51 protein-coding genes and 1 pseudogene (2 of these 52 cut by a window edge) are annotated in these 57,671 nt (G+C 60.4%); 23 read left to right on the top strand and 29 right to left on the bottom strand.

All coding sequences use genetic code 11. The features are described 5' to 3' along the window. The 5 genes in view from BFQ03_RS01825 to BFQ03_RS01805 are tightly spaced (at most 31 nt apart) and all read left to right on the top strand, a layout consistent with a single transcriptional unit that may run on beyond the window. Positions 1-198: the 3' end of an alkaline phosphatase family protein gene (locus BFQ03_RS01825; RefSeq protein ID WP_065942374.1), read on the top strand. Its footprint begins 609 nt before the window's first position; only the last 198 of its 807 coding nucleotides appear in the window; the start codon falls outside the window, past its left edge; it ends in the stop codon at positions 196-198. Beyond that, a complete protein-coding gene (locus tag BFQ03_RS01820; RefSeq protein ID WP_032863266.1) occupies positions 195-1,040 on the top strand; it encodes an ABC transporter permease in 846 nt (281 codons plus the stop codon). Before BFQ03_RS01825 ends, BFQ03_RS01820 begins: the two co-directional genes overlap by 4 nt. Further along, a complete protein-coding gene (locus BFQ03_RS01815) occupies positions 1,027-1,827 on the top strand; it encodes an ABC transporter permease (RefSeq protein WP_032863267.1) in 801 nt (266 codons plus the stop codon). Before BFQ03_RS01820 ends, BFQ03_RS01815 begins: the two co-directional genes overlap by 14 nt. Further along, positions 1,824-2,813, top strand: coding sequence for an ABC transporter ATP-binding protein (locus BFQ03_RS01810; RefSeq protein ID WP_032863268.1), 990 nt, complete (start codon positions 1,824-1,826; stop codon positions 2,811-2,813). Before BFQ03_RS01815 ends, BFQ03_RS01810 begins: the two co-directional genes overlap by 4 nt. 31 nt (positions 2,814-2,844) lie before the next feature. Then, positions 2,845-3,498 (top strand): HAD family hydrolase, encoded by a 654-nt coding sequence (locus BFQ03_RS01805; protein WP_065942373.1) that lies wholly within the window; start codon positions 2,845-2,847, stop codon positions 3,496-3,498. Between the two features lie 95 nt (positions 3,499-3,593). Here BFQ03_RS01805 and BFQ03_RS01800 read toward each other — a convergent pair whose 3' ends face one another. Further along, positions 3,594-4,556, bottom strand: coding sequence for a zinc-binding dehydrogenase (locus BFQ03_RS01800; protein ID WP_032863270.1), 963 nt, complete (start codon positions 4,554-4,556; stop codon positions 3,594-3,596). A gap of 138 nt (positions 4,557-4,694) precedes the next feature. On the opposite strand from BFQ03_RS01800, the gene BFQ03_RS01795 reads away from it, so the two are divergent. Continuing rightward, entirely contained in the window at positions 4,695-6,776 is a 2,082-nt protein-coding gene (locus BFQ03_RS01795; RefSeq protein ID WP_174553288.1) for a carboxy terminal-processing peptidase, read from the top strand. A gap of 118 nt (positions 6,777-6,894) precedes the next feature. Next, the gene (locus BFQ03_RS01790; protein WP_275656681.1) at positions 6,895-8,652 is read left to right on the top strand and encodes a bifunctional diguanylate cyclase/phosphodiesterase; all 1,758 of its coding nucleotides are present in this window, start codon (positions 6,895-6,897) and stop codon (positions 8,650-8,652) included. 78 nt (positions 8,653-8,730) lie between these two features. On the opposite strand, the gene BFQ03_RS01785 is transcribed toward BFQ03_RS01790, so the two are convergent. The 5 genes from BFQ03_RS01785 to BFQ03_RS01765 all read right to left on the bottom strand — a co-directional run bounded on the left by BFQ03_RS01785 (position 8,731) and on the right by BFQ03_RS01765 (position 11,448). Further along, positions 8,731-9,117, bottom strand: coding sequence for a tetratricopeptide repeat protein (locus tag BFQ03_RS01785; RefSeq protein WP_065942372.1), 387 nt, complete (start codon positions 9,115-9,117; stop codon positions 8,731-8,733). Further along, on the bottom strand, positions 9,118-9,489 hold the full coding sequence (locus tag BFQ03_RS01780; RefSeq protein ID WP_029292807.1) for a hypothetical protein: 372 nt from the start codon (positions 9,487-9,489) through the stop codon (positions 9,118-9,120). Then, a complete protein-coding gene (locus tag BFQ03_RS01775) occupies positions 9,486-9,824 on the bottom strand; it encodes a helix-turn-helix domain-containing protein (RefSeq protein WP_032863274.1) in 339 nt (112 codons plus the stop codon). The genes BFQ03_RS01780 and BFQ03_RS01775 overlap by 4 nt, the downstream gene beginning before the upstream one ends. Before the next feature lie 97 nt (positions 9,825-9,921). Then, positions 9,922-10,377 carry a YkvA family protein gene (locus BFQ03_RS01770; protein WP_032863275.1) on the bottom strand — a complete coding sequence of 152 codons (456 nt, stop codon included), beginning with the start codon at positions 10,375-10,377 and terminating at the stop codon, positions 9,922-9,924. A gap of 342 nt (positions 10,378-10,719) precedes the next feature. After that, positions 10,720-11,448, bottom strand: coding sequence for a BamJ family beta-barrel-assembly machinery protein (locus BFQ03_RS01765; protein WP_032863277.1), 729 nt, complete (start codon positions 11,446-11,448; stop codon positions 10,720-10,722). A 258-nt stretch (positions 11,449-11,706) separates the two neighbouring features. Between BFQ03_RS01765 and BFQ03_RS01760 the strand changes: the two genes are divergently transcribed. Both BFQ03_RS01760 and BFQ03_RS01755 read left to right on the top strand, forming a co-directional pair. Further along, positions 11,707-13,515 (top strand): di-heme-cytochrome C peroxidase, encoded by a 1,809-nt coding sequence (locus BFQ03_RS01760; protein ID WP_032863279.1) that lies wholly within the window; start codon positions 11,707-11,709, stop codon positions 13,513-13,515. A gap of 29 nt (positions 13,516-13,544) precedes the next feature. After that, positions 13,545-14,678 (top strand): catalase family protein, encoded by a 1,134-nt coding sequence (locus BFQ03_RS01755; RefSeq protein ID WP_032863280.1) that lies wholly within the window; start codon positions 13,545-13,547, stop codon positions 14,676-14,678. Between the two features lie 39 nt (positions 14,679-14,717). On the opposite strand, the gene BFQ03_RS01750 is transcribed toward BFQ03_RS01755, so the two are convergent. The 3 genes from BFQ03_RS01750 to BFQ03_RS01740 are packed head-to-tail and all read right to left on the bottom strand — an operon-like array spanning position 14,718 to position 19,348. Next, positions 14,718-15,677, bottom strand: a complete 960-nt coding sequence (locus BFQ03_RS01750) for a LysR substrate-binding domain-containing protein (RefSeq protein WP_065942371.1) — start codon at positions 15,675-15,677, stop codon at positions 14,718-14,720. A 50-nt stretch (positions 15,678-15,727) separates the two neighbouring features. Continuing rightward, positions 15,728-17,737: a CocE/NonD family hydrolase gene (locus tag BFQ03_RS01745; RefSeq protein WP_065942370.1), complete on the bottom strand. Its 2,010-nt coding sequence runs from the start codon at positions 17,735-17,737 to the stop codon at positions 15,728-15,730. 27 nt (positions 17,738-17,764) lie between these two features. Continuing rightward, the gene (locus BFQ03_RS01740; protein WP_032863443.1) at positions 17,765-19,348 is read right to left on the bottom strand and encodes a BCCT family transporter; all 1,584 of its coding nucleotides are present in this window, start codon (positions 19,346-19,348) and stop codon (positions 17,765-17,767) included. 408 nt (positions 19,349-19,756) lie between these two features. On the opposite strand from BFQ03_RS01740, the gene tal reads away from it, so the two are divergent. Next, entirely contained in the window at positions 19,757-20,683 is a 927-nt protein-coding gene (gene tal / locus BFQ03_RS01735; protein WP_032863284.1) for a transaldolase, read from the top strand. Positions 20,684-20,818: 135 nt separating this feature from the next. On the opposite strand, the gene rssC is transcribed toward tal, so the two are convergent. Beyond that, positions 20,819-21,301, bottom strand: a complete 483-nt coding sequence (gene rssC, locus BFQ03_RS01730) for an anti-sigma factor antagonist RssC (protein ID WP_032863286.1) — start codon at positions 21,299-21,301, stop codon at positions 20,819-20,821. Continuing rightward, positions 21,301-22,482, bottom strand: a complete 1,182-nt coding sequence (rssB, locus tag BFQ03_RS01725; RefSeq protein ID WP_032863287.1) for a two-component system response regulator RssB — start codon at positions 22,480-22,482, stop codon at positions 21,301-21,303. Before rssB ends, rssC begins: the two co-directional genes overlap by 1 nt. 277 nt (positions 22,483-22,759) lie before the next feature. Here rssB and BFQ03_RS01720 point away from each other — a divergent pair, with 277 nt between their 5' ends. Further along, positions 22,760-23,056 carry a PilZ domain-containing protein gene (locus BFQ03_RS01720; protein WP_032863288.1) on the top strand — a complete coding sequence of 99 codons (297 nt, stop codon included), beginning with the start codon at positions 22,760-22,762 and terminating at the stop codon, positions 23,054-23,056. A gap of 60 nt (positions 23,057-23,116) precedes the next feature. Here BFQ03_RS01720 and BFQ03_RS01715 read toward each other — a convergent pair whose 3' ends face one another. After that, on the bottom strand, positions 23,117-23,803 hold the full coding sequence (locus tag BFQ03_RS01715) for an MlaA family lipoprotein (RefSeq protein WP_032863289.1): 687 nt from the start codon (positions 23,801-23,803) through the stop codon (positions 23,117-23,119). Between the two features lie 196 nt (positions 23,804-23,999). On the opposite strand from BFQ03_RS01715, the gene BFQ03_RS01710 reads away from it, so the two are divergent. Together BFQ03_RS01710 and BFQ03_RS01705 are read left to right on the top strand one after the other, a co-directional pair. Continuing rightward, a complete protein-coding gene (locus BFQ03_RS01710) occupies positions 24,000-24,611 on the top strand; it encodes an HAD superfamily inactivated hydrolase PcrP (RefSeq protein WP_032863290.1) in 612 nt (203 codons plus the stop codon). A gap of 110 nt (positions 24,612-24,721) precedes the next feature. Continuing rightward, a complete protein-coding gene (locus BFQ03_RS01705) occupies positions 24,722-24,988 on the top strand; it encodes a DUF4404 family protein (protein WP_032863291.1) in 267 nt (88 codons plus the stop codon). Between the two features lie 523 nt (positions 24,989-25,511). Here BFQ03_RS01705 and queF read toward each other — a convergent pair. Further along, positions 25,512-26,342, bottom strand: coding sequence for an NADPH-dependent 7-cyano-7-deazaguanine reductase QueF (gene queF / locus BFQ03_RS01700; protein WP_065942369.1), 831 nt, complete (start codon positions 26,340-26,342; stop codon positions 25,512-25,514). A gap of 67 nt (positions 26,343-26,409) precedes the next feature. Continuing rightward, positions 26,410-26,934 (bottom strand): copper-resistant cuproprotein CopI, encoded by a 525-nt coding sequence (locus tag BFQ03_RS01695; protein WP_032863293.1) that lies wholly within the window; start codon positions 26,932-26,934, stop codon positions 26,410-26,412. A gap of 156 nt (positions 26,935-27,090) precedes the next feature. Between BFQ03_RS01695 and BFQ03_RS01690 the strand changes: the two genes are divergently transcribed. Continuing rightward, positions 27,091-27,771 (top strand): heavy metal response regulator transcription factor, encoded by a 681-nt coding sequence (locus tag BFQ03_RS01690; protein ID WP_032863294.1) that lies wholly within the window; start codon positions 27,091-27,093, stop codon positions 27,769-27,771. Then, the gene (locus BFQ03_RS01685; protein ID WP_032863296.1) at positions 27,771-29,132 is read left to right on the top strand and encodes a heavy metal sensor histidine kinase; all 1,362 of its coding nucleotides are present in this window, start codon (positions 27,771-27,773) and stop codon (positions 29,130-29,132) included. Before BFQ03_RS01690 ends, BFQ03_RS01685 begins: the two co-directional genes overlap by 1 nt. 91 nt (positions 29,133-29,223) lie before the next feature. Here the strand turns inward: BFQ03_RS01685 and BFQ03_RS01680 are convergent, their stop codons facing one another. The 3 genes from BFQ03_RS01680 to BFQ03_RS01670 are packed head-to-tail and all read right to left on the bottom strand — an operon-like array spanning position 29,224 to position 32,469. Next, complete coding sequence (locus BFQ03_RS01680; RefSeq protein WP_065942368.1) at positions 29,224-30,468, bottom strand: lipoprotein-releasing ABC transporter permease subunit; 1,245 nt, start codon at positions 30,466-30,468, stop codon at positions 29,224-29,226. Between the two features lie 59 nt (positions 30,469-30,527). Next, complete coding sequence (lolD, locus tag BFQ03_RS01675; RefSeq protein ID WP_167360824.1) at positions 30,528-31,211, bottom strand: lipoprotein-releasing ABC transporter ATP-binding protein LolD; 684 nt, start codon at positions 31,209-31,211, stop codon at positions 30,528-30,530. A gap of 7 nt (positions 31,212-31,218) precedes the next feature. Then, positions 31,219-32,469 carry a lipoprotein-releasing ABC transporter permease subunit gene (locus BFQ03_RS01670; protein ID WP_032863300.1) on the bottom strand — a complete coding sequence of 417 codons (1,251 nt, stop codon included), beginning with the start codon at positions 32,467-32,469 and terminating at the stop codon, positions 31,219-31,221. A 94-nt stretch (positions 32,470-32,563) separates the two neighbouring features. On the opposite strand from BFQ03_RS01670, the gene BFQ03_RS01665 reads away from it, so the two are divergent. Further along, on the top strand, positions 32,564-33,148 hold the full coding sequence (locus BFQ03_RS01665) for a PilZ domain-containing protein (RefSeq protein WP_032863301.1): 585 nt from the start codon (positions 32,564-32,566) through the stop codon (positions 33,146-33,148). Between the two features lie 44 nt (positions 33,149-33,192). Beyond that, complete coding sequence (locus tag BFQ03_RS01660; protein ID WP_032863302.1) at positions 33,193-33,915, top strand: glycerophosphodiester phosphodiesterase; 723 nt, start codon at positions 33,193-33,195, stop codon at positions 33,913-33,915. Between the two features lie 42 nt (positions 33,916-33,957). Here the strand turns inward: BFQ03_RS01660 and sthA are convergent, their stop codons facing one another. Beyond that, positions 33,958-35,352: a Si-specific NAD(P)(+) transhydrogenase gene (sthA, locus tag BFQ03_RS01655; protein WP_024074093.1), complete on the bottom strand. Its 1,395-nt coding sequence runs from the start codon at positions 35,350-35,352 to the stop codon at positions 33,958-33,960. Between the two features lie 190 nt (positions 35,353-35,542). Next, complete coding sequence (locus BFQ03_RS01650; protein WP_065942367.1) at positions 35,543-36,556, bottom strand: FAD:protein FMN transferase; 1,014 nt, start codon at positions 36,554-36,556, stop codon at positions 35,543-35,545. Between the two features lie 263 nt (positions 36,557-36,819). Here BFQ03_RS01650 and BFQ03_RS01645 point away from each other — a divergent pair, with 263 nt between their 5' ends. Next, entirely contained in the window at positions 36,820-38,118 is a 1,299-nt protein-coding gene (locus BFQ03_RS01645; RefSeq protein ID WP_032863304.1) for an MFS transporter, read from the top strand. Positions 38,119-38,280: 162 nt separating this feature from the next. Here the strand turns inward: BFQ03_RS01645 and BFQ03_RS01640 are convergent, their stop codons facing one another. Then, positions 38,281-39,744: a glyceraldehyde-3-phosphate dehydrogenase gene (locus BFQ03_RS01640; RefSeq protein WP_032863305.1), complete on the bottom strand. Its 1,464-nt coding sequence runs from the start codon at positions 39,742-39,744 to the stop codon at positions 38,281-38,283. A gap of 338 nt (positions 39,745-40,082) precedes the next feature. On the opposite strand from BFQ03_RS01640, the gene mfd reads away from it, so the two are divergent. Genes mfd through BFQ03_RS01625 form a run of 3 tightly spaced genes read left to right on the top strand, consistent with a single transcriptional unit; the run spans position 40,083 to position 46,812 of the window. Then, positions 40,083-43,532, top strand: a complete 3,450-nt coding sequence (mfd, locus tag BFQ03_RS01635; RefSeq protein WP_032863306.1) for a transcription-repair coupling factor — start codon at positions 40,083-40,085, stop codon at positions 43,530-43,532. 10 nt (positions 43,533-43,542) lie between these two features. After that, the gene (locus BFQ03_RS01630; protein WP_032863307.1) at positions 43,543-44,109 is read left to right on the top strand and encodes a CsiV family protein; all 567 of its coding nucleotides are present in this window, start codon (positions 43,543-43,545) and stop codon (positions 44,107-44,109) included. Between the two features lie 9 nt (positions 44,110-44,118). Then, positions 44,119-46,812 (top strand): DEAD/DEAH box helicase, encoded by a 2,694-nt coding sequence (locus BFQ03_RS01625; protein ID WP_065942366.1) that lies wholly within the window; start codon positions 44,119-44,121, stop codon positions 46,810-46,812. 95 nt (positions 46,813-46,907) lie between these two features. Here BFQ03_RS01625 and nagZ read toward each other — a convergent pair whose 3' ends face one another. Next, positions 46,908-47,918, bottom strand: a complete 1,011-nt coding sequence (nagZ, locus tag BFQ03_RS01620) for a beta-N-acetylhexosaminidase (RefSeq protein WP_065942365.1) — start codon at positions 47,916-47,918, stop codon at positions 46,908-46,910. Between the two features lie 140 nt (positions 47,919-48,058). Beyond that, a complete protein-coding gene (gene psrA, locus BFQ03_RS01615; RefSeq protein WP_032863310.1) occupies positions 48,059-48,766 on the bottom strand; it encodes a transcriptional regulator PsrA in 708 nt (235 codons plus the stop codon). A 263-nt stretch (positions 48,767-49,029) separates the two neighbouring features. Between psrA and lexA the strand changes: the two genes are divergently transcribed. Further along, positions 49,030-49,638 carry a transcriptional repressor LexA gene (lexA, locus tag BFQ03_RS01610; protein ID WP_029300096.1) on the top strand — a complete coding sequence of 203 codons (609 nt, stop codon included), beginning with the start codon at positions 49,030-49,032 and terminating at the stop codon, positions 49,636-49,638. A gap of 10 nt (positions 49,639-49,648) precedes the next feature. Beyond that, positions 49,649-50,128 (top strand): SOS-induced cell division inhibitor SulA, encoded by a 480-nt coding sequence (gene sulA, locus BFQ03_RS01605; protein WP_032863311.1) that lies wholly within the window; start codon positions 49,649-49,651, stop codon positions 50,126-50,128. Positions 50,129-50,277: 149 nt separating this feature from the next. On the opposite strand, the gene BFQ03_RS01600 is transcribed toward sulA, so the two are convergent. The 7 genes and pseudogenes from BFQ03_RS01600 to fadB form a co-directional block, all read right to left on the bottom strand. Beyond that, positions 50,278-50,511, bottom strand: coding sequence for a hypothetical protein (locus BFQ03_RS01600; protein WP_029300092.1), 234 nt, complete (start codon positions 50,509-50,511; stop codon positions 50,278-50,280). Positions 50,512-50,643: 132 nt separating this feature from the next. Beyond that, entirely contained in the window at positions 50,644-51,165 is a 522-nt protein-coding gene (locus tag BFQ03_RS01595) for a DUF6586 family protein (RefSeq protein WP_032863313.1), read from the bottom strand. Positions 51,166-51,185: 20 nt separating this feature from the next. Then, positions 51,186-51,290 (bottom strand): annotated as a pseudogene (locus BFQ03_RS30455) (outer membrane lipoprotein carrier protein LolA); the annotation flags it as partial. Positions 51,291-51,305: 15 nt separating this feature from the next. Next, a complete protein-coding gene (gene topA / locus BFQ03_RS01590) occupies positions 51,306-53,927 on the bottom strand; it encodes a type I DNA topoisomerase (RefSeq protein WP_065942364.1) in 2,622 nt (873 codons plus the stop codon). A gap of 114 nt (positions 53,928-54,041) precedes the next feature. Next, on the bottom strand, positions 54,042-54,278 hold the full coding sequence (locus BFQ03_RS01585) for a DUF1653 domain-containing protein (protein WP_017137419.1): 237 nt from the start codon (positions 54,276-54,278) through the stop codon (positions 54,042-54,044). A gap of 95 nt (positions 54,279-54,373) precedes the next feature. Further along, positions 54,374-55,549, bottom strand: coding sequence for an acetyl-CoA C-acyltransferase FadA (gene fadA, locus BFQ03_RS01580; protein ID WP_029300086.1), 1,176 nt, complete (start codon positions 55,547-55,549; stop codon positions 54,374-54,376). 29 nt (positions 55,550-55,578) lie between these two features. Further along, on the bottom strand, positions 55,579-57,671 hold the 3' portion of the coding sequence (fadB, locus tag BFQ03_RS01575) for a fatty acid oxidation complex subunit alpha FadB (protein WP_032863316.1). Its footprint extends 55 nt past the window's final position; the window shows 2,093 of its 2,148 coding nt (coding positions 56-2,148); its start codon lies off the right edge, out of view; its stop codon occupies positions 55,579-55,581.

The following is a 57,671-nucleotide window of genomic DNA, read 5'->3' as shown; positions in this document are numbered from 1 at the left end:
GCCGACCACGGCATGAACAACGACCGTTCGCACAACGGCCTGCTGGCGGAGGAACGCGAAGTACCGCTGTTTGTCCTCGGCGATGCGTTCAGCCTCGACCCCAAGGCCCAGCCCAAGCAAACCGAAATCTGCGGCACCGTTTGCGCCCTGCTTGGCGTGGCCCACGACAAACCTGTCTGCCAGGAGCTGTTGAAGTGAATTCAGTAATCCGTGGCAAATGGCTGGCCGCCCTGTGCCTGGTGCCCTTCGCCCTGTTCTTTATCGTGTTCCAGATCGCGCCGCTGTTCTGGGTGATGGTCAACAGCCTGCAATCGGAAGAGTTCGGCTGGGGGCTGGCCAACTTCAGCAAGATCTTCAGCTCGAAGTTCTACGTGCAGGCAATCAAGCACAGCCTGGAGATCAGTTTCTACTCCAGCATCTTCGGCATCATCATCGCGTTGCTGGGCAGCTATTCCCTGCGCAAGGTGGATTCGCCGCTGCGCAACTTCGTCACTGCGTTTGCCAACATGACCAGCAACTTCTCCGGCGTGCCCCTGGCCTTTGCCTTCATCATCCTGCTGGGGTTCAACGGCAGCATCACCATCATGCTCAAGCAGGCCGGGATCATTCAGGACTTCAACCTGTACTCCAAGACCGGCCTGATCATCCTGTACACCTACTTCCAGATCCCCCTGGGCGTGTTGCTGCTGTACCCGGCCTTCGATGCCCTGCGCGAAGACTGGCGCGAATCCGCCGCGTTGCTAGGGGCCAATGGCTGGCAGTACTGGCGGCATATCGGCCTGCCGGTGCTGACCCCGGCGCTGCTGGGCACCTTCGTGATCCTGGTGGCCAATGCCCTGGGCGCCTACGCCACGGTCTATGCGTTGACCACCGGCAACTTCAACGTGCTGCCGATCCGCATCGCGGCGATGGTTTCCGGCGATATTTCCCTGGACCCGAACATGGCCAGCGCCCTGGCCGTGATCCTGGTGGCGCTGATGACCGTGGTCACCGTGGTCCATCAACTGCTGCTCAAGAGGAGCTACCATGTCTCGCGCTGAAGCCAGCCCCGTCGCCCTCTATCATCGCGTGGTGGTGTACCTGCTGTTCGCAATCCTGGTGCTGCCGTTGATTGGCACCCTGGTGTACTCCCTCGCCAGCAGTTGGTCGGCAACCATCCTGCCCTCAGGCTTTACCTTCAAATGGTATGTGCAACTGTGGAGCGATCCGCGCTTCCTGCACGCCTTTGGTCAGTCATTGCTGGTCTGCGTCGGCGCGCTGATCCTGTCGGTGGTGCTGATCCTGCCGCTGCTGTTTGTGGTGCACTACCACTTTCCCAAGCTCGACGCGCTGATGAACATCCTGATCCTGCTGCCCTTCGCGGTGCCGCCGGTGGTGTCGTCGGTGGGGCTGTTGCAGTTATACGGCTCGGGGCCGCTGGCGATGGTCGGCACGCCGTGGATCCTGATTGGCTGCTACTTCACCGTGGCGCTGCCGTTCATGTACCGCGCGATCACCAACAACCTGCAAGCGATCAACCTGCGCGACTTGATGGATGCCGCCCAACTGCTCGGCGCCAGCACCTGGCAGGCGGCGATCCTGGTGGTGTTGCCTAACCTGCGCAAAGGTCTGATGGTGGCGTTGCTGCTGTCGTTCTCGTTCCTGTTCGGCGAGTTTGTGTTTGCCAATATCCTCGTCGGCACGCGCTACGAGACCTTGCAGGTGTACCTCAACAACATGCGCAACAGCAGCGGCCACTTCACCAGCGCCGTGGTCATTTCCTACTTCCTCTTCGTGCTGCTGCTCACTTGGGCCGCCAACCTCTTGAACAAGGACAAAAGCCAATGAGCTTCGTCAGCGTCCAGCACCTGCAAAAAAGCTATGCCGCCACCCCGGTGTTCAGCGATATCAATTGCGAGATCGCCAAGGGCGAATTCGTCACCCTCCTCGGCCCGTCCGGTTGCGGCAAGTCCACGCTGCTGCGCTGCATCGCCGGCCTGACGCCAGTGGACAGCGGGCAGATCCTACTGGACGGCCAGGACATCGTTCCTGTTAGCCCGCAGAAGCGCCATATCGGCATGGTGTTCCAGAGCTACGCGCTGTTCCCCAACATGACCGTAGAGCAGAACGTCGCCTTCGGCCTGCGTATGCAGAAGGTCAACAGCGACGACAGTCATAAGCGTGTCCAGGAAGTGCTGCAACTGGTCGAACTCAAGGATCTGGCCGGGCGTTACCCGCACCAGATGTCCGGCGGCCAGTGCCAGCGCGTCGCCCTCGCCCGCTCCCTGGTCACCCGGCCGCGCCTGTTGCTGCTCGATGAGCCGCTGTCGGCGCTGGATGCACGGATTCGCAAGCACCTGCGCGAACAGATCCGCCAGATCCAGCGCGAGCTGGGGCTGACCACCATCTTCGTGACCCATGACCAGGAAGAAGCGCTGGTCATGTCCGACCGCATCTTCCTGATGAACCAGGGCAAGATTGTGCAGAGCGGCGACGCCGAGACCCTGTACACCGCCCCCGTGGACGCCTTTGCCGCCGGTTTTATCGGCAACTACAACCTGCTGGATGCCGAGCAGGCCAGCAAGCTGTTGCAACGCCCGGTCAACGGGCGCATCGCTATCCGCCCCGAATCCATCGAGCTCAACCGCAGCGGCGAACTGGACGCCCTGGTCCGCAGCCATAGCCTGCTGGGCAATGTGATCCGCTATCGGATCGAAGCCCGGGGCGTGGAATTGGTGGTGGACGTACTCAATCGCTCGGCCCAGGATCTGCATGCGGATGGCCAGCGCCTGGCACTTTCTATCGATCCCGCTGCGCTGTGTGAGGTAGCCTGAGGATGCAGCGTTTATTGAGGAAGCATGACTGATGGCTTTGGTAATTTTTGATCTGGACGACACCCTGATCCACGGCGACTGCGCCACCTTGTGGAGCGAACAGATGGGCCGCCTGGGCTGGGTGGACCGTGAATCGTTCATGCGCAAGAACCATGAACTGATGTCCGCCTACAGCCGCGGCGAGTTGGCCATGGAAGAATTCATGGACTTCAGCCTGGAACCGATGATCGGGCGTACCCCGGAAGAAGTCGCACATCTGGTAGAGCCCTGGGTGGAAGATATTATCGAGCCGCTGATCTACAGCGACGCCACCAAGACCATCGCCCGCCACCGCCAGAACGGTGACCGGATCCTGGTGATCTCGGCCTCGGGCACCCATCTGGTCAAGCCGATTGCAGCACGCATTGGCATCGAGGAAGTGCTGGGGATTGAACTGGACGTGGCGCATGGGGTGTACAGCGGCAAGACAGTCGGTGTACTGACCTACCGTGAAGGCAAGATCACCCGGCTGATGCAATGGCTGGAGCAGGAAGGTGAAAGCCTGGAAGGCGCGTACTTCTATTCGGATTCGCGCAATGACTTGCCGCTGTTGAGCAAAGTCGATTACCCACAGGTAGTGAACCCGGATCCCGTGCTGCGGGCCCACGCAGAACAGGCCGGCTGGCCGATCCACCAGTGGACCTGACACCCCTTTTCCTGAATTGAAACCCAATCAAAATGTGGGAGCGGGCTTGCCCGCTCCCACATTTTTTTGACCCGGTTTCAATTCGGGATTGGCATTTAAGCCAGGCTTGCGTCGATCACCAGCACCAACTTCCCGGAAATCTGGTTGGTCGCCAGCTCCGCAAACGCAGCCTCGGCATCCGTGATCGCAAAGGTCTTGGCCAACTGCGGGCTCAACCGCCCTTCGCCAAACAACGGCCATACATGCTGACTCAGATCACTGAACAAATCGGCCTTGAACTGCTCATCACGGCTACGCAAGGTCGAGCCCAGCACTTGCACGCGTTTTGCCAGCACCTGCGCCAGGTCCAGTTGGGCCTCGCGCCCGCCCATCAGGCCGATCAACACCCAGCGCCCATCGCGGGCCAGTAGCTTGAGGTTGATCGCGGCGTAATTGCCGCCCACCGGGTCGAGAATCACGTCGAACGGGCCGAAATCGCGCAAGGCCTCGATACCGTCGGTACGTACCACGCCGCCCTGGGCGCCGAGGGCTTCGCAATAGGCCAGGCGATCCGCCGAGCCGACGCTGACCCAGCACGGGCTGCCAAACGCCTTGCACAGTTGGATCGCTGCCGAGCCGACACCACTGGCGCCCGCGTGCAACAGCACCTTTTCACCGGGCTTGAGCGCCGCCAACTGGAACAGGTTGAGCCAGGCCGTGCTGTACACCTCCGGCAACGCCGCCGCCTCGGCCAGGGACAATCCCTCCGGCACCGGCAGTACGTGGCGTGCATCCACCACCACTTCTTCGGCCATGCCACCGCCCGCCAGCAGCGCACAGACCCGGTCTCCCACTTGCCAGGCCGAGCCGGCACCGACTTCGCTGATGACCCCGGAACACTCCAGGCCCAGCACTTCGCTAGCCCCTGGCGGTGGCGGATAGAGCCCTGCACGCTGTAATAAGTCGGCCCGATTCAAGCCGGCTGCCGCCACACGAATACGAACTTGGCCTACATCACATGTAGGACTTGGGGTCTCAACCCACTCCACATGACCTTCAACGCCTTGCAATGCTTTCACAGTGCCTCCATAGTGAGTCTGGACTGAGCCCGTTGCTGTAGCGCCGGGCTTTTTGCATTATGCGACCGGCCCAAATGGAACCGGCGACTTCAAAGACGGCCTAATATGCGTTATCAATTGCCCCCGCGTCGAATCAGCATGAAGCATTTGTTCCCCAGCACCGCCCTCGCTCTTTTCATTGGTCTCGGCCTGTTGCCGCTGTCGACCAATACGTTCGCAGCCAACAGCTGGGACAAGCTTCAGCCCGATCGCGACGAGGTGATTGCCAGCCTTAACGTCGTTGAGTTGCTCAAGCGCCACCATTACAGCAAGCCGCCGCTGGACGATGCACGTTCGGTGATCATCTATGACAGCTACCTCAAGCTGCTGGATCCCTCGCGCAGCTACTTCCTGGCCAGCGATATCGCTGAGTTCGACAAGTGGAAGACCCAGTTCGACGACCTGCTCAAGAGCGGCGACCTGCAGCCTGGCTTCACCATCTACAAGCGTTACCTGGACCGTGTCAAAGCGCGTCTGGACTTCGCTCTGGGTGAGCTGAACAAAGGCGTCGACAAGCTCGACTTCACCCAGAAGGAAACCCTGCTGGTGGATCGCAAGGACGCCCCTTGGCTGACCAGCACCGCCGCCCTGGATGACCTGTGGCGCAAGCGCGTCAAGGATGAAGTCCTGCGCCTGAAGATCGCCGGCAAAGAGCCCAAGGCGATCCAGGAACTGCTGACCAAGCGCTACAAGAATCAATTGAGCCGCCTGGAGCAGACCCGCGCCGAAGATATCTTCCAGGCCTATATCAACACCTTCGCGATGTCCTACGATCCGCACACCAATTATCTGTCGCCAGATAACGCGGAAAATTTTGATATCAACATGAGTCTGTCCCTCGAAGGCATCGGTGCCGTGCTGCAGAGCGACAACGATCAGGTCAAGATCGTGCGCCTGGTGCCGGCAGGCCCGGCGGACAAGACCAAGCAGGTTGCTCCGGCCGACAAGATCATCGGCGTGGCCCAGGCTGACAAAGAAATGGTCGACGTAGTCGGCTGGCGCCTGGACGAAGTGGTCAAGCTGATCCGTGGGCCGAAAGGCAGCGTGGTGCGCCTGGAAGTGATTCCGCACACCAATGCGCCGAACGACCAGACCAGCAAGGTGGTGTCGATCACCCGCGAAGCGGTGAAGCTCGAAGACCAGGCCGTGCAGAAGAAAGTCCTCAACCTCAAGCAGGATGGCAAGGACTACAAGCTGGGCATCATTGAAATCCCGGCCTTCTACCTGGACTTCAAGGCCTTCCGTGCTGGCGATCCGGACTACAAGAGCACCACTCGCGACGTGAAGAAAATCCTCACCGAGCTTTCCAAAGAGAAAGTTGACGGTGTGGTCATCGACCTGCGCAACAACGGTGGCGGCTCCTTGCAGGAAGCCACCGAGCTGACCAGCCTGTTTATCGACAAGGGTCCGACCGTGTTGGTGCGCAACGCCGATGGCCGCGTAGATGTGCTGGAAGACGAAAACCCGGGGGCCTTCTACAAAGGGCCGATGGCGTTGCTGGTCAACCGCCTCTCGGCTTCGGCCTCGGAGATTTTTGCCGGGGCGATGCAGGATTACCACCGCGCATTGATCATCGGTGGCCAGACCTTCGGCAAAGGCACGGTGCAGACTATCCAGCCGCTCAACCATGGCGAGCTCAAGCTGACGTTGGCCAAGTTCTACCGGGTTTCCGGGCAGAGCACCCAACATCAGGGCGTGCTGCCGGACATTGATTTCCCGTCGATCATCGACACCAAGGAAATCGGCGAAAGCGCCCTGCCCGAAGCCATGCCGTGGGACACCATCCGCCCGGCCATCAAGCCTGCCTCGGACCCCTTCAAGCCGTACCTGGCCCAGCTCAAGACCGAACATGACGCCCGCTCCGCCAAGGATGCCGAGTTCGTGTTTATCCGCGACAAGCTGGCCCTGGCCAAGAAGCTGATGGCCGAGAAGACCGTCAGCCTCAATGAAGTGGACCGTCGTGCGCAGCACACCGACATCGAAAATCAGCAACTGGCCCTGGAGAACATCCGACGCAAGGCCAAGGGTGAAGAAGCCCTCAAGGAGCTGAAGAAAGAAGACGAAGACGCGCTGCCGACCGAACCTGAAAAGACCAAGCCGGAAGATGATGCCTACCTGAGCGAAACCGGGCGGATTCTGCTGGACTACCTGAAAATCAGCAAGACGGTGGCCAAGCAGTAAGTGATGGCAATTTAATGTGAGCGCTCCACGGAGCGTCATCAAATAGACATCATTCTGTCGTGAAATGAAGGACCGGGCGCCCCAGGCACCCGGTCCTTTTTTTTCGACCGAGATCATCATGACCATGACCGAACAGCTGAATGCCCTGGGCTCCATCCTGGCTCAAGGCAGTTTGCACAGTCTGTTCCAACCGATCATTTGCCTCTCCGAACGTCGCATCCTCGGCTATGAAGCCCTGAGCCGCGGCCCGTCCAACAGCCCGTTGCACTCGCCCCTGGCGCTGTTTTCGGTCGCACGCCAGGGCGGGCTTCTCAATGAGTTGGAAATGGCGTGCCGGCAAAGCGCATGTCGGCGCTTCAGCGAGCAACAGTTGCCGGGCAAGCTGTTTCTCAACGTCTCACCGGAATCGTTGCTGGAGACCACCCACCAACCAGGGCGCACCTTGCACATGCTGCGCGACTTCGGCATCGCGCCCAGCCAGGTGGTGATCGAACTCACCGAACAATCCCCGACCGACGACTTCCAACTGCTGCAAACCGCCCTGCATCACTATCGCAACATGGGGTTTTCGATTGCCCTGGATGACTTAGGCGCCGGTTATTCGAGCCTGCGGCTGTGGTCTGAGTTGCGTCCGGACTATGTGAAGATCGACCGACACTTTATCGACGGGATCCACCAGGATGCGCTCAAGCGTGAGTTTGTCGGCTCGATCCTGCAAATCGCCAGGGCCTCCCGCGCGCAGGTGATTGCCGAAGGTATCGAGTTGCAGGAGGAATTGGCAGTACTGACGGAAATGGGTGTGGACCTGATCCAGGGCTACCTGCTGTGTCGTCCCCAGGAGCATCCGCCCCAGGAAGCGCGGTTGATGCTGGCCAGGCCCGACAGCACCAGCGTCTCGCTCAACGAAGAAGCCAGCGACCTCAGCGCCCTGCTCAACGAACAACCCGCCGTGGCCCAGCACACACCTACCGCCAATGTGCTGGAAGCCTTTCGCCGCCAGGCCAACCTCAACTCCCTGGCAGTGCTGGACGAGCTTGGCCAGCCCATCGGTATCGTGCATCGGCACTCGTTGTCAGATGCGCTGCTCAAGCCGTTTGCCACCGACCTGTTTGCGCGCAAGCCCATCAGCCGCTTGATGAGCGATGACTTCCTGGCCGTGGAGCTGAGCCAGTCGTTGCAACAGGTCAGCCGCCTGCTGACCAGCCGGGCGCGGCAACGGATCGAAGAAGATTTCATCATCACCCAGAACGGCAACTACCTGGGGTTGGGCCGAGTGATCGACGTGCTCAAGTTGATTACCGAGCTGAAAATCCAACAGGCGCGCTACGCCAACCCGCTGACCCTGCTACCGGGCAACGTGCCAATCCAGCAGTGCCTGACGCGACTGTTGCAGCAGCAGCGCGAGTCAGTGATTTGTTATGTGGATATCGACAGTTTCAAGCCGTTCAACGATATCTACGGCTATGGGCGTGGCGATGAAGTGCTGCTGTGCCTGGCACAATGCCTCAACGACCGGGTGGACCCCAGCCGCGACTTTGTCGGGCATATTGGTGGCGATGACTTTTTGCTGGTGCTCGGCGCCCAGGATTGGCGTAAGCGGCTCAACCAGTTGGTGGATGATTTCCAGACCCAGTGCCGGCGCTTCTACCGCAGTGAGCATTTGGAGGCCGGCTGTTTTATCGCCCTGAATCGCCAAGGCCTGCGTCAGGAATTCGCCCTGCTGTCGCTGTCCATTGGCGTGGTGCATCTGCATCCATTGAGCTGTGGCCACCTGGATGCCAGTCAACTGGCCGAATTGGCCTCGCAGGCCAAGCATCACGCCAAGAACGTGGCCGGCTACAGCATCCACGTGATCGACAGCCGCGAACGCCTGTAGGAGCTGGCTTGCCAGCGAAAAACCAGAGAGCAACACGGAGCACCAGGCACCCGGCGTTTTTCGCAGGCTTGCCGACGCCTACAACTGCTCCAGGCGTATCTGCGCCAGCGGATGCCCGGCCTTGGCGGCGATGGTCCACCAGCGCGCGGCTTCAGCCGGGTCCGGGGCCTTGCCCAGGCTGCCTGCCAGGCTCAGCACACCGACTTGATAGGCCGCCTTGCCATCGCCTGCCTGCCCCGCCAGGCGCAGCAAGCGCACGCCTTCTTCCCGCGCGCCCAACCCTTGGCCACGAAAGGTCAGGATATGCCCATAAAAACTTTGTGCATCGACATTGCCCAGGTTGGCCATGCGTGCGAACTGGCCCTCCAGCCAATGCCAGCCACGGGGCTGACGCACCAACCATGACCAATGAAACAACCGGCGTGCCAGCCAATAGCTGGCATACGCTTTGAGTTTCCAGAACACTCAGGCCTCCGCTGATTCAGGATATTCGTACTCGAACACTCGGACCACTTCCGAGGCATGCCAGGATGCTGCGGCGACACCATCGGAAGGTCCACAGAAACGCCCAAGGCGTTCGACACATTCAAAAAAACCGGTACGCGGCAACCGGCTCGCGCCCTGGCTGATCACCAGGGAACTGCGCAGCGGTTGCTCGGCCTTGGCATCCAGGGCGGCCAGGTGTTCCAGGGCCGCGGTCAGGGTTTGCATCGCCGGCGTCGGAAACTGCAGGCGCTCAAGCAATGCACGATAAGTCAAAAGATGGCGTTGGCGACGGGCCTGGTCAAGTTCGTTGAGCAACCCATCCCAATGTTGACGGCTGATGCGCACACTCACGTTTCATCCCTCCAACCGGCAATCCCCAACTCCCAGGCCAGGCTGCGACGGATCGCGGCATCCGGCTGGCGTTCACCACTTTCAATCAAGCCCAGGTAGGACGGGCTGATGCCCACGGTGCGGGCCAATGCCTCAATGGCCAGGCCCTTGGCTTCGCGCAGGTTGCGCAAGTGCGCCAGGGGGCGTAGATCCGTCGCGGTCGCGACGGGAGGGGTCTGTGCAGCAGGAGTGCTTGGTTGCTGCAGGCCGGCGGCTGTTAACAGCACCTGGTACTGAGCCCATGGCAGAACCGCATATTCGGGTTCGCCATCCCGTGAAATGATCTGTATATCCATGACTGCCCCGTAGGATCACAACACTTACGAAGTAAGTACTTTCCTTAGGAGTGTAATCCTAACAGCCGCAAAGAGCGCAGGGGGATAATCCGCGCCTTCAGTTTTTTTTCGGGTTTTCCTGCTCCAGAAGCTGCGGTGTGGCGGGCAAGCGCTCGACCACCACCAGCTTCTCCGGGCGTTGGCGTTCACGCCAGGCGCGGAAGGCACTCAACTCCCCGTCCAGGGACTTCATGACCCAGGCCAGTACCGCGATGTCATCGAGCATGCCGAACATGGGCAAAAAGTCCGGGATCGCATCAATCGGGCTGAGGAAGTACATCAGCCCCGCTACCACCGATATCAGCGCCTTGGGGCTGATCGCCCGGTACTCGCCACGCCAGTAGGCCAGGCACAGCGCCTGGAGCAGCTTGAGGTCGTCCTTGAGCTTGCCCAGGCGGTTACCCTGGCTTGAGCCTTTGGCGGCGACCGCGAACAACAAGGTCGGCAGGCGTCCACGCCCGATTAGCCGTGCGGCCAACGGTAGGAAGCGGGTGAAATTCCAGGGTGCTTTCATCGTCACTCCAGTTCCAGGCGAGAGAAAAGGTTATCCACACAACTTGTGGATAACCTTGTGAACAGAGGCCATTTTCGCGGCTGAAAGCCACGTAGTACAAGGCCTACAGTCAGATCGGGCGTTTTTTGCGCACATAAAAAAATCCCAAGATTTCATTGACTTGGGGTACATCTGCGGCTACCCGTGCCGAGGTATAGCATCAGACTGCTCTAAGTCGCAGGCGTTCGTTCGGATTTAACCCACGCCCCCTCCACAACCACGGTCAACTGTGGGAGCTGTCGAGCCCCGGCCCAGAAACAACAACGCCCCGTATAAACGGGGCGTTGGATGTTCAACTGCTGCTTACTTGGCAGCAGGTGCCTCAGGAGCCTCGGCCTTGGCCGGGTCCTTGATTGCCAGCAGCTCCAGGTCAAAGACCAGTACGGAGTTGGCTGGAATCGCCGGGCTCGGGCTCTGGGCGCCGTAGGCCAGGTCGGACGGGATGTACAACTCGACCTTCTCGCCCACGTGCATCAGTTGCAGGCCTTCGACCCAACCCGGGATCACGCCGCTGACCGGCAGGTCAATCGGGCTGCCGCGATCCACGGAGCTGTCAAAGGTGGTGCCGTTGGTCAGCTTGCCGGTGTAGTGCACAGTCACTACGTCGGTCGGCTTGGGCTGGGCGCCTTCGGCCTTCTTCACGATCTTGTATTGCAGACCGGAAGCAGTGGTGACCACGCCGTCTTTCTTGGCGTTGTCTTCGAGGTATTTCTTGCCGGCGGCTGCCGACTCTTCGCTCATCTTGGTCATGCGTTCTTCGGCACGCTTTTGCAGTGCGGAAAACGCTTCAACCAGTTCTTCATCCTTCAGCTTCTGTTCTTTCTTGCCAACGGCATCTTCGATGCCTTGGGCAACTGCCTTGGAGTCCAGGTCATCCATACCTTCCTGAGCCAGGCTTTTGCCCATGTTCAGGCCGATACCGTAGGAAGCTTTCTGCGCCGGGGTTTTCAGCTCTACGCTGGTTTGCGAATCACAACCCGCAAGTACCAGGCTAACCAGGGCCACCGCCGCCGCCAACCGATGCTGTTTCATGCTATTTCCTTGTTCATGCGCCAAAAGGGCATTCGAATAAAGTCGCGAGCTTATCAGGCGGCCACGACCAATGGCTACCGGCATGTGAGCAGGAAACTTCTGATAAGTTCACGTGTTTAAAAGCATTTTCATCTGCGTCAAAGTCCGACGAAGGACAGCAGGCCAGCCGAAAACCACCGGTGCAGACCGATCATGGCTACTTGCCGCCTGCCTCGCTCGGTGGCATAAGGACGCAACAACTCGACAAGGATAGTTATCTTGCGCATTTTTTCCCGTGTTTTACTCCTGATCCTGTCACTTATGGGACTGGCGCTGGCCGTGGTGCTCTATTACGTGCTCAACCCGAAGCTGCCGGATTACGTGCCGGTGGACCAGGTGCACTACCAGGACCAATGGACCACCGCCGACCGCCAGGTCTACTACTTCACGCCCCAGGGCACCCAGGTCAAGGGCTTGCGCTATGACTGGTTCACGGCGCTGGAGCTGCCGTTTTCCGAGCAGCGCTTTGCCGAACCGGCTTACCTTGCGCGGTTCGGTTTCCTGGTAGACCCGCGGCAACAGGCCACACCCCAGAACCCCGGCAACCTGCCCGCTGGCTTCGCCCGGCACAAGAATGCCGGCAGCAACGCGGAGTTTCTCGATATCACCTGCGCCGCCTGCCACACCGGCGAGTTGCGCTTCAATGGCCAGGCGCTGCGCATCGACGGGGGCGCTGCGCAACACGTGCTGCCCTCCAGCGTGCCGACCCTGCGCGGTGGCAGCTTCGGCCAGGCCCTAGTGGCCAGCCTTACCGCCACCTATTACAACCCGCTGAAGTTCAGGCGTTTTGCCCACAACGTGCTGGGGGATCAATACGACGCCCAGTACGATCAGTTGCGCCAGGACTTCAAAAAGTCCCTGGACACCTTCCTCAAGGTGGCCTGGAACGATACCCACCGTGGCCTCTACCCCACCGAAGAAGGCCCGGGGCGCACCGACGCCTTCGGTCGTATCGCCAACGCCAGCTTTGGTGATGCCATTTCGCCGGACAACTACCGTATCGCCAACGCACCGGTGGACTACCCGCAGTTGTGGGACATGTGGACCTTCGACTGGGTGCAATGGAATGGCTCGGCCCAGCAACCCATGGCGCGTAATATCGGCGAGGCGTTAGGCGTGGGCGCGACCCTGGACTTCTTCGACAGCGCCGGCCAGCCGCTCAAGGGCGAGGCGCGCTACCCCTCCAGTGTGCGGGTGCGTGACTTGAACCTGATCGAAGAAACCCTGCAACGGCTCAAACCACCGACCTGGCCTGAAGCGTTGTTCGGGGCCGTGGACAAACCCCTGGCCGCCAGGGGCCGCGCGCTGTTTACCGAAAACTGCGCCGGCTGCCACGTACCCAGCGTAACCCTGGTCAACGGGCGCCCGGTGCAACAACTGAAAATGCTGCCCGTGGACTACATCGGCACCGACCCCGGCACCGCCAGCAATATTGCCAACCAGCGCTATGACCTCAGCGCCCTGCAATGGGACCCGGCCGAGTTGGCGCAGTTGAATGTCGAGTTGCACCCGACACCGACCGAACCGCTGGACCTGCGCAGCCTGTCTGTGGCCAAGGGCCTGGCTTATGTCACCGCATTTGTCGAAGAACACGCCTACCGCGCCGCCGGCATCACCCCGGCAGAACGCCCGCGCCTGGACGGCTACGGCCTGCCCATCGGCGTGCGCGAACTGTGGGCCTACAAGGCCCGCCCACTGGCCGGCGTGTGGGCCACGCCGCCGTTCCTGCACAATGGCTCGGTGCCCACGCTCTACCAGTTGCTTTCACCGCAGTACGAGCGCAGCCGTACTTTCTATAAAGGCACCTTCGATTACGACCCACGTCACTTGGGTTATCGCACCGAGGCCTTTAAAAACGCCTTCCTGTTCGATACGAATATCACCGGCAACCACAACAGCGGCCACGAATTTCGCGCAGGCAAGCGTGGCAACGGGGTGATTGGCCGGGGCCTGGAGCCTGAGGAACGCTGGGCGCTGCTCGAATACCTGAAAGTACTGGGCGGCCCGCTGGAGCAGCAACTGCCATGACTTCCCCCTTTCGATACAAGGATCGCTCCATGCTCGCTCGACTGTGGCTGCGCCTCGGCGCATTTCTCGGCAAGACACTGTTATGGCTGGTGGGCCTGGGCTTGCTCGGCTGGCTGGCGGCCACCCTGTGGTTTGCCTGGCACCACAGCGGCCCGGTGCCTGTAGAGGAACAGATCCCGCCCGGCGAAGCCGCCATGACTCAAGGCATCATTCAGACGGCGGTGCGCATCGTCGACCAGCATCGCGAAGGCACCCGCTACCTGCGTGACGCGCATGCCAAGGCCCACGGCTGCGTGAAGGCCGAAGTCAGCGTACTGCCGGGCCTCGACCCGGCGTTGCGCCAGGGCGTGTTCGCTGAACCGGGCAAGACCTGGCAGGCGCTGATGCGCCTGTCCAACGGCAACGCTTATCCACAGTTCGACAGCATCCGCGACGCCCGCGGCATGGCGATCAAACTGCTGGACGTGCCGGGCAAGCAACTGCTGGCCGATCAGCAGGCGCGTGCCGAGCAGGACTTTGTGATGTTCAGCCACCCCAACTTTTTCGTCAGCGACGTGGCGGAGTACGCGCAAAACATCGGGGCCCAGGCCAATGGCCAGAAAGCCATGGCGTTTTTCCCCAGCTTCGACCCACGCAGTTGGCAGGTGCGACATCTGTTTATCGCCCTCGCAACGCTGGCGCCGGCGCCGGCCAGCCCGACAGAGGCGACGTATTTTTCAGTATCGCCCTACAAGTTTGGTGCGGCCAACGCCAAGTTCCGCGTTGCGCCTGACCCGCAAAGCTGCCCGCCATACAGCCTGCCGAAACAGAACCAGGACTTGCCGAACTTCTTGCGCAGCGCCTTGAACCAGCAGTTGTCCACCGACCGTATCGACGCCTGTTTTGTGTTGCAGATCCAGCGCCAGAACCCACAGAAATACATGCCTATCGAAGACACCAGTATCGAATGGAAGGAAAGCGACGCGCCCTACGAGAGCGTGGCGAAAATTCGCATTCCGGCGCAGGATTTCGACACCCCTGCGCTGAACCTGGCCTGTGACAACCAGTCGTTCAACCCGTGGTTTGGCGTGGAGGAACACCGACCGATTGGTGGGATCAACCGGTTGCGCAAGGCGGTGTATGAGGCGGTGAGTGATTATCGGCATGGCCGTAACACTCCCTGACTAAACCCTGTAGGAGCTCGATGACGATCAGGGTGTCAGTCACCCTGGGTTATCGTTAACGACCATCGCGGGCAAGCCCGCTCCCACAGGATTGGCCAGCAACCATTGCTGAAAGCTGCGCGCCGCCGAGGGCGGGTTGCGGTGCTGTGGCTGCATCAGTTGCAGACGGCCACGGCTGTGCATGTGATGGGGCAAGGCCAGTTGCAGGCGGCCAGCCGCCAGTTCACCCTCCAGCAAGCACTTCCAGCCCAGGGCCACACCGTGCCCCATCACCGCCGATTGCATCAGCAACTGATAGCTGTTGGTGCGCAAGGCATGACGGGGCGTGTGGTATTGCGCACCGATATCGGCGAACCAGTCGGCCCAGGTCAGCCAGTCGTGATAGTGGTCTTCGACGATCAACAAGGTGTGACTGTGCAGCAGGTGTTGGGCGTCGCGGATCGTGCCGTGACGCTCAATGTAACCAGGACTGCACACGGCAATGACCTGTTCGCTGGCAAATACCGGGGTCAGTTCCAGGCCGAGGGGCGGCGGCAGTTCGTCCAGGTGATAGAACAGGCCCAGGTCATATTCACTGACATCCAGGTGGCTTGGGCTTTCACTGCACAAGATGCGGATATCCAGGTCCGGGTGCTCACGCTGGAAGGCCGGCAGCAGCGCAGCAAGCCAGATGGAACTGATAGTCGGCGTGCTGGCCAGGGTCAGTTGGCGATCGGCGCCACGCCGACGCAGCTCCGCCGACTCGCGATCAAGCTCGCGCAGCAGCCGCTGGATGGTGCGAAAGTAACGCACGCCGGCCGGTGTCAGGCTCAGGCCCAAGGCCAGCCGATAAAACAGCGGCCGCGCCAGGTCTTCCTCCAGGCGTTTGATCTGCCGGCTCACCGCGCTTTGGGTCAGGTTCAGCTCATGGGCCGCCTGGGTGAAACTCAAATGACGGGCGGCCGCTTCAAACGTCTGTAAACAATTGAGCGGTGGAAGATCGACGTTTCGGCGCGACATGCAGGGGCCCGTGCTTGATCAGACAAGCAGGTATCCTGCCATTTGCCCACTCACAACGCGACCCGCGCGACACGTTTGTTCCAGGTTCGGTGATGGACCTGTGCCCCGTTTTCCCGCGCGTGCTGTTGGGCCTCGACGTAGAACCACTGGGCGTCGGCATGCACCTGTAGGCGGCTGTCGACTTCCACCGACCACGGCCCGCGCTCGACGCGGTAGTGCCACTGGATATCGGCCCGGGTCGACAACGGGTCCCAGGGCAAGGTGCGATAGAGCTCGGTGCAGCGCTGGTCCACCGCCAGGCCGTGCTCGGTGAAGCGCACAGCGCCCAGGTCGTCCTCGATTTTCACGCAGACTTCGCCACTGCCCACATCCTCGATCAACGTGCGCTTGGGTGCGGCCGCCCGCAGAATCTGCAGTGCCGCCGGGGCAGCCGCCTGCGGAGTGCCGAATGGGCATGGCACCGCCGCACCACTGAAGATCGGCAATTGCACACGTTGCAGGGCGGGTAGCACGGTCAGGGTGGTCAGCTCACGGCTGGGCCACAGCAACGGAAAACTCGCGGTGCTGAGGGCCAGGCGCAGACGATGGCCGGCCGGTACCCGCGTGCCGATGTGATCCAGGCTCAACTGCACGTCCATGGGTTCGCCTGGCACGGGTGGTGTCAGACGCGAGGCATCTTCACGCAGGGTAAGGTTAAGCACGCCGTAGGTGATCTGCGTGACCTGGCCGTCGGGCGCCACGGCATTCAGTCGCGCCACCAGTTGCCCGCAGGTGGTATCGCTGGCCAGGCGCAGTTGCAAACGCACATCGCCCAGCAGCGCCAGGGGTTCGGCCAGTGGCTGGGAGTCGAAACACAGCGATTGCGCATCGTCGCGACGCTGATCGGTCGGGCCGTCGGGGCCGAACCAGATGGCGCAGTATTCGCCCTGGTGCAGGCCAGTGGTCAGTGGCGAACAGATGCTGCGTGCACTGCCCAGTGGCTGCAGGCCGGGCGTGAGGCCACGGTCGTCGAGGCTGTAGTCGGCCCATTGGACCTGGGAATCGGGCCAACCCGACGTCTGCACCCAAATGCCCGGCCGCTCGGCATAACTGCCCTTGGGCGCCAACACATCCTGTAGGTAAAAGGTGCAGGCTGCGTCGTCCATTACCCCGTTCTCGATACCTTTGAGCCAATGGTCCCACCAGCGCTTGGCCTCCTGCAGGAAACCAATGGCCGGGTTGGGCACGGCGAAATGCGGGTACTTGTGGATCCATGGGCCGATCATGGCTTTCTTCGGGCCTGGCAGATGCTGCATCAGGCGCGGCACCGCATTCTTGTAGGCGTCGCCCCAACCGCCCACGGCGTACACCGCCGCCTTGATCGCCGAGTAGTCCTCGCAGACCGAGCCGTGACGCCAGTAGGCATCGCGGGTCTGGTGCTGCAACCAGGTTTCGGCCAGCAGCGGCATGGCGTCCAGGCGTTGTTGCCACAGGGTTTTCCAGGCATCGCCGACCAGTTGCGGGTCCGGCGCCGCCGCACTGAAGTTGAGCATGGTTGCGGCCCAGCCGAAGTTCTCCAGCAGCAGGTTGCCGCCCTTGTAATGGATGTCATCGGCAAAGCGGTCATCGGTGGAGCACAGGGTGATGATCGCCTTCAACACCTCGGGCTGGCGCGCCGCGACTTGCAGGCTGTTGAACCCCCCCCAGGAGATGCCCATCATCCCCAGGTTGCCGTCGCACCAGGGTTGCTGGCACAACCACTCGATCACTTCGAGGGCGTCGTTCTGTTCCTGCAACAGGTATTCGTCGGCCATCAAGCCCTCGGATTCGCCGTTGCCGCGCATATCAACGCGCACGCACACATAGCCCTGCCCCGCCATCCACGGATGGGTCAGCGCATCGCGCACCGCCGTGCCATCGCGCTTGCGATAGGGCAGGTATTCGAGGATCGCCGGGAAGGCCTGCGCGCTGGCGGTTTCAGGCAGCCAGATGCGAGCCGCCAGTTGCGTGCCGTCGCTCATGGGGATCAGGCAATGTTCTATTTCACGGACTGTGTAGGCAAATTCGGTGACGATTTCCATCGGTAACTCCAGCAACAAACAGGCAAGTCAGCGGGCAAAATCCGCCACGGGGCTGGCATCACGCAAGCCAGGCTCAATCGTCGGTGCCACTGCCTTTACCTCCAGCAGCGCCGGGTTCTTCAACCAGTAGATCAATGACGTGCTGGCCAGCAGCACCAGGATCATTCCCGGCAAGCCGCCGAGGTTGGAGAGCATCTTCACCCCGTCGATACCGACAAAGGCCACCATGACCCAGGACACCGTGCCGATGATCACGCCCCAGACGATCTTCAAAAGCGGGTTGCCGTCCAGGTCCGAATCAGCGGTAACCCCCTTGCTGCACAGGTTGGCGATCACGTCGGTGCTGGAGTCGGCGGCGGTGACGAACGAGATGAACGCGACAAACAACAGGAACGCGATCATCAAGCCGCTGGCCGGCAACTGCTGGAACATCTGGTACAACACATGCTCCACGCCTTGTTCGTTGAGCACGCGGTTCAAGCTGCCGTCGCCCAGGGCATCGAAGTACAGGCTGCTGCCGGAAAAGATGCAGATCCACAGCGCGGTGAACAACGCCGGGTACAGCATGTTGATATGGATAAATTCGCGCACCGTGTAGCCCCGGCCGATCTTGCCGAGAAACAGCGCACTGACCGGGGCCCAGGCGAACCACACCGACCAGTAGAACACCGTCCAACTCTGCGGCCAGCTGTCGCCACTGGCAGCGCCGGTGAACAGGCTGCGGCTGAAGAAGGTATCGAGGTAGACCCCCAGGGACTCGACGCCCAGGCTGAACATGTACAGGGTCGGCCCGCACAGCAATACAAACCCGCCCAGGGCCAGCATGATCCAGGTGTTGAACGACGACAGCATGACGATGCCGCGTTGCAGGCCGCTGGCAGCCGAGGCCACGAAAGTGATGACGATCACCGCGATGATCAGCGCCAGGCGCAACGGCGTGGTTTCGCCGCCGATGTATTGGCTCAGGCCGCCGGACAAGGTCAGCGCGCCGGTGCCCAGGGACGAGGCCATGCCCGCCACCAGGGCGAACATTGCCAGGGTGTCGATCAGCCCGGCATACCGCTTGACCCGCGCGGCGCCGAGCAAGGGTTGCAACATAGCGCCAATCGAGAAATGGCTGCGCAGGTTGTAGAACACCAGAGCAAAGACCAGGGAGGGCACCAGGTAAATCGCGTAAGGGGTGATCGTCCAGTGCAGGAACATCGTCGACAGGGCAAAACTCTTGGCCGCCGCGCTGCCCGCCTCGATCGGCAGGCTGCTGGGCGGTGAATACACATGGTAGAGCGGTTCAGCCGTGGTCCAGAACAACACGCCCACCGCCAGGGTGGTACACAGTGCAACCATGAACCAACGCCATTTGCTCAACAGGGGCGTGGCGCCCTCTCCGCCGATGCGCACCTTGCCCAGGGGCGAAAAATAGACGATCGCGGTCAGTACCACCATGGCAAAGGAACCGGCGCTGAACAGCCAGGAAAAGTTTTGCAGGATCACCGTATTGAGTTGCTTGCTCACGGCGAGGAATGCCTTGAGGTCAACGTAGCTGGCGATCACCGCCACCAGCAGAATCAGAAAGGTTGGCCAGAAGACCAAAGGACGCAATGGGTATTTCATCTCGTGCGCTTCCCCAGACAGACTATTTTTATTGCCTTTGCAGGCCATTGTTAGAAAGCGGGCACCGCGCATCCTGCTGCTGGCCGCCCGCCTTGAAGTCTTCGCGTGGGTATAGATAAGCGTGAGTGCCGGCTGCGATGCAATCGACCAATAGGTATGGGGGTATTCCGTCAGCTCATGAGCGATCAGAGACTTTCAACAAAAGCAGAATGACATTCACTTGATCTATGGAGGTCAAAAATGTGAGAGCTTGCTTGCCTGCGATGGCGGAGGATAGGTGCAAGTGTATGGTCATTCAAACGACTGTTTTCAGGTTGTTGCCCTCGCAAACGATCGAATGCATTTGCGCCCTTGAGCGGCTATCGACCCTCGGGTAATGTCATCAGACCCATAGGATAGAGCACGCCCATGACTTCCAAGCTGGAACAACTCAAGCAATTCACGACTGTAGTGGCCGATACCGGCGACTTTGAAGCTATCGCTCGCGTCAAGCCGCAGGATGCCACTACCAACCCGTCCCTCTTGCTCAAAGCGGCGTCAATTCCAGCCTACGCCAAGCTGCTGGATGCCTGCGTACAGGATTGCAACGGTGATGTGGGCCTGGCCAGTGACCGTTTTGCGGTGGCCGTCGGGCAAGAGATCCTTAAAGTGGTGCCAGGGCGTATTTCCACCGAGGTGGATGCCCGCCTGTCGTTCGACACTGACGCGGTACTCAAGCGCGCACATCGCCTGATCGGCCTGTACGAAGACGCTGGCATTGGCCGCGACCGCGTGCTGATCAAGATCGCGTCCACCTGGGAAGGCATTCGTGCCGCCGAGCAGTTGGAAAAGGAAGGTATTCAGACCAACCTGACTCTGTTGTTTTCCTTCGCCCAGGCCGTGGCCTGCGCTGAAGCCGGGGTGTTCCTGATTTCGCCGTTCGTGGGTCGTATCTACGACTGGTACAAAAAGGCCAATGGCAACGACTACACCGGGGCCGATGACCCAGGCGTGCAGTCAGTAACGCGCATCTACAACTACTACAAGGCCAATGGCTACAAGACTGTGGTGATGGGCGCGAGCTTCCGCAACCTGAGCCAAATCGAAGAGCTGGCCGGTTGCGATCGCTTGACCATCAGTCCGGATTTGCTGGAGAAGCTGGCAGCCGACAATGGCAAGCTTGCGCGCAAGTTGGCCCCAGGCCATGCCGGTGAAGCCCGTGTGCACATGACCGAGGCGCAATTCCGTTGGGAGTCCAACGAGGATGCCATGGCCACTGAGAAGCTGGCCGAAGGTATTCGCCAGTTTGCTCGTGACCAGGAAAAACTGGAGGCGTTGTTGAGCGCCAAGCTGTAAAAAGCGGGCGCGGTAAAAAGGGCGGTATCCGTTAGGATGCCGCCCTTTTTTGTACCCGTTCAGTATGTGTTGGTTGGGCTGGCGCTATCGCAGGCAAGCCAGCTCCCACATTTTGACCGTGCTCCAACCGTGAGGTCAGTGGCGCTCCAGGGCGTTGACCAGGTCGTGGAACGCTTCGCGGTTGGATTCGTTCAAGCCCATCAGGATCTTGTGCGCCTCCAGCACCTTGAGTCGTACCACTTCCTCGGACTGGTCCTGGGATGGCAAGTCGGTCAGGCATTCCGGGCACGGGATCGGGCGGTCAACGATGTTGAACACTTGATCGAAACCCATCGACTGCAAGAGCCGAGTGATGTCTTCGTGGGTGGTGACGACGGTCGGCAGCAGTCCGACCTTCTGCCGAGACAGAATGGACAGCTTGGCCAACAGCCCAAGGGTGGTGCTATCGATGCTGCGGGTTTCGGTCAGATCGATCACGATCGCCGAGAAGTTCAAGGCTGTGAAAATCCGCTCAATCGTTGCATCCAGCGCCGAACACAAGGTCAGGCGCACTTCACCGACAAATTTCAGGACGAAGGTCCCTTCTTGTTCGGCGAATTGGATTCTTCCGGTACTCATCAAAGATTCCTGCTCAACACCAATAGGGCGATATCATCCGGCATCTCCCCTAGCGTGGCCAATCCAAAAACCTGCCGCAGACCATCCAGGCTGCCGCCCGCCGACCTGACCCGTTGGGGTAAGGCGGCTTCTTTCTCCTTGAGTGTAGGCTCTGGAAGAAGGTCCAGGATGCCGTCGGACATCAGCGTCAGGCTGAAGGCCGGCGGCAGTTCCAGGATGTGGTCCTCATAGGTGGCTTCATTGAACAAGCCAACCGGCAGACCACGCCCTTCCAGGTAACGCACACTGTCTGGAGTGTATAAAACCGGCAATGGCAGGTGACCGCCAATGCTGTAGGTCAAAAGACCGGTTTCTTCATCAATCACGCCGCCCACCATCGTCACGTGCTTGCCCAGCTTGCAGCTGATCAGGCCCCGGTTGATGTGGCCCAGCACTTGCGAGGGGGTGAACTCTGGCAAGGTGCCATTGCGCTTGGATTCGAACAACAACCGTGTGGTCATGAACTTCAACAACACGGTGACAAAAGCGGAGGAAGCACCGTGTCCGGAGACGTCGGCCAGATAAAACGCGACCCGGCGCTCATCCACACGGAAATAGTCGACAAAATCACCCGACAGGTACAGTGACGGGATGATCTGGTGGGCGAACTGGAACTCGTCGATGCTCCACGGGCTCACCGGCAGCATGTTCATCTGCACCTGGCGACCGGCGTTCTGGTCTTCCTGGAGCAGATTGAGGCTGGCTTCGAGTTCACGGTTGGCGGTTTCGAGCTTCTCGCGGTAGCGCTGGTTCTCCAGCAGCAGGCGGGCACGATCCAGCGCACGGCGCACCGAGTGCTCCAATACGGCCAGGTCTTCCAGGGGCTTGATCAGGTAATCGGCGGCGCCCAGGCGCAAGGCTTCCACAGCGTCGTTCATCACCCCGGCACCGGACACGACAATCACGGGTGTCTGCGGGGCAAGCTCGGTCACCTGGCGGATCAGCTCAAGGCCGCCCATCTGGGGCATGCGCAGGTCGCAGATCACCAGGTCGGGCTGGTCGCGCTCGAACACCTGGAGACCCTGAAGACCATTGCCGGCCTGCAGGACGCTGAAGCCACTGTCTTCCAAATAGGCCGCGAGACTCGCGCGCACTACTTCGTCGTCATCGATTATCAGCAGCGTGGCACTGGTTTTCTGCATGTGGGCAAACGGCGCCAGAATTAGGTTGGCGTAGGCAGTCAGGCAATGGCCCGGCTCGCACTACTGGATTCGCTTTCTAGCCTCTCTGTCCTACAAAACATGCGCTTTTAACCGACGCACAAAGGTAAAGCAGAGGTGCCCTTCTAAGGCGCAGACGGTACTCCCATCCGTCAGGGGTTTCAAGCTCATGCCGATGGTCGCTGGGCGTCTTTACATCGCAAATCACCGGGAGTTATAAGAACAGGCAAAACCACAACGCAATGGACGGATGAAACCTATGAGCGCAAATGAACGTGACTATGCAGAAAAGCGCGATTTCATCCGCATGCGTGTGGATGCTGGCGTGTCGTTGATCCATGCCGGGCAAGAGATTGCCGGGGTCTGCCTGGACCTCTCCAGCTCTGGAATGCAGGTTCAGGCGCAGCACCCATTCAATGTGGGTGACCAACTGAAGGTGCGCATCGACTCAGAGCACGCCGCGCTCAAAGGCCTGGAAGCCGACACTGAGGTGGTATGGGCCCGCAAAGAAGGCGACGATCAGCACCTGGGCCTGAAAATTCTCAAGATGTACTGAAATCAATGCACACAAAAAAGGCGGCCCCGAAGGCCGCCTTTTTCATTCAAGGCATGTGCCTTAAAAGTCATCCACCACATTGCCGTCTTTTACCTTGAACTCGCGGTTCTGCAGGTAGGCATTGCGGATAAAGGTGTATTTGTCACCGTTGATCAGCTTTTCCGCCGACAGCAGGCTGGCGCGGGTATCGATGATATCCAGGCCAAAGGCGCTGTTGCGCGATGGAATGTCGTTCATATAGCGGTACGGTTCGGTGTAGCTGTCGACGTACTTGGACGGCGCATCACGCAGGGTGCTTGGGCCCAGCAGCGGCAGCATCACGTAGGGACCGCTGCCCACGCCCCAGTAGCCGAGGGTCTGGCCGAAGTCTTCATCACTGCGCTGCAGCCCCATTTTGGTGCCCACGTCAATAAAGCCCAACACACCAAACGTGGTGTTGACCAGCAGGCGCGCAGTATCGACACCGGCCTGATGGGGCTTGAGCTGCAGCACGTTGTTGGCCAGGTTGCCTACATCGCCGATATTGCGGAAGAAGTTGTGGATACCGTCTTCGACAAATTGCGGGGTGATGAACTGGTAACCCTGGGCCAATGGCTTGAGTGCGTAGGTATCAACGGTGTCGTTGAAGGTAAAAATCGGGCGGTTGATGCTTTCCCACGGATCCTCTTCCGCAGCCTGGGCGGCGAAAGGCACCAGCAGGACGCTGGCACACACGGATAGTTGAGCAAGACACTGGCTCCAGCGCATAGCTTGAACTCCTTGATTGATCTGTCACGGGCGCTATGCCCTGAATAAGGCCGCCAGTATATGACGTAAGTGTAAGATTAGGCAGCTTGAAGGAATTGTCATTCAGAAAATGTACAATTTTCCCACAATCTCATCAGGTGTCATCTGCCTGTCACGGACCTCCGATAGCGTCACAGCTATTTTCAGGGACGTCGAAATGCCTCACCCCCAGATCGTTGCAGACAACGCCCCCTCCTTGACCGCCGTGTTGTTTGGCCTCAGTGGTTGCCTGGTGGACTTCGGTTCCATGGCCCATGCCGACTCCGTACCCGCGAGCGAAACCCTGGCCACCCCTGGCGCCCTGAAAATTCTGCAATGGCTCAATGATCAAGGCACCCCCTGTGCCTGGCTGGATGAGTTACCGCCGGCCGTCACGACACCGCTGGCCGCAGCCCTGCCGCAGTGGCTCCAGGGTACCCGCTCCGCCACCACGCCCTGGCCTGCACCCCATGCCTGCTGGCAAGCCCTGATGGACCTCAACATCGAACGCCTGGATGGCTGCGTGCTGGTCAGTGGCGAGCCGCGACTGCTGCAAGCGGGGCTCAACGCCGGGCTCTGGACGATTGGGCTGGCGTCCTGCGGGTCATTGTGCGGGCTCTCTCCGTCCCAATGGCAGGCACTGAGCGAACAGGCCCGCGAACACAAACGTGCCAAGGCCACCGTCGCGCTGTACGGGCTGGGCGTGCACTCGGTGATCGATCATCTGGGTGACTTGGGCACCTGCCTGGCAGACATCAGCCTGCGCCGGCTCAAAGGCGAGAAGCCCTGATCAAGATCATGCACAGTTGCTGCCAGTGGATTAATCTACAGGTCATCCCGTAGACCTTTCTCGGCGTGCCGTGGTCTATGCCAGTGCCTATTGATAGAAGGAAGAACACCATGCCTGCCCGCGAACAGCTACAAGAACAGGTCAATATCTTGCGCGAGCAACTGGAGAAGCATCCAGAGCTACCCCAGGAAAAACGTGACTCACTAATAGCATTGATTGCAAAATTTGAAGTGCAGCTCCAATTGGAACCCGCTACTCAGCCGCCCAGTATTACCGAGGATCTGAACCAGGCGGTCGGACGCTTCGAGCTAGACCATCCAGGTATTGCCGGAGTACTGCGTAACATTGTGGTGACTCTGGGTGGTATCGGCATCTGATAGTAAACATTCAAGCCCATTAGCCACGTGCTCCTGCTTGTTCTCTTTCGACACAACAAAAGTCCGATGCTTTAGCTGGCATCGGATCTTTATGCACGCACGGACACCACCTCGCAACATCGCTCCCCCTTGGGTCACAGACAAGAGTCATCTGTTAACACCCCCATGAAAAACTTCGTCGTATAGCGGAACCCAATCTGCAGTATTTGCCACCTAGCCTGTGAGAGGAATGACCCTCTTATTTGATTTCGGAGCATTTACCTACAATGGAAGCTATTGCAAACAATCCCGCATCGCCACAAACACAATCATCGCTTCAACCCAACGATCGGTCACAAGAAAAGGGCTCAAGTACATCAGAAGTCTTGGGATCGTTCCAGGTTGCAACGCCAGAGGATATTGCGAGCTTAAAGCAGGCTAAACTGGATTCAGACAAAATCACATACTGAAAGTAACGGTTTGGACGCTTAGCTAGTAAGGGTGGTGGAAGTGAATCTTTCCGCCACCCCATCGCTCATCAGATTTATTGACGGGCCAGGCGCAGGTTCTGGAACGACACATCCTCGGTACTGCGATACGGGTTGATATCCAACCCGCCCCGACGCACATACCGCGCATACACCGTCAATTTCTCAGGCTTGAGCAACCGCTGCAGGTCGAGAAAGATCCGCTCCACGCACTGCTCATGAAAGTCCGAGTGCTGGCGGAAACTCACCAGGTACGCCAACAAGCTGGCGTGATCCAGCGCCGCGCCGCGGTACTCCACCGCCACGCTGCCCCAATCCGGCTGGCTGGTCACCGGGCAGTTGGATTTGAGCAGATGGCTATGCACGCTCTCCTCCAGCACGCGGGAATCGTCACAGCGCAGCAGTTCCGGGCGTGGGTGCTCGTAGTTGCTGACACTGATATCCAGCTCATCGATGCACACGCCCGGCAGGCTGCCCACACCTTCGCCTTCCACTTCGGCCAGGCTGCGAATGCGCACGCCTACCGGTTTGCCAGCTGCCGCACTCAGGTCCGTACGCAGGGTTGCCTCAAGACTTGGCATGTCGGCAAACGGCGTCTGGTTCAACGAGTTGAGGTAAAGCTTGAAAGATTTCGACTCGATGATGTTCGGCGAGTCAGCCGGGATGCTGAACTCACCGATAGCCACCACCGGCTTGCCAGAGGGCAGCAGCCAGGACAATTCAAAGCAGTTCCAGAAATCCACGCCTTTATAGGGCAGCGTCTCGGCGCTCAGGCCCAGCTCGGCCCACTTGGCCGCGCGCGGAATCGGGAACAGCAATGAAGGGGTGTAAGTGGAGATGTATTCACTGGACTTGCCCAGCGGCGAATGTTCGGCTGCGGGATGCATGGCGGAAACCTGGCTAAATAAACCCCGCCAGTCTAACAGCCTTTGCTCCCGCCTTTGAGCCCCGGGTTTACTTGCTGATAGTCAGTTTGCCGACCATCCCTGCCTGATAGTGCCCAGGGATATTGCAGGCAAACTCCAGCGCACCGGCCTTGCTGAAGGTCCAGGTCAGTTCGGCGCTCTTGCCCGGCTCCACCAGCACACTGTTGGGATCGTCATGCTTCATGCCGCCCATGTCGCCATGGCCCATGGCTGCGTGGTCCATCTGGCCCATGCCGGTGGCGGTCAGCATGCCACTGGCCTGCATCTTGAGCATTTCCTTCTGGTGATCGGCATGCATGGTCGCGTCACCCAGATTGAATTCGTGCAGCAACTGGCCCTTGTTGACCAGCACAAAGCGCACCGTCTCACCGGCTTTTACGTCAAGAGACGTAGGGGCGAAGGAAATATCCTGCAGCACCACCTCCACTGTACGAGTGGCCTTGGTTGCCGGCGCAGCCTCGCCAAACGCGAAAGTGTGGGCGCCATCGGCCAGTGCCGGGACGCTCAACACCAACAGGCAACTTGCCAACCACCAAGATTTACGCAAAAACATGTTTATCCTCCAAAGGTATAGGAACAGCCTGTGGGACACTCTAATAATGCACCGCTGCCAGCTACCTGACTGCTAGATTACAAAATTGTCAGGTTGTGCCAGTTCCCCTGTGCGCACGGTATAAAGCCCGCTGCTACCCGTTGCCATGAGTTGCCTATGAAACTGCTGATCGTCGAAGACCAACCTAAAACCGGCCAATACCTGCGCCAGGGCCTGGCCGAAGCCGGATTCAATACCGAACTGGTGGCCGATGGCACCACCGGTCAGCACCTGGCGCTGACCGGCGACTACGACTTGCTGATCCTCGATGTGATGCTCCCGGGTCGCACTGGCTGGCAAATTCTCCAGGCGGTGCGCAGTGCCGGTCTGGAAATCCCGGTATTGTTTCTGACCGCGCGGGATGCGGTCGAGGATCGGGTCCACGGCCTGGAACTGGGCGCCGATGATTATCTGGTCAAGCCGTTCGCGTTCTCCGAACTGCTGGCCCGGGTGCGCAGCCTGTTGCGCCGGGGCAGCAGCACGCCCCAGGAGACTAGCCTGCACCTGGCCGACTTGCGCCTGGACTTGATCCGGCGTCGCGTGGAGCGCAGCAACCAGCGCATCGACTTGACCGCCAAGGAGTTCGCCCTGCTGGAAATGCTCCTGCGCCGCCAGGGCGAAGTGCTGCCAAAATCGCTGATTGCCTCCCAGGTCTGGGACATGAATTTCGACAGCGACACCAATATCATCGAAGTGGCCATCCGCCGCCTGCGCTTGAAGATCGATGACGGCTTTCCCAACAAGCTGATCCACACCGTACGCGGCATGGGCTATGTGCTGGAAGAGCGGTTCAGTTGATGAAGCGCATCTCCCTGTCCAGCCGCCTGGCGTTGTTGTTTGCCGGCTGCACCGCCGTGGTCTCGCTGCTGGCAGGCGTGTTGTTCAGCCAGGCCAGCGAGAAACACTTCATCGAACTGGACCAGCAACTGCTCGACAGCAAGCTGATGGCCCTGCGCAGCGCCCTGCAAGACGCTGATACCCCAACGCTGTTCGCCCAGCGCCAAGCCGCACTGGCAGACGAACTGAGCCATCAACCCGATCTGTCCGTGCGCATCAATGCCGCCGATGGCCAGCGCTGGTTTGACAGCTCCCCGCGTATTCCCGCCGAATTGCCCACCACGCCTGGCCTGCACAGCCTGCAAAACGCCGGCACCAATTACCGGGTGTACAACGCCCCCTTGAACCCAGGCAAACCGGGCTCCGCGCAGTTGATCCTGATGCTGGACATCACCCATCACCAACACTTCCTGCAACGCATGCAACACCTGATCTGGCTGACGGTCGGCCTGTCTGCCCTGGCAACCGCGCTTCTCGGCGCCTGGGCCGCACGCAGCGGGCTGCGGCCCCTGCGGCGGATGACCGAAGTGGCCAGCCGCGTGCGCGCCCACTCCCTGACCCAGCGCCTGCCCCAGGAACAGATGCCGGCCGAACTGGCGGAACTGGCCCAGGCCTTCAACGCCATGTTCAGCCGCCTGGACGATGCGTTCCAGCGGCTTTCGGCATTCTCCGCCGATATCGCCCACGAACTGCGCACACCTTTATCAAACCTGCTGACCCAGACCCAGGTCATCCTTACCCAGCCCCGGCCGCTGGAGGACTACCGCGAAGCGCTGCACAGCAACCTGGAAGAACTGCAATGGATGGCCCAACTGGTCAATGACATGTTGTACCTGGCCAAGGCCGACCACGGTTTACTCAACCCCAGACGCGAGCCCCTGGCCCTGGCCGACGAGGTAGATGCCTTGCTGGAGTTCTTCGCGCCATTGGCCGAGGATGCCCAGGTCAACCTGTTGCGCGACGGCAGCGCCAGCGCCGCCGGTGACCGCAGCATGCTGCGCCGGGCGTTTTCCAATCTGCTGGACAATGCCCTGCGCTTTACCCCGCCGGGCGGTGAAGTGCGGGTGAGGATCAGCGAAAACGCCCAGGGCGTGAACCTGAGCGTGGAAAACACCGGAACCGGGATTCCCCAGGGGTTGCTGACCAAGCTGTTTGACCGGTTCTACCGCGTGGATCCGGCACGGCATGAAGGCAGCAGTGAGCATGCGGGGCTGGGGTTGGCGATTACCCAGTCGATAGTGCGGGCGCATGGGGGGAGGATTTTCTGTGAGTCACAGCCGGGGTGGACGCGGTTTGTGATTGAGTTGCCCAAGAGGGATTGATGCAAGCCCACACCCACATTTGACCGCATTTCAAAGAGAGTACGCGGTACAAATGTGGGAGCGGGCTTGCTCGCGAAAGCGGTCTTGAACCCTACGAATATCTCAGGGCATGCGCCGGCTCAATCTTCGCCGCGCGATACGCCGGGTAGATCGTCGCCAAAAAGCTCAACACAAACCCGGCACTGCAAATCAGCAGCACATCGCCACCTTGCAGTTCCGAAGGCAGGTTGCTGACAAAATACACGTCCGAACTGAAGATATGCTGCCCGGTCACGCGCTCCATCCAGCCCACCAGTTCGCTGACGTTCAGCGCGGCAATCACCCCCAGCACGCCGCCAATCAGGGTGCCGACGATACCGATCACCGTGCCCTGGACCATGAAGATCGCCATGATCTGCCGCGGCGTGGCGCCAATGGTGCGCAGGATCGCGATGTCCGCGCCCTTGTCGTTCACCACCATGATCAGCGTGGCGATGATATTGAAGGCCGCGACAGCCACGATCATCAGCAACAACAGGCCGATCATGGTCTTTTCCATCTTCATCGCGCTGAACAGGCTGCCCTGGGTATGGGTCCAGTCGTCCGCCTTGTAGGCTGCACCGAGGCCTGTGGCGATATCCGCCGAAACCTTGGGCGCCGCATACAGATCCTTGACCGCCAGGCGCACGCTTTGCACCTGGTTGGGCTGCCAATGCAGCATTTGCGCGGCATCGGCGACGTGGATCAGGGCCATCGAACCATCCAGCTCGGCACCGACCTTGAACACGCCCACCACGTTCAACCGCTGCATGCGCGGGGTGATACCGCCAGGAGCAGTGCTGATTTCCGGGACGATCAGCGTCAGCTTGTCGCCCACATTCAGGCGGAAACGGCGCGCGGTAATTTCCCCGATCACCACGCCTAACTCACCCGGCTGCAGGTTTTCCAGGCTTCCCTGGACGATATGCTGGGTGACGATGGACACCTTGCCTTCCTGGGCCGGATCAATACCGCTGATCTGGATCGGTTGCATCGAGCCCTTGTACGACAGCATGCCTTCCATCTCGGTGAACGGCACGGCCGCCGTGACTTCCGGGTTCTTCAGGGCAGCCGCCGCCACCGGTTGCCAGTCGCTGATCGGGTTGACGCCGACGATGGTGGCGTGCGGCACCATGCCAAGGATGCGTGAGCTCATTTCCCGCTGGAAACCATTCATCACCGACAACACCACGATCATCGCCAGCACGCCCAGGGCGAGGCCGATCATCGAGGTCATCGAGATAAACGAGACAAAACGGTTGCGGCGCTTGGCGCGGGTATAGCGCGTGCCGATGAAAATCGATAACGGTCTGAACATTCGCTTGCACCGCCTGAAAAAATAGAAAACCCAGGCACGGGGCCCGGGCTTGAAACAGGTCAGATGGCGACCAGATGACCTTCCTGCAGGTGCAGCACACGGTCCATCTGCCGGGCCATGCTCATGTCATGGGTCACCACCAGGAACGCGGTGCGCATCTGGGTGCTCAGCTCCAACATCAAGTCCTTGATGCCCTGGGCAGTGTGGGAGTCGAGGTTGCCAGTCGGCTCGTCGAGCATCACCAGGCCCGGGTTGTTCACCAGGGCACGGGCAATCGCCACACGCTGGCGCTCGCCGCCGGACAACTCTGCCGGTTTGTGCTCCAGGCGATGGCCAAGGCCGACGCGCTCCAGCAACGCCGTGGCACGCTGGCGCGCCTGCGGGATCGCGGTCTTGCCGATCAACAGCGGCATGCACACGTTTTCCAGGGCGGTAAACTCTGGCAGCAAGTGGTGGAACTGATACACAAAGCCCAGGGAGCGATTGCGCAACTGGCCACGGGCCTTCTCGTTCAAGGCCGAGAGTTCTTCACCGGCCAGCCACACACTGCCATGGGACGGCGTATCGAGGCCGCCCAACAGGTTGAGCAAGGTACTTTTACCGGAGCCGGAACTGCCGACGATCGCCACGCGCTCGCCAGGGTGGAGTTCAAGCTGCAGGTTGGACAACACCACCACCGATTCCGGGCCTTCCTCGTAGGATTTGCCCAGGTTGCGGCAGCTCAGGATTGCTTTTTCACTCATGCCCGATTCACTCATAACGTAAAGCCTGCGCCGGCTGGGTACGTGCCGCGCGCCAGGCTGGATACAGGGTGGCAAGGAAACTCAGGACCAACGCGGCGCCGCCCACCATCAACACATCCTGGCTCTGCACCTGGGATGGCAAATAATCGATGAAGTAGACGTCGGCGTTGAGAAACTTGTGGCCGATCAGGGTTTCGACACCGGCGATGGCGGCGCTGACATTCAGCGCGGCGAAAATCCCCACCACCGTGCCGATCACGGTACCGACCACACCGATCACCGTACCCTGGACCATGAAGATCGCCATGATCTGCCCCGGCGTGGCGCCGAGGGTGCGCAGGATGGCGATATCGCCCTTCTTGTCGTTCACCACCATCACCAGGGTGGAGATGATGTTGAAGGCCGCCACCGCGACAATCAGCAGCAATAACAGGCCGATCATGGCTTTTTCCATGCGGATCGCCTGGTACAGGTTGCCGTGGGTACGGGTCCAGTCGCGGGCGTAGTACTGGCTTTCACCCAACTGCTGGGCGATTTCCCAGGCACCGCGCGGCGCCTCGAACAAGTCGTTGAATTTCAGGCGCAGGCCCTGCACCTGATCCGGCTTCCAGCGGTGCAGGCGAGCCAGGTCGGTAAGGTTGGTCAAGCCGAGGAAGCCGTCGATCTCGCCGGCACCGACATGAAAGATGCCGACCACGGTAAAGCGCTTCATGCGCGGGAACATACCGGCCGGGGTCACCGTGACCTCAGGGGCGACAAAGGTCAGCTTGTCGCCGATGGCCACGCCCAGCTTGGCTGCTGCGCGGTCACCAATGACGATGCCGAAACTGCCAGGCGTAAGGGCGTCGAGTTGGCCCTGCTGCATGAACTGGTCAATGATCGAGACCTTGCGCTCCTGCGCCGGATCGATGGCATTGAGCAGGACTTTCTGCACCTTGCCATCGTTGGTCAACAGGCCCTGCATCTGGGTAAACGGCGCGACGGCCAGCACCTTGGGGTTCTGCTTGACCTTGTCGGCCAGGCCTTGCCAGTCAGCCAGGGGCTCACCGGACTCGATGGTCGCGTGGGGCACCATGCCCAGCACGCGGGTGCGCATCTCATGATCGAAGCCATTCATCACCGATAGCACCACGATCATCACGACCACGCCCAGGGCGAGTCCGATCATGGAGGTCAGGGAAATGAACGACACAAAATGATTGCGACGCTTTGCACGGGTATAACGCGTGCCGATAAATACGAAGAGAGGTCTGAACATGTCGGGGCTTGTTCGGAGGAAAAGAAGACGTCCCGGTGGCGGGGTCTGGTAAGCAGCTTTACACTCAGACCATTACCGTTACCTGGGGTTCGCCATGACGACATTAGATGAAGAAGATCGCCGCGAATACTACCGTATCGACGACATGATCGCACTTCAAATCAAAAGCCTGCCTGCCGCCCAAGCGGTGAGCAAGGAAGTGTTGCTGGATGATTCCCCACTGTTCAATCTGCTCAGTGAACTGCACCTGAGCGAATTCGAGTCCCAGCACCTGCTGCGCCAGCTTGGCGAGCGCGACCGCACCCTCGCCGCCTTCCTCAAGGTGCAGAACAAACGCATGGATTTGCTCAGCCAGGTCATGGCGCAAAGCCTGCTGGGTGAGATCGGCGCACCGCAGCCGGTGATCATCTCCGAAGGCGGCATCGACTTCCAGCACCCCACGCCACTGCCGCCGGGCAGCCACCTGGCGGTCAAGCTGGTACTGATGCCCCAGGCCCTTGGCCTACTGTTAAGAGCCAAAGTCACCCATTGCGACCCCAAAGGCAGCGGCTTCGACGTTGGCACCGAGTTCGAGTCCATGACCGACGCCCAGCGCCAGTTGCTGGCCCGCTACATTCTGCAAAAACAGGCCCAGGAACGGCGCCTGGCCCGCGAACAAAACGACGGCCTAGACACCTGATTTCGTATTTATCCAGCCAGGACACCTGGCGCAAAGGAGCATCTGTGACCCTGATTTATGGCCATCGCGGCGCCAAAGGCGAAGCACCGGAAAACACCCTGACCAGCTTCCAGCAATGCCTCAAGCACGGCGTGCGCCGTTGCGAACTGGACTTGCACCTGTCCATGGACGGCGAGTTGATGGTGATCCACGACCCGACCCTCAAGCGCACCGCCGACCGCCGTGGCAAGGTGGTGGAATACGCCGCCGCCGACCTGGTGAAGATGGACGCGCGCAAGGGCGGCCCGGGCTGGGTCACCCCCTGCCCGATCCCACGCCTGGAAGAGCTGTTCGAAAAGTGCGACTTCGACCACTGGCAACTGGAAGTCAAAAGTGCCTCGCGCACCCGCGCCGCGACCACCGTGCTGGCGATTCGGGAAATGGCCCAGCGGTTTGGCTTGCTGGACAAGGTCACCGTGACCTCAAGCTCGCGGGAAGTGTTGAAGGCCGCATTGGACCTGACGCCGGACCTATCCCGTGGACTGGTCGCCGAATATGCCTGGCTCGACCCGCTGAAGGTCGCCCAGAACTACGGCTGTGAGATTCTGGCGTTGAACTGGACGCTGTGCACCCCCGAGCGACTGGAAAAAGCCCAGCGCCAGGGCCTGCACGTGTCTGTGTGGACAGTCAACGAACCCGCGCTGATGCGCAGGCTCGCCGACTTCGGCGTAGATAGCCTGATTACAGACTTTCCCGGTTTGGCCACTGCCACTCTCGGGAATTACTGAAATCGGTCTCCCCGGCCGGCTCAGGCCACCGGCCGGAGCCGCTCAAAAAAGCCGGTTGAGGCCGTCGTACGCGGCAACCCGATAGGCTTCGGCCATGGTCGGGTAGTTAAACGTGGTGTTCACAAAATACTTGAGGGTATTTTGCTCACCCGGCTGGTTCATGATGGCCTGGCCGATGTGCACGATCTCCGAGGCCTGGTAGCCGAAGCAATGCACGCCGAGCACTTCCAGGGTCTCGCGGTGGAACAGAATCTTCAGCATGCCTTGCGGCTCGCCGGCGATCTGCGCACGCGCCATGCTCTTGAAGAACGCCTTGCCCACTTCGTAAGGCACCTTGGCCTTGGTCAGCTCGTGTTCGTTCTTGCCGATGGAGCTGATCTCGGGAATCGTGTAGATCCCGGTCGGCACGTCATTCACGTAGCGCCAGCTGCCATTGTCGACAATGCTGCCAGCGGCCGAACGGCCCTGGTCGTGGGCAGCACTGGCCAGGCTCGGCCAGCCGATCACATCGCCCGCACCGTAGATGTTGGTGACGCAGGTGCGATAGTTTTCATCCACCTCGATCTGGCCACGGCTGTTGACCTTGACCCCGATGTTTTCCATGCCCAGCTTGTCGGTGTTGCCGGTACGGCCATTGCACCAGAGCAAGGCATCGGCCTTGATCTTCTTGCCGGACTTGAGGTGCAGGATCACCCCGTTGTCCAGGCCTTCAACGCGGTCGTATTCCTCGTTGTGGCGCACGGTGATGTTGTTGTTGCTGAAGTGGTAACTCAACGCCTGGGAAATTTCCGAGTCGAGGAAGCTCAGCAACTGGTCGCGGTTGTCCACCAGCTCCACCAGTACACCCAGGCCGCTGAAGATCGAGGCGTATTCACAGCCAATCACGCCGGCGCCATAGATGATCAGTTTGCGCGGGGTGTGGCCCAGGCTGAGGATGGTGTCGCTATCGTAGATACGCGGGTGGTGGAAATCGATATCCGCCGGGCGATACGGGCGCGAGCCGGTGGCGATAATGATGTGCTTGGCCACCAGTTTCTCGACCACGCCATTGGCGCAGACCACCTCGACGGTTTGCTCGTCGGCGAAGCTGCCGGTACCAAAGAACAAGTCGACGCGGTTACGGGCGTAGTAGCCGGTACGCGAGGCAACTTGCTTGGAAATCACCTTTTCGGCGCTTTTCAGTACATCCGGGAACGAGAACCAGCGCGGCTCACCAATGGCCCGGAACATCGGGTTGGTGTTGAACTGCATGATCTGGCGCACCGAGTGACGCAGGGCCTTGGACGGGATGGTGCCCAGGTGGGTGCAGTTACCGCCGACCTGACGCCGGCTATCGACCATCGCCACCTTGCGCCCAGCTTTGGCGGCGTTCATCGCCGCACCTTCTCCAGCTGGGCCGGAACCCAGTACCACCACGTCGTAGTTGTAGACAGCCATGCGTACTCCTCAGAACAGGCCAGGGCGCACGGTTGGGCGCCTGGCTAAATCATGCCGCGGCCAGCGGTCATGAAGGATCAAATAGGCTCAGGTGTGTGAGCCGGGGCACAGTCTATATAAGGCTCAACGCCGCGCACATTAACCCTTGGTCGCGTCGTAGGCCAGTTTTGCCTTTACTACACCGTATTGATTACGGCTTGACCGGCGTCAGTTGTTCGAACGCTTTGTTGCTGCGTGTGACGAAAGCATCCCCCTCACGCATCACAAAAAATGCCGCGATTCGGTGTTTTTCTGCATAGTCCCAGCCTTCTTCAGGCCCCAACACCAACAGCAACGTCGACAAACCGTCGGCCATCAACGCCGAAGGATCCAGCACCGTGACCGACGCCAGGTGATGGGTAATCGGCGCCCCACTGCGGGCATCGAGGGTGTGGGAATAGCGGCGACCATCCTGCTGGAAATAATTGCGGTAGTCACCTGAAGTCGATACGCCGAAACCGTCCACCGCGATAATCCGCTCGGCCACCTGCTGGTCATCACGCGGTTCTTCCAGGGCCACGCGCCAGGGCGTGCCGTCAGGTTTGCGCCCGGCGGCCTTGAGTTCGCCAGTCACTTCGACCAGATACCGGTGAATACCCAACTGTTCAAGCCGCCCGGCAATCCGGTCCACCGTGTAGCCGGCGGCGATGCTGTTGAAGTCCACTTGAACCGCCGCATCCTTGCACAACTGGCCAGCCTCGATGCGCAGATGCTGATGGCCGACGCGCTGGCGTGCCTGGGCCAACGCCATGGGGTCCGGGACCTTTACCTGCCGCGCCTGGGGACCGAAGCCCCACAGGTTCAGTAGTGGCTCGACCGTCAGGTCAAAAGCGCCGCCACTGGCCTGGGACAACTGCTCGCCGGTGCGCACCAGGTGCAGGATCGGCTCGGGCATCGGCTGGCAACTGTTGGCCGGCAGATCGTTGAAGCGCTCTATGTCGGAATCGCTGCGATAGGTCGACATCTGCCGGTCGACCTCACCAAGGATGCTCTCCGCTTGCGGCTGCACATCTCTGGCCGCCGGCGTGCCGGGGGTGCGGACATATTTGATCGAATAAGTGCTGCCCATGGTCGGGCCACCAAAAGCCTCCAGAGGCTCACCTTTGTCGCAGCCCGCCAGGATAGCCAACAAAGCCCCCACCACTGCGTATCGCAAACCGTCCATAAGCCACACAACCTTATCGCTACTGAAAACTGAATGAAGCCGCACTCAAGCATATTTTCGGGGCGGGCCATTATGCGGCATGTCGTCGCCTGATGAGGCCTGGCCAGGGGCTAATAGCCAGCTTGCTAACGGTTTTTGTTGCTCACCACCACGGATACACATATGGTTACAAAACTCTTTGGCGCCGCCGCGCGCCTAGATCCTGCAGCACGGACGAACAACAACCAGGGATTTCCAACAAGATAGCCAGTTGAGTAAATGACATGTCCAGCACCACGGGCAAAGGCAAGGCGATCTTTCGCGTTGTCAGCGGTAACTTCCTCGAAATGTTCGATTTCATGGTCTACGGCTTCTACGCCACGGCCATCGCCAAGACCTTCTTCCCTGCCGACAGCGCCTTTGCGTCCCTGATGCTGTCCCTGGCGACCTTCGGTGCCGGGTTCCTGATGCGCCCGCTGGGGGCGATTTTCCTCGGTGCCTACATCGACCGCCACGGCCGTAAAAAAGGCCTGGTGATCACCCTGGCCATGATGGCTGCCGGCACCGTGCTGATCGCCTGCGTCCCTGGCTACGCCACCCTCGGGGTGGCCGCACCGCTGATCGTGCTGTTTGGCCGGTTGCTGCAAGGCTTTTCTGCGGGTGTCGAGCTGGGCGGGGTCTCGGTGTACCTGGCAGAAATCGCCACCCCGGGGCGCAAGGGTTTCTTTGTCAGTTGGCAGTCCGCCAGCCAACAAGCCGCCGTGGTATTTGCCGGCCTGCTGGGCGTAGGCCTGAACCATTGGCTGAGCCCCGAGGAAATGGGTGAATGGGGCTGGCGCGTGCCGTTCCTGATCGGTTGCCTGATCGTGCCAGTGATCTTCGTGATTCGCCGCTCCCTGGAAGAAACCCCAGAATTCCAGGCGCGCAAACATCGCCCTACCCTGCAGGAAATCATCCGCTCCATTGGCCAGAATTTCGGCATCGTCCTGGCCGGCATGGCGTTGGTGGTGATGACCACGGTGTCGTTCTACCTGATCACCGCCTACACACCGACCTTCGGCAAGGCCGAGTTGCACCTGTCAGACCTCGATGCGTTGCTGGTTACCGTGTGCATCGGCTTGTCGAACTTCTTCTGGCTGCCGGTCATGGGGGCAGTGTCGGACAAGATTGGCCGTAAACCCCTACTGCTGGGGGCGACTATTCTGGCCATCCTCACGGCGTACCCGGCTCTGTCGTGGCTGGTGGCCAACCCCAGCTTCAGTCATCTGCTGATCGTCGAGCTGTGGTTGTCGTTCCTTTATGGCTCGTATAACGGCGCCATGGTGGTCGCCCTGACCGAGATCATGCCAGTTGAGGTGCGCACCACCGGTTTCTCCCTGGCCTACAGCCTGGCGACCGCGACCTTTGGCGGCTTTACTCCAGCGGCCTGTACCTACCTGATCCATGTGCTGGATAACAAGGCCGCGCCGGGGATCTGGCTCAGTGGGGCGGCGGTGCTGGGGTTGGTTGCGACCCTGGTGCTGTTCAAGGGTAACCGGCATGAACTGCGCACTGCGCAGGCTTCGGTGGTCGGTGGGGCCTGATAGATCGCTATCGCGGGCAAGCCCGCTCCCACATTTGAATGTATTCGCAAATCAAACTGTGGGAGCAGGCTTGCCCGCGATGAGGCCTTGAAACCCAACACAAAACCCCCAGGCATAAAAAAGCCCCGAACCAGTCGGGGCTTTTTCATTTAGCGCTGATGCTTAGCGTGGGAACGCAGGCGGGTTGACCCCAGCCATGTCTTCCATCACGCGTACCACCTGGCAGCTGTAACCGAACTCGTTGTCGTACCAGACGTACAGAACAACGCGGTTATCCTGGGTGATGGTCGCTTCAGCATCCACCACACCGGCGTGGCGTGAGCCAACGAAGTCGGTCGATACCACTTCCTGGGAATTGACGAAGTCGATTTGCTTATGCAGATCGGAGTGCAGCGCCATGTAGCGCAGATACTCGTTCATCTCTTCACGGGTGGCGGCTTTCTCAAGGTTGAGGTTGAGAATGGCCATCGACACGTTCGGCGTTGGCACACGGATCGCGTTACCGGTCAACTTGCCGGCCAGCTCAGGCAGGGCCTTGGCAGCAGCGGTGGCCGCACCGGTCTCGGTGATGACCATGTTCAGCGCGGCGCTACGGCCACGGCGATCGCCCTTGTGGAAGTTGTCGATCAGGTTCTGGTCGTTGGTGTACGAGTGAACGGTTTCGACGTGGCCGTTGATGATGCCGAACTTGTCATTCACTGCCTTGAGCACCGGCACGATGGCGTTGGTGGTGCAGGAAGCGGCGGACACGATCTTGTCGTCAGCGGTGATTTCGTTGTGGTTGATGCCGTGAACGATGTTCTTCAGCTTGCCCTTGCCAGGCGCGGTCAACACAACGCGGTCGATACCCGGGCAGGCCAAATGCTGGCCCAGGCCGTCGGCATCACGCCATACACCGGTGTTGTCCACCAGCAATGCGTTCTGGATGCCGTACTGGGTGTAATCCACCTCAGTCGGGTTCTTCGCGTAGATCACCTGGATCAGGTTACCGTTGGCGGTGATGGTGTTGTTTTCTTCGTCGATGGTGATGGTGCCATTGAACGAACCGTGTACCGAGTCGCGGCGCAAGAGGCTGGCGCGCTTGGTCAGGTCGTTCTCGGCGCCTTTGCGCACGACAATGGCCCGCAGGCGCAGGCCGTCGCCACCGCCGGTTTTTTCGATCAGGATGCGCGCCAGCAGGCGGCCGATACGACCGAAGCCGTACAACACAACGTCGGTGCCTTTGCGGGCCGCAGCGTTTTGCTGGCCAACCACGTCGGCCATTTCTTCACGGACGAACTGCTCGGCAGTACGGCCATTGCCTTCGTTGCGGAATTTATAGGCCAACTTGCCCAGGTCCACCGAAGCCGCGCCGAGCTTGAGCTCGCTCATGGCTTTAAGCAGAGGGAATGTTTCGTGGACGGAGAGTTCGCTATCGTCGGCAGAACGATGGCGAGCAAAGCGATGAGCCTTGAGAATCGCGATGACTGATTGGTTGATCAGGCTGCGGCCATAGATCGAGCTCACCACATTGTTATTGCGGTACAGCTGACCGATAAGCGGAATCATCGCTTCAGCGAGTGCTTCACGGTCGATCCATTCACCAAGACACTGGTCGGGCTTCTGAGTCACGGGAACCTTCCACATGTAGGGGCAGAAAAAAGGGGCTACATTATGCCGCCCGACCGCCCTCGGAGCAATGCGCGCCACGCAACAAAAGCCCTTGCAAATAATTTTCGCCGCGCTACAGCCCAGTAAATACGCGGCTTCCAGCGTACCCCTCAGGGAAAGACCCGGGCGACTTGTCCGTAACCCTCCGAAACATCCATGCATTTTTGCACTACATATCGAGTCAAAACCGCGCATTGTTTGTCTTAGCCACTACATTTCCTACAAACCGTAATAGGCACAGTCAGCAACTGACAGGCGGCACTCCGGGCCGTTACAATTACCGACTTTGTCGCAACGCTGGAGCTCAACCTTCCGTGCCCGTCCTGCGTCTACCGCTACTCCCTGCCGAGGCAGGTAAACAGCATTGGGGCAATCTGCCCGGTGCCGCCCTGAGCCTGGCCATTGCCGAGGCTGCCAGTGCAGCCAAGCGCTTTACCCTGCTACTGACCGCCGACAGCCAAAGTGCCGAACGGCTGGAGCAGGAGCTGAGCTTCTTCGCCCCCGATTTGCCGGTGCTGCATTTCCCGGACTGGGAAACCCTGCCCTACGACTTGTTCTCGCCGCACCAGGACATCATCTCCCAGCGCATCGCCAGCCTGTACCGCTTGCCGGAACTGGCCCACGGCGTGCTGGTGGTGCCGATCACCACCGCCCTGCACCGCCTGGCGCCGACCAAGTTCCTGCTCGGCAGCAGCCTGGTGCTGGATATCGGCCAGAAGCTCGATGTGGAGCAAATGCGCACCCGCCTGGAAGCCAGCGGCTATCGCTGCGTCGATACGGTGTACGAGCATGGTGAGTTCGCGGTGCGCGGTGCGCTGATCGACCTGTTCCCGATGGGCAGCAAACTGCCCTACCGCATCGACCTGTTCGACGACGAAATCGAGACCCTGCGCACCTTCGACCCGGAAAACCAGCGGTCCATCGACAAGGTGCAGTCGATCAAGCTGCTGCCGGCCCGGGAGTTCCCCCTGCAAAAAGACGCGGTCACACGCTTCAAGGCGCGCTTTCGCGAACGCTTTGACGTGGACTTCCGCCGTTGCCCGATCTTCCAGGACTTGAGCAGCGGGATTACCCCCGCCGGTATCGAGTACTACCTGCCGCTGTTCTTCGATGAAACCTCGACCCTGTTCGATTACCTGCCCCAGGACACCCAGGTGTTCTCGCTGCCAGGCATCGAACAGGCAGCGGAAAACTTCTGGAACGATGTGCGTAACCGTTATGAAGAGCGCCGCGTCGATCCATCCCGGCCTTTATTGCCGCCTGCCGAGCTGTTCCTGCCGGTAGAAGACTGCTTCGCCCGCCTCAAGAACTGGCCGCGCGTGGTCGCCAGCCAACAGGATGTAGAAGCCGGTGTCGGTCGCGAACGCTTCCCCGCCCAGGCCCTGCCGAACCTGGCCATCGAAGCCAAGGCCACCCAACCACTACAAGCGCTGTCCGACTTCCTCGGCGACTTCCCGGGCCGCGTGCTGTTTACCGCCGAATCCGCCGGGCGCCGCGAAGTGCTGCTGGAGTTGCTGGAACGCCTGAAGCTGCGGCCAAAAACCGTCGACAGCTGGCCGGACTTCGTGGCCGGCAAGGACCGCCTGGCGATCACCATTGCCCCGCTCAACGAAGGCTTGCAACTGGATGATCCGGCCCTGGCGCTGATTGCCGAGAGCCCGCTGTTCGGCCAACGCGTGATGCAGCGCCGGCGCCGGGAAAAACGTGCAGATGCCAACAACGACGCGGTGATCAAGAACCTCACCGAACTGCGCGAAGGCGCACCGGTGGTGCATATCGACCACGGTGTGGGGCGCTACCTGGGCCTGCAGACCCTGGAGATCGACAACCAAGCCGCTGAATTCCTCACTATGGAATACGCCGAGGGCGCCAAGCTCTACGTGCCCGTGGCCAACCTGCACCTGATCGCACGCTACACCGGCAGCGACGACGCCCTCGCGCCGTTGCACCGCCTGGGCTCCGAGACCTGGCAGAAAGCCAAGCGCAAGGCCGCCGAACAGGTGCGCGACGTGGCCGCCGAACTGCTGGACATCTATGCCCGTCGTGCAGCCCGCGAAGGTTATGCGTTCGCCGACCCGAAGGCCGACTACGCCACCTTCAGCGCCGGCTTCGCCTTCGAAGAAACCCCGGACCAGCAAACCACCATCGATGCGGTGCGCGCCGACATGCTCGCACCCAAGCCCATGGACCGCCTGGTCTGTGGCGATGTGGGCTTCGGCAAGACCGAAGTGGCGATGCGCGCCGCGTTTATCGCGGTGCATGGCGGCCGCCAGGTGGCGATCCTGGTGCCGACCACCCTGCTCGCCCAGCAGCACTACAACAGCTTCCGCGACCGCTTTGCCGACTGGCCGGTGACCGTGGAGGTGATGAGCCGCTTCAAGTCGGCCAAGGAAGTGAATGCCGCTGTCGCCGATCTGGCCGAAGGCAAGATCGACATCGTCATCGGCACCCACAAACTGCTGTCGGACGACGTGAAAATCAAGAACCTGGGCCTGGTGATCATCGACGAAGAACACCGCTTTGGCGTGCGCCAGAAGGAGCAGCTCAAGGCCTTGCGCAGCGAGGTCGACATCCTCACCCTGACCGCCACGCCGATCCCACGCACACTGAACATGGCGGTGTCGGGCATGCGCGACCTGTCGATCATCGCCACGCCGCCGGCGCGACGCCTGTCGGTGCGCACGTTCGTCATGGAGCAGAACAACAGCACGATCAAAGAGGCCCTGCTGCGCGAGCTGCTGCGCGGCGGCCAGGTCTACTACCTGCACAACGATGTGAAAACCATCGAGAAATGCGCCGCCGACCTCGCCGAACTGGTGCCGGAAGCGCGGATCGGCATCGGCCACGGGCAGATGCGCGAGCGCGAACTCGAACAGGTGATGAGCGACTTCTACCACAAGCGCTTCAACGTGCTGATCGCCTCGACCATCATCGAGACCGGCATTGACGTGCCGAGCGCCAACACCATCATTATCGAGCGTGCCGACAAGTTCGGCCTGGCGCAGTTGCACCAACTGCGTGGCCGGGTCGGGCGCAGTCACCACCAGGCCTATGCCTACCTGCTGACGCCACCGCGCCAGCAGATTACCGGTGACGCCGAAAAACGCCTGGAAGCCATCGCCAACACCCAGGACCTGGGCGCGGGCTTTGTGCTGGCCACCAACGACCTGGAAATCCGTGGCGCCGGTGAACTGCTGGGCGACGGCCAGAGCGGGCAGATCCAGGCCGTAGGCTTCACCCTCTATATGGAGATGCTGGAGCGCGCGGTGAAGGCCATCCGCAAAGGCGAGCAGCCGAACCTCGACCAACCACTGGGCGGCGGCCCGGAAATCAACCTGCGTTTGCCGGCGTTGATTCCCGAGGACTACCTGCCAGACGTGCATGCGCGGCTGATCCTGTACAAGCGCATCGCCTCGGCCACCGACGAAGAAGGCCTCAAGGACCTGCAAGTGGAGATGATCGACCGCTTCGGCCTGTTGCCGGAACCGACCAAGAACCTGGTGCGCCTGACCCTGCTCAAGTTGCAGGCCGAGCAACTGGGGATCAAGAAGGTCGACGCCGGCCCTCAAGGCGGGCGTATCGAGTTCGAAGCGCAGACGCCGGTGGACCCATTGGTGTTGATCAAGTTGATCCAGGGCCAGCCCAACCGCTACAAATTCGAAGGCGCCACGCTGTTCAAATTCATGGTGCCGATGGAACGTGCAGAAGAGCGCTTTAATACACTGGAGGCGCTGTTTGAACGCCTCATCCCGAAATCTGCTTGAAGGACGCCCCATGCGCCTGTTTCGTATCCTGAGCCTGTTGTTGGTGGTAGTCGCACCTTCGGCGTTTGCCGACAGCCTCTACCAGGTGGAAATGATCCTCGTCCGCCAGAATGCGGAACCCCAGCTCAACAGCCGGCCCGCCCCGGAAAACTGGGCTGTCGACGCGCGCCAGGGCATCGAGAAAATCAGCCCGCCACGCCTGAACAATATCGTCGAGAAACTCCAGGCCAGTGGCGACTACACCGTGCTGCTGCACAAGGCCTGGGAACAGAACCTGGGCGAACAGGCGGTCAAGCTGAAGATCACCGACGGCCAGGAACAGTTCGGCCAGTTCCCCATCCAGGGCACCCTGGACCTGCAACTGGGGCGCTTCACCCGGATTGATGCGAGCTTCTGGCTCAACCAGTTCGACAGCAACGGCAGCGTGATTGCCAGTGAACACCTGAGCCAGCCGGACGTACGCACCAAGAACAACCAACTCAACTACCTGGACGGCGGCCACCTGGCCCTACTGGTCAAGATCACCTCCCTCACCGCCAAACCACCGAGCGCACCACCGCCCGGCCTGGCGGACTGATCCAGTACCATGTCCCTGCCGTCGCCGCTGACCAAACCCCTGGCGCCTTCCTGGGCCAACCGCTTCAAGGAGCAAAGCCTGGAGCGCGGCCGGCGCTACGCCCTGGAAAACCGCGTACGCATCGTCGAGTCAGGCGACAGCACCATCATCGCCAGCTGCGAAGGCTCAGGCGGCAATGTCTACCGCCAGACCATCTCCCTGCGCGAATCGGCCAAAGGCACCTTGATCCTGGTGGACAGCCGCTGCACCTGCCCCGTGCACACCAACTGCAAACACATTGCCGCAGTACTTCTGCAGGTTCAGGAAACCCTGGCCTTTCCGGCAGCGGCCAAGGACGCCGAGCTGCTGGAGAAGCTCCAGGCCGTGCTGGATAACCGCGTAGTGCTGCCACAAGTGGTGCTCGAAGACGTGCAGCCGATCCCGCGCCTGTGGCTGGCCAGCATCGAGTTCAGCGCCTTTGAGCCGCGCAACGGCAAGATGCAGCGCTACATCCAGCACCGCGCGGCGCTGTCGTTCAACTACCTGGGCAACTACGTCAGCGGCCAGAAAAATGCCGACATCGTAGTCCGCCAGGAAACCCAGAGCCTGCGGATCAAGCGCCATCCCGAGATCGAGCAACAGTATCGCGAACAATTGCGCCTGCTCGGTTTCAAGATCGCCACCCGCCAGAGCAAGGCCTTGCCGGAAAGCGCCGGCGAGCTGTTTGAGATGGTCAATGACAGCGCCTGGCTGAACTTCACCCTCAACGCCTCGCCCACCCTGCGCGCCGAGGGTTGGGAGTTGCAGATCGATGAGGACTTCGGCTTCGACCTGAGCCCCGTCGATGACTGGTACGCCAGCGTCGATGAAGTGCCGGAGCGCGACTGGTTCGACCTGGAGCTGGGGATTATCGTCAATGGCGAACGCCTGAGCCTGCTGCCGATCCTGTTGAACCTGATGCGCTCCCACACCGAAATCCTCAACCCGGAAAAGCTCGCGCGCCGCCGCGACGACGAACTGATCCTGGTGAACATCCCCGGTTTGCCCAATGGCGGCCACGGCCCACTGCAGGTGGCGCTGCCCTATGGCCGGCTCAAACCGGTGCTGGCAACCCTCGGCGAGTTCTACCTGCAAGAGCCCGGCAGCACCGCCTTGCGCTTGGCCAAGGCCGACGCCATTCGCCTCAACTCGCTAGAAGACCTGCCCCTGCAATGGGAAGGCGGCGAACTTATCCGCAACTTTGCCCAACGCCTGCGGGATATCAAGGACTTCACCTGCACGGCGCCCGAGGGCCTGAACGCGACATTGCGCCCGTATCAGCTCGAAGGTCTGAGCTGGATGCAGTCCCTGCGCCAATTGGAAGTGGGCGGGATTCTCGCAGACGACATGGGCCTGGGCAAAACCCTGCAGACCCTGGCGCATATTCTCAGCGAGAAAATCGCCGGGCGCCTGGACCGACCGTGCATGGTGGTGATGCCGACCAGCCTGATCCCCAACTGGCTCGACGAAGCGGCGCACTTCACCCCGCAGCTCAAGGTCCTGGCGCTGTACGGAGCCGCACGCAAGAAGCACTTCGCACAATTGCAGGATTACGACCTGCTGCTGACCACCTATGCCCTGCTGCCCAAGGACATCGAGCAACTGGCCGCGCAGCCGCTGCATGTGCTGATCCTCGACGAAGCCCAATACATCAAGAACCCCACCAGCAAGGCCGCCCAGGCCGCCCGCGAGCTGAATGCACGCCAGCGCCTGTGCCTGAGCGGCACGCCGCTGGAAAATCACCTGGGCGAGCTGTGGTCGCTGTTCCACTTCCTGCTGCCGGGTTGGCTGGGTGATGTTAAGAGCTTCAACCGTGATTACCGCGTGCCCATCGAAAAACGCGGCAGCGAGGTGCGATTGCAGCACCTCAACGGCCGGATAAAACCGTTCCTGCTGCGCCGCACCAAGGAACAGGTGGCCACCGAGCTGCCGCCCAAGACCGAGATCATCCACTGGGTCGATCTCAATGAAGCCCAGCGTGACGTGTACGAAACCATGCGCCTGGCCATGGACAAGAAGGTCCGCGACGAGATCACCCGCAAGGGCGTGGCCCGCAGCCAGATCATCATTCTTGAAGCGCTGCTCAAGCTGCGCCAGGTCTGTTGTGACCTGCGCCTGGTCAACGATGCCACCCTGCCCGCACGCGGCAGCAGCTCGGGCAAGCTCGACAGCCTGATGGAGATGCTTGATGAGCTGTTTGCCGAAGGGCGCAGGATTCTGCTGTTTTCCCAGTTCACCTCAATGCTCAGCCTGATTGAGATCGAGCTGAAAAAACGCGGAGTCGCCTATGCCTTGCTGACCGGCCAGACCCGCGACCGCCGCACGCCGGTCAAGGACTTCCAAAGTGGCAAGTTGCAGATCTTCCTCATCAGCCTCAAGGCCGGTGGCGTCGGGCTTAACCTGACCGAAGCCGACACCGTGATCCACTACGACCCGTGGTGGAACCCGGCCACGGAAAACCAGGCCACCGACCGCGCCTATCGCATCGGCCAGGAAAAACCGGTGTTTGTGTACAAGATGATTGCGCGCGGTACCGTGGAAGAGAAGATCCAGGCGTTGCAGCAGGAAAAGTCAGACCTGGCGGCGGGCGTGCTGGATGGACGCACCACTGGCGACTGGAAGTTGGGCAACGAGGATATCGAGGCGCTGTTTGCGCCGCTGCCCAATAAGCAAGAGAAGCGCTGACTGTTAGGCCCCTATCGCAGGCAAGCCACACATTTTGATCTGTGAATACATTCAAATGTGGGAGCTGGCTTGCCTGCGATAGGCGCACCTCAATCCTATTCGATCAACTGAGCATCCCGAAGCGCGCCGAGCGCCGCCAACCAACGTGGGTTCTGCTTATAGTCAGTCGAGGCAATCGCCTGCCCACGCATACGGGCAATCCGCGCCGACGGCGTGACCTTCATGCGCTGGGCTGCACTCAGGGCCAGCTCGGCGGCCGCACGGTCATTGCACACCAGACCCATATCGCAACCTGCGCTCAAAGCGGCCTCGATACGGCTCGCCGCATCCCCCACCACATGAGCACCGGCCATGGACAGGTCATCACTGAAAATCACCCCATCGAACTGCAACTCACCGCGCAGGATGTCTTGCAACCAGCGGCGCGAGAAACCTGCCGGCTGGTTATCGACCTGCGGGTAGATCACATGCGCAGGCATCACAGCAGCCAACTGCTTGCTCAGGCGTGCGAACGGCACCAGGTCATGGGCGCGAATCTGTTCCAGGCTGCGTTCGTCATTGGGAATGGCGACGTGGGAGTCTGCCTCGGCCCAGCCGTGGCCCGGGAAATGCTTGCCAGTGGCAGCCATGCCGGCGCTGTTCATGCCCCGGATAAAGGCCCCGGCCAGCAACGCGGCGCGCTCTGGATCGCCTTCGAACGAGCGCGTGCCTACGACGGCGCTGCGCTGGTAGTCGAGGTCCAGCACCGGGGCGAAGCTCAGGTCCAGGCCAACAGCCAGTACTTCCGTGGCCATGACCCAGCCGCACTGCTCGGCCAGGTATTCGGCATTGGGATTGTCCGCCAGGGCGCGCATGGCCGGCAGACGCACAAAGCCCTGGCGCAGGCGCTGCACTCGCCCGCCTTCCTGATCGACAGCCAGCAGCAGGTCCGGGCGTACCGCGCGAATAGCCGCGCTCAACTCCCGCACTTGCCGTGGATGTTCAATGTTGCGCGCAAAAATGATCAGGCCGCCCACTTCAGGCTGGCGCAACAAGTGACGATCTTCAGCCGTCAGCCAGGTGCCGGCGACGTCCACCATCAAAGAGCCTTGCAGGGCAGCAGTCATAATTTTTCCTTGAATGACGCGCGCACCCCGTCACCTTGCCAGGCTTGACCTGGCAAGGTGACGGGGTGCGGGTAACTGTTTGAAATCGGCATGGGCGGCTAGCTTAGCGGATGCAAGCGGTGGCGCCCAGACGCCAGTGGTTAAACCTTGGCAGGCACGGGCACAGACTTGCTGCGGGGGCGCAACTGCGCGGCCACCATGGCCGGGTCGGTGACACCGCTTTCGGCACGCATGCCGGCTGCCAGGAAAGGCACCATCAGGCGCATCACCTGCTCGATGGAGGTATTGACCCCGAAATCCGTCTCGGCAATGGCGCGCAAGGCCTTGATCCCCGACATGCTGAATGCCGCAGCACCGAGCATGAAGTGCACGCGCCAGAACAATTCGATAGGGGGAATACGCGGGGCCGCCTCGTTGACCAGCAACATATAACGACGGAATACCTTGCCGTACATGTCCTCAAGGTAACGTCGCAAGTGGCCCTGGCTCTGACTGAAAGCCAAGCCCAGCAGGCGCATGAAGATCGACAGGTCGTTGCCACTGCGCGGTTGTACCACCAGGGCCTGTTCGACGAGGATTTCCAGCAGGTCTTCCAGGCTTGGCTTATTGTCAGGCTTGGCCTGGCGCCGCTCCAGCTCACGGTCGAGGCTGATACAGAACGGCCCGAGGAAGCGTGAGAACACCGCCTGGATCAAAGCCTTTTTCGAGCCGAAATGATAGTTCACTGCCGCCAGGTTGACCCCGGCCTTGCTGGTGATCAGCCGCAATGAAGTTTCAGCAAATCCTTTTTCCGCGAACAACTGCTCGGCAGCATCGAGAATGCGTTCAACGGTTTCCGACTGGGCCATGGCTACTCCGCCTGACAAACACTTGTTTGAAACATACGTTTCACCTTGTGCAATGTCAAGCCTGCAGGTCCGTTTTCCGGCCGGGCAGTCACCCGATTCGCACCTATTTAATCACATCTTCAACGGCCTGTTGGCAGCGCTATCCCAAGGCTTTGCAAGGACCGACGGATGACCGTCCGGCGGAGTCGGCAAAAACGATGATTGCCAAGCGCAGTTCACTGTATATAATCCCAGTCACTGTATAAAAAGACAGAGCGATCAACATGCTAAAACTGACGCCACGCCAAGCTGAGATTCTCGCTTTTATCAAGCGCTGCCTCGACGACAACGGCTATCCGCCGACCCGGGCTGAAATCGCCCTGGAGCTGGGGTTCAAATCCCCCAACGCTGCCGAAGAACACCTGAAGGCCCTTGCCCGCAAGGGCGCGATCGAAATGACCCCTGGTGCATCGCGCGGCATTCGTATCCCTGGCTTTGAGGCCAAGGCTGACGAATCGACCCTGCCGATCATCGGCCGGGTCGCTGCCGGTGCGCCGATTCTTGCACAACAGCACGTCGAAGAGTCCTGCAATATCAACCCGACCTTCTTCCATCCTCGCGCCGACTACCTGCTGCGGGTCCATGGCATGAGCATGAAGGACGTGGGCATCTTCGACGGCGACCTGCTGGCCGTCCACACCACCCGCGAAGCGCGCAACGGCCAGATCGTCGTGGCCCGCATCGGCGATGAAGTGACGGTCAAGCGCTTCAAGCGCGAAGGCAGCAAAGTCTGGCTGCTGGCAGAAAACCCCGAGTTTTCGCCGATTGAAGTCAACCTGAAGGATCAGGACCTGGTGATCGAAGGCTTGAGTGTCGGCGTTATTCGCCGCTAACGGAGGCATCATGCAGTTCCCACACGTGCAACAACACACACAACTGCCGCTGTTTGAGGCCTTTCTGGCCCAGCCACTTGCACCTATCCTCAACGAGACGGTGCAGTCCCCATGGACCGCCACCGCTGAACCTGAGGTATTCAGTGAATTGTCGTTGCGCGGCGCTGCCGGGAACTGCCTGAGCCTGCTGGCCCCCATTCTTCGCAACCTGAGCGAAGAACAGGATGCCCGCTGGCTGACCCTGATCGCCCCGCCCTCCAGCCTGACCCAGGCCTGGTTGCGGGATGCGGGCCTGAACCGTGAACGCATCCTGCTGCTGCAACCACGCGGCACCCAGAGCGCCCAGCAACTGACCTGTGAAGCGCTGCGCCTCGGACGCAGCCACACGGTGGTCAGTTGGCTGAATCCACTGGGCGCTTCGGCCAAGCAGCAGTTGATCAGTGCAGCGCGTACGGGCGATGCACAGAGCTTGAATATTCGTTTGGGATAAGCCCGAGCCTGACGCGCAACGCGTTATCGGGAGTGGTACAGGTCGTCCGATTGCAGCCTGACGTCAGGTCAGTGCCTGCGATGGACGCTAGGCTTCTACAGAATTGAGAAGCCGATTGAGCATTTGAATCTTAAAAACGACAAGCGGACTCAGTGAAGAATCCGTGGACCGTCGTCTTTCTCCGGTTCGCCCTCAGCCAGGCGCCCCGCCATCTGCACACCAACGCTCAGCATGGCTTTTGCCACTTCCACGTGTTGGCCTTGCAGGAATGCCTTGGCGTCCTCGGAAAAATCCAAAGTCACCAGAGAACCCTCGTCCTCAGCCCTGCGCAGCTCAATTCGGCCGTCGGGCAGTTCAACAATTTCCAGAAAGGACGTTGGCATAAAAATCTGTTCTCCACGAAAGGCCAGCATTATATCAGTCATAAGCAGAGCCTCGCTCAGGATCTGAACAGCTTTCTGTACAGCTGGATGAATGGTCTGTAGCGCCTCATTACCCTGCCAACGCTATCCGGCTCAGCACTCGTTCAACCCATCCCGAAAGCGTATCGCCAGTTTTTTCAGTTCCTGGCGCCAGCTCTCCAACTCGGCCCGGCTCAGTGGCTCGGGGCCTTCCTCTTCCAGGCTGACCGCAACGATCAACGGTTGGGTCACATCGCCCTTGGGCTTGTGCGGCACACGCGGCGGCTGAAACATCGCCGAATGCGCAGCCAGCAAACGTGCCAGCCAACTGTCAGGGCTGCGAGCCATCTCCACCAGCTCAGCCAACTCAGGAATGGCCAGCGACTCCAGCACCTCACGGGTCAGGATATCCTCGGCCCGCGGCGCATGCGCCTGGGGCAAACGATAGAAGCCGGCAATTTCATGGCACAGACCCAACAAGGCGCCATACAGATGGAACAACGCCGACTCTCGCCCCGCCTGGACCAGCGCGATAGCGTTCATCTCCTTTCCTTCCTCGGCACGGCCAAGGGCGTCCAGGGACAAACCCGCGAAGTAAATTTTCTGGTTGGTACGGGTATAGAGTTCGTTGGCCATGACGGCAGTCTCCACAACGACATAAGTATGATACGGCCTGTAGGAGCGAGCTTGCTCGCGAAAAACCTGAGAGCACCGCAGTGCACCAGGTTTATCGCGTCATCGTTAACGACCTTCGCGAGCAAGCTCGCGCCTACAGATCAAGCGCCCTGGCGCTTGTCCTCGACCTTCCACTTGCCGCCGTCGTAGAACGCTTTCCAACCCGTAGGCTTGCCGTCTACTTCGGTCTGCACGTACTGCTCCTTGGTCTTGCGGCTGTAGCGGATCACGGCCGGACGACCGTCGGGATCCTTCTTCGGCGCTTCACACAGGAAGTGGTACTTCGGGTCGATCTCGTCCTTGTGCGGCACGATCTCCATCACCAGGGGTGCACGAGTCTCGCGGTTTTTCGGGAACTGGCTGGCCGCCAGGAACAAGCCCGAAGCGCCATCACGCAGGATATAGGTGTCGTTGACCTTCTCGCACTTGAGCTCAGGCATCTTCACCGGGTCCATCTTCGGCGGCGCCGCGTCACCGCTTTTCAGCAGTTTGCGGGTGTTCTTGCAGGTCGCATTGGTACAACCGAAGAACTTGCCGAAACGGCCGGTCTTGAGCTGCATCTCGCTGCCGCACTTGTCGCACTCCAGGCTCGGGCCTTCGTAGCCCTTGATGCGGTAGGTGCCCTCTTCGATCTCGTAGCCGTTGCAATCCGGGTTGTTACCGCAGATGTGCAACTTGCGCTTCTCATCCAGCAGATAAGCATCCATCGCGGTGCTGCAGATCGGGCAACGGTGCTTGCCACGCAGTACCAGCGACTCGGACTCACCCTCGTCATCGGCAGCGATTTCATCGCCTGGCACCAAGTTGACGGTGGCCTTGCAGCGCTCTTTAGGCGGCAGGCTATAACCCGAACAACCGAGGAACACACCGGTAGACGCAGTGCGGATCTGCATCGGCCGACCGCAAGTGGTGCACGGGATATCCGTCATCACCGGCTGGTTGGCGCGCATACCGTGTTCCGGGCTCTCGGCTACTTCGAGTTTCTTCTTGAAGTCGCCATAGAACTCGTCGAGTACATTCTTCCAGTCCCGCTCGCCCTGGGCCACGTCATCGAGGTTCTCTTCCATGCCGGCGGTAAAGCCGTAGTCCATCAGGTTGGAGAAACTCTCGGACAGACGCTCGGTGACGATATCGCCCATCTTTTCCGAATAGAAACGACGGTTATGCAGGGCCACGTAGCCACGGTCCTGGATGGTGGAAATGATCGCCGCGTAGGTCGAAGGACGACCAATGCCACGTTTTTCCATCTCTTTTACCAGGCTGGCTTCCGAATAACGCGCAGGCGGCTTGGTGAAATGCTGGGACGGATCAAGCTTGATCAGCTTCATCACATCGCCCTGGGCCATGTCTGGCAGCACGTCATCATCGCCGGGCTTGGCGATTTGCGGCATCACACGGGTGTAGCCGTCGAACTTGAGGATACGCCCCTTGGCACGCAGCTCGAAGTCCCCGGCACCCACGGTGACGGTGGTGGACAGGTATTGCGCCGGCAGCATCTGGCAGGCCAGGAACTGGCGCCAGATCAGCTCGTAGAGGCGCTCAGCGTCGCGCTCCATGCCCGTGAGCTTGCTTGGCTCGGTATTGGCGTCAGACGGACGAATCGCTTCGTGAGCCTCTTGTGCGCCTTCCTTGCTGCTGTAGACGTTTGGCTTCTCCGGCAGGTACTTCTTGCCGAATTCGCTTTCAATATAAGTGCGCGCCATCGCCACCGCGTCTTGCGACAGGTTGGTGGAGTCGGTACGCATATACGTGATGTAGCCCGCTTCGTACAAACGCTGGGCCATCATCATCGTCTTCTTCACCCCGAAGCCCAGGCGGTTGCTCGCGGCCTGTTGCAGGGTGGAGGTGATGAACGGCGCCGACGGCTTGCTGCTGGTCGGTTTGTCTTCGCGCTTGACGATGCTGTAGCTGGAAGCCTTGAGCTTCTCCAGCGCAGCTATGGCCTGGGCTTCGTTAAGCGGCTTGAAGGCCTCGCCTTTCTCGCGGGCCACGTCAAAGCGCACGGTCGCGCCCTTGGCGGTGCCGAGGTCGGCGTGGACTTCCCAGTATTCTTCAGGGATGAACGCACGGATCTCGCGCTCGCGCTCCACTACCAGCTTCACCGCGACCGATTGCACACGTCCGGCGGACAGGCCACGGGCGATCTTCGCCCACAACAGTGGCGAGACCATGTAGCCGACGACGCGGTCGAGGAAGCGCCGCGCCTGCTGGGCATTGACGCGGTCAATGTCCAGCTCACCCGGCTTGGAGAAGGCTTCCTGGATCGCCTTCTTGGTAATTTCGTTGAACACCACGCGCTTGTAGCGGCTGTCGTCCCCACCGATGGCTTCGCGCAGGTGCCAGGCAATGGCTTCCCCTTCGCGGTCCAAGTCCGTTGCGAGATAGATGGTGTCGGCATCCTTGGCGAGCCGGCGCAGCTCCTCGATGACCTTTTCCTTGCCCGGAAGGATCTCGTACTTGGCCTTCCAGCCATGATCCGGGTCCACACCCATGCGCGAGACCAGCTGCTTGCGCGCCTTCTCTTTAGGCGAGAGCACCGGACCTTCGCCCGCAGCCGCCTTGCCGCGCTTGGCAGCAGGCTCCTTGCTGGCGCTAGCCGAACCGCTGGTGGGCAGGTCTCGGATATGGCCGATACTCGACTTCACCACGTACTCGTTACCCAAGTACTTGTTGATGGTCTTGGCCTTAGCCGGGGATTCCACAATGACCAGCGATTTGCCCATGGATCGGAAAATTCCTGAATTCGAGAAGAGAAAGGCGGTTGGCGCCTGACGCGGCAACGCTATATATAGTGGCAACACAGTGAGGTCAAGCGCAGCATTCTGCGCAACCGGCCGTTATTGCCCTGAAAAAAGGCTGGGTTCGACCTGCACCAAAGCAAAGCGCGGGACCTGCTCGCCGTCAACTTCGACGGTTTCCAGGAACATGCTCAAGGGGCGCACCCAAAAGCCGTAATCGCCATACAGTGCTTGGTAAAACACCACTTCTTCTTCGGTCTCGGAGTGCCGCGCCACATTAAAAACGCGGTACTGGGGACCTTTATAATGCTGGTAGAGCCCTGGTTCGACTTTCATGCTCTGGCCCTCTTACAAAATTTATTAAAAAAAAATTAAAAATTCCAAAAAACAAAAACCGGGGCACTGGGCCCCGGCTTCCGTCAACTCAACGCTTAGACGCGTTCGAAGACGGTGGAAATGCCTTGGCCGAGACCAATGCACATGGTTGCAACCCCAAGGTTGCCGCCATTTTGCTTCATCACGTTAAGCAAAGTGCCGGAAATACGTGCACCGGAGCAACCGAATGGGTGGCCCAGGGCAATCGCACCGCCGTGCAGGTTAACCTTCTCGTTCATCTTGTCGAGTACTTTCAGATCTTTCAGCACGGGCAGGGCCTGTGCGGCGAAAGCTTCGTTGAGCTCGAAGAAGTCGATGTCGGAGATGCTCAGACCTGCGCGCTTCAAGGCTTTTTGTGTGGCCGGTACTGGACCATAGCCCATGATCGCCGGGTCCACACCCGCCACGGCCATGGAACGGATCACTGCCAGAGGCTGGATCCCCAGGTCCTGGGCGCGCTGGGCCGACATCACGATCATGCACGAGGCACCATCGGTGATCTGCGACGAAGTACCGGCAGTCACGGTGCCGCCCTTTGGATTGAATGCCGGCTTCAAGGCTGCCAGGCTTTCCAGGGTGGTATCCGGACGAATGGTTTCGTCGTAGTCAAACAGCTTCAGGAAACCGTTCTCGTCGTAGCCGTTCATCGGGATGATCTCATCCTTGAACTTGCCTTCCAGGGTTGCCTTGTGGGCGAGCTGGTGCGAGCGCAGGCCAAAAGCGTCCTGGGCTTCACGGGTAATGCCGTGCATCTTGCCAAGCATTTCCGCAGTCAGGCCCATCATGCCCGAGGCTTTTGCCGCGTACAGCGACATATGCGGGTTTGGATCGACGCCGTGCATCATGCTGACGTGGCCCATGTGCTCCACGCCGCCGACCACGAACACATCACCGTTGCCGGTCATGATCGCCTGGGCGGCAGTGTGCAGTGCGCTCATGGACGAACCACACAGGCGGCTGACGGTCTGGCCGGCAGCAGTATGCGGGATCTGGGTCATCAGGGACGCCATGCGGGCGATGTTCCAGCCCTGCTCCAGGGTCTGGTTCACACAGCCCCAGATCACGTCCTCGACTTCGTTCGGGTCGACCTTGACGTTGCGCTCCAGCAGCTTGCTGATCAGGTGCGCCGACATGTCTTCGGCACGGGTGTTGCGGTGCATGCCGCCCTTGGAGCGGCCCATCGGAGTACGACCGAAGTCGACAATCACGACGTCTCTTGGATTCAAGCTCATAAATATTCTCGCTCTAGTCGTTTGGGCGCTTAACCGAAGAAGCTCTGGCCGTTCTTGGCCATCTCGCGCAGCTTCGCAGTCGGGTGGTACAGCGGGCCCAGATCAGCGTACTGATCAGCCAGGGCAACGAACTCGGCCACACCGATAGAGTCGATGTAACGCAGCGCACCGCCACGGAATGGAGGGAAACCAATACCGTACACCAGGCCCATATCGGCTTCGGCGGCGGTTTCAACGATGCCGTCTTCCAGGCAACGCACGGTTTCCAGGCACAGGGCGATCATCATCCAGTTGATGATGTCCTCGTCGGACACTTCACGCTGTTCGTAGACGATCGGAGCCAGCACTTCGTGAACCGATGGATCGGCAACTTTCTTCTGCTTGCCCTTCTTGTCGGTCTCGTAGGCGTAGAAACCCTTGCCATTCTTCTGGCCCAGGCGCTTGGCCTCGTAGAGCGCATCAACGGCCGAACGACGGTCGTCTTTCATGCGGTCCGGGAAGCCTTCAGCCATGACGTCGCGACCGTGGTGGCCGGTGTCGATGCCGACCACGTCCATCAGGTACGCCGGGCCCATTGGCCAGCCGAATTTTTCCATGACCTTGTCGATACGCACAAAGTCCACGCCAGCGCTGACCAGCTTGGCGAAACCGCCGAAGTACGGGAACAGCACGCGGTTGACCAAGAAGCCCGGGCAGTCGTTGACGACGATCGGGTTCTTGCCCATTTTCTTGGCGTAGGCAACGGTGGTGGCAACGGCCAGCTCGCTGGACTTCTCGCCACGGATCACTTCCACCAGCGGCATCATGTGCACCGGGTTGAAGAAGTGCATGCCGACGAAGTTTTCCGGACGCTTGAGGGCCTTGGCCAGCAAGGTGATGGAAATGGTCGAGGTGTTGGACGCCAGGATGGTGTCGTCCTTGACCTGGGCTTCAACTTCCGCCAGGACCGCTTGCTTGACCTTCGGGTTCTCGACAACCGCTTCGACCACCAGGTCGACGTGGCCGAAATCGCCGTAGGACAGCGTAGGACGAATGCCGTTGAGCACTTCAGCCATCTTCGCAGCCGTCATGCGACCTTTATCAACGCGGCCAACCAGCAGCTTGGCGGCTTCTGCCAGGCCTTGCTCGATACCGTGCTCGTTGATGTCTTTCATCAGGATCGGCGTGCCTTTGGACGCCGACTGATAGGCAATACCGCCACCCATGATACCGGCGCCGAGTACAGCGGCCTGTTTCACGTCCTTGGCGATTTCGTCGTAGGCCTTGGCCTTTTTCTTCAGTTCCTGATCGTTCAGGAACAGGCCGATCAGGCTCTGTGCAGCAGACGTCTTGGCCAGTTTGACGAAGCCGGCGGCTTCGATCTCCAGGGCCTTGTCGCGACCGAAGTTCGCGGCTTTCTGGATGGTCTTGATCGCTTCGACCGGGGCCGGGTAGTTAGGACCCGCTTGACCGGCGACGAAACCCTTGGCGGTTTCGAACGACATCATTTGTTCGATGGCGTTGAGCTTGAGTTTTTCCAGCTTCGGCTGACGCTTGGCCTTGTAGTCAAATTCGCCGCTGATGGCGCCCTTGATCAGGTTCAGTGCAGCTTCTGCGAGTTTGTCCGGAGCAACCACGGCATCGACTGCGCCCACTTTCAGCGCGTCTTCAGCACGGTTTTCCTTGCCGGCGGCAATCCACTCGATGGCGTTGTCGGCACCGATGATACGCGGCAGGCGCACGGTACCGCCGAAGCCTGGGTAGATGCCCAGCTTGACTTCCGGCAGGCCGATTTTCGCGCTGGAGGCCATGACGCGGAAGTCCGCGGCCAGGCACATTTCCAGACCGCCGCCCAGGGCGATGCCATTGATCGCGGCAACGGTCGGCACGTTGAGGTCTTCGAAATCGCTGAAAATCTTGTTGGCTTCGAGGTTGCCAGCCACAAGCTCGGCATCGGGCAGCTTGAAGTTGTCGACGAATTCGGTGATGTCAGCGCCGACGATGAACACGTCCTTGCCGCTGGAGACGATCACACCTTTGATCGATGCATCAGCCTTGATGGTGTCTACGGCCTGACGCAGTTCGTTCAGGGTTAGACGGTTGAACTTGTTGACGGACTCACCCTTGAGGTCGAATTTCAATT

Source organism: Pseudomonas sp. 25 R 14 (assembly GCF_900004755.1).
GTDB classification, from domain to species: Bacteria; Pseudomonadota; Gammaproteobacteria; order Pseudomonadales; family Pseudomonadaceae; genus Aquipseudomonas; species Aquipseudomonas brenneri.
This window is presented reverse-complemented; position numbering and strand designations above follow the sequence as displayed.

Excerpts from the sequence above, each read along its gene's own strand:
- nagZ (WP_065942365.1), bottom strand. The coding sequence starts at position 47,918 with ATGACTGCTGCCCTGCAAGGCTCTTTGATGGTGGACGTCGCCGGCACC.
- sthA (WP_024074093.1), bottom strand. The coding sequence starts at position 35,352 with ATGGCTGTCTACAACTACGACGTGGTGGTACTGGGTTCCGGCCCAGCT.
- BFQ03_RS01680 (WP_065942368.1), bottom strand. The coding sequence starts at position 30,468 with ATGTTCAGACCGTTATCGATTTTCATCGGCACGCGCTATACCCGCGCC.
- BFQ03_RS01810 (WP_032863268.1), top strand. The coding sequence starts at position 1,824 with ATGAGCTTCGTCAGCGTCCAGCACCTGCAAAAAAGCTATGCCGCCACC.
- BFQ03_RS01750 (WP_065942371.1), bottom strand. The coding sequence starts at position 15,677 with ATGTCGCGCCGAAACGTCGATCTTCCACCGCTCAATTGTTTACAGACG.
- lexA (WP_029300096.1), top strand. The coding sequence starts at position 49,030 with ATGCTAAAACTGACGCCACGCCAAGCTGAGATTCTCGCTTTTATCAAG.
- BFQ03_RS01745 (WP_065942370.1), bottom strand. The coding sequence starts at position 17,737 with ATGGAAATCGTCACCGAATTTGCCTACACAGTCCGTGAAATAGAACAT.
- BFQ03_RS01650 (WP_065942367.1), bottom strand. The coding sequence starts at position 36,556 with ATGGACGGTTTGCGATACGCAGTGGTGGGGGCTTTGTTGGCTATCCTG.
- queF (WP_065942369.1), bottom strand. The coding sequence starts at position 26,342 with ATGCATCCCGCAGCCGAACATTCGCCGCTGGGCAAGTCCAGTGAATAC.
- BFQ03_RS01670 (WP_032863300.1), bottom strand. The coding sequence starts at position 32,469 with ATGTTCAGACCTCTCTTCGTATTTATCGGCACGCGTTATACCCGTGCA.
- lolD (WP_167360824.1), bottom strand. The coding sequence starts at position 31,211 with ATGAGTGAAAAAGCAATCCTGAGCTGCCGCAACCTGGGCAAATCCTAC.
- BFQ03_RS01740 (WP_032863443.1), bottom strand. The coding sequence starts at position 19,348 with ATGAAATACCCATTGCGTCCTTTGGTCTTCTGGCCAACCTTTCTGATT.
- topA (WP_065942364.1), bottom strand. The coding sequence starts at position 53,927 with ATGGGCAAATCGCTGGTCATTGTGGAATCCCCGGCTAAGGCCAAGACC.
- BFQ03_RS01600 (WP_029300092.1), bottom strand. The coding sequence starts at position 50,511 with ATGCCAACGTCCTTTCTGGAAATTGTTGAACTGCCCGACGGCCGAATT.
- BFQ03_RS01695 (WP_032863293.1), bottom strand. The coding sequence starts at position 26,934 with ATGTTTTTGCGTAAATCTTGGTGGTTGGCAAGTTGCCTGTTGGTGTTG.
- BFQ03_RS01775 (WP_032863274.1), bottom strand. The coding sequence starts at position 9,824 with ATGGATATACAGATCATTTCACGGGATGGCGAACCCGAATATGCGGTT.
- BFQ03_RS01665 (WP_032863301.1), top strand. The coding sequence starts at position 32,564 with ATGACGACATTAGATGAAGAAGATCGCCGCGAATACTACCGTATCGAC.
- BFQ03_RS01765 (WP_032863277.1), bottom strand. The coding sequence starts at position 11,448 with ATGAAACAGCATCGGTTGGCGGCGGCGGTGGCCCTGGTTAGCCTGGTA.
- sulA (WP_032863311.1), top strand. The coding sequence starts at position 49,649 with ATGCAGTTCCCACACGTGCAACAACACACACAACTGCCGCTGTTTGAG.
- psrA (WP_032863310.1), bottom strand. The coding sequence starts at position 48,766 with ATGGCCCAGTCGGAAACCGTTGAACGCATTCTCGATGCTGCCGAGCAG.
- BFQ03_RS01720 (WP_032863288.1), top strand. The coding sequence starts at position 22,760 with ATGAGCGCAAATGAACGTGACTATGCAGAAAAGCGCGATTTCATCCGC.
- BFQ03_RS01645 (WP_032863304.1), top strand. The coding sequence starts at position 36,820 with ATGTCCAGCACCACGGGCAAAGGCAAGGCGATCTTTCGCGTTGTCAGC.
- rssB (WP_032863287.1), bottom strand. The coding sequence starts at position 22,482 with ATGCAGAAAACCAGTGCCACGCTGCTGATAATCGATGACGACGAAGTA.
- BFQ03_RS01595 (WP_032863313.1), bottom strand. The coding sequence starts at position 51,165 with ATGGCCAACGAACTCTATACCCGTACCAACCAGAAAATTTACTTCGCG.
- tal (WP_032863284.1), top strand. The coding sequence starts at position 19,757 with ATGACTTCCAAGCTGGAACAACTCAAGCAATTCACGACTGTAGTGGCC.
- BFQ03_RS01790 (WP_275656681.1), top strand. The coding sequence starts at position 6,895 with ATGACCATGACCGAACAGCTGAATGCCCTGGGCTCCATCCTGGCTCAA.
- BFQ03_RS01625 (WP_065942366.1), top strand. The coding sequence starts at position 44,119 with ATGTCCCTGCCGTCGCCGCTGACCAAACCCCTGGCGCCTTCCTGGGCC.
- rssC (WP_032863286.1), bottom strand. The coding sequence starts at position 21,301 with ATGAGTACCGGAAGAATCCAATTCGCCGAACAAGAAGGGACCTTCGTC.
- BFQ03_RS01585 (WP_017137419.1), bottom strand. The coding sequence starts at position 54,278 with ATGAAAGTCGAACCAGGGCTCTACCAGCATTATAAAGGTCCCCAGTAC.
- BFQ03_RS01640 (WP_032863305.1), bottom strand. The coding sequence starts at position 39,744 with ATGTGGAAGGTTCCCGTGACTCAGAAGCCCGACCAGTGTCTTGGTGAA.
- BFQ03_RS01795 (WP_174553288.1), top strand. The coding sequence starts at position 4,695 with ATGAAGCATTTGTTCCCCAGCACCGCCCTCGCTCTTTTCATTGGTCTC.
- BFQ03_RS01815 (WP_032863267.1), top strand. The coding sequence starts at position 1,027 with ATGTCTCGCGCTGAAGCCAGCCCCGTCGCCCTCTATCATCGCGTGGTG.
- fadA (WP_029300086.1), bottom strand. The coding sequence starts at position 55,549 with ATGAGCTTGAATCCAAGAGACGTCGTGATTGTCGACTTCGGTCGTACT.
- BFQ03_RS01715 (WP_032863289.1), bottom strand. The coding sequence starts at position 23,803 with ATGCGCTGGAGCCAGTGTCTTGCTCAACTATCCGTGTGTGCCAGCGTC.
- BFQ03_RS01690 (WP_032863294.1), top strand. The coding sequence starts at position 27,091 with ATGAAACTGCTGATCGTCGAAGACCAACCTAAAACCGGCCAATACCTG.
- BFQ03_RS01630 (WP_032863307.1), top strand. The coding sequence starts at position 43,543 with ATGCGCCTGTTTCGTATCCTGAGCCTGTTGTTGGTGGTAGTCGCACCT.
- BFQ03_RS01755 (WP_032863280.1), top strand. The coding sequence starts at position 13,545 with ATGCTCGCTCGACTGTGGCTGCGCCTCGGCGCATTTCTCGGCAAGACA.
- BFQ03_RS01705 (WP_032863291.1), top strand. The coding sequence starts at position 24,722 with ATGCCTGCCCGCGAACAGCTACAAGAACAGGTCAATATCTTGCGCGAG.
- BFQ03_RS01685 (WP_032863296.1), top strand. The coding sequence starts at position 27,771 with ATGAAGCGCATCTCCCTGTCCAGCCGCCTGGCGTTGTTGTTTGCCGGC.
- BFQ03_RS01770 (WP_032863275.1), bottom strand. The coding sequence starts at position 10,377 with ATGAAAGCACCCTGGAATTTCACCCGCTTCCTACCGTTGGCCGCACGG.
- BFQ03_RS01710 (WP_032863290.1), top strand. The coding sequence starts at position 24,000 with ATGCCTCACCCCCAGATCGTTGCAGACAACGCCCCCTCCTTGACCGCC.
- BFQ03_RS01805 (WP_065942373.1), top strand. The coding sequence starts at position 2,845 with ATGGCTTTGGTAATTTTTGATCTGGACGACACCCTGATCCACGGCGAC.